This window comes from Alistipes onderdonkii (assembly GCF_025145285.1).
GTDB classification, from domain to species: Bacteria; Bacteroidota; Bacteroidia; order Bacteroidales; family Rikenellaceae; genus Alistipes; species Alistipes onderdonkii.
The window spans coordinates 2,303,381-2,361,051 of record NZ_CP102251.1 but is presented as its reverse complement, the minus strand read 5'-3'; the positions used below and the strand labels follow the sequence as shown (position 1 = coordinate 2,361,051).

The following is a 57,671-nucleotide window of genomic DNA, read 5'->3' as shown; positions in this document are numbered from 1 at the left end:
GTCCCGGATCGCAAGAAACCGCAGGGGTCGGAGATGCCTACCCCTGCGGTTCCGTATTTTCCTCCCGACACATTCCTGCCTCCCGCTGCGGCATGCCGGAATCCCGACTCCGCCACCCCGGATACCGCGCCCTTATCCCGGGATATCCCCCGGACGCGACACCGTACCCTCTAAAACTCGACGGTGACACCCAGCGTAGGGATAAGCGACCCGCTCTGCTGCCCGATATACTTCATGCGGTAACGCTGTTCCGCCGCCGGGGCTCCGGGATTCTCCACCACGCCCGTCGACATCAGCACGTCGGGACGGCGGAGTTTGCTGCCCGTTACGTTCTGCAGGTCGATGTAAAAGCCGAGCATACAGCGGCGGAAATAGAAGGTCTTGTCGATACGCAGGTCTACCTGCGCGAAGGCGTCGAGCCGCCCGTCGTTGTAACGCCCATAGTCATAGTACGGGCGTCCCTGGGCGTCCCAGGCCTCAACCAGCGACGATTTTTCGACATCGTAGGGCGTATAGGGCGTCCCGCCCACGGCGCTCAGGCGCGCCCCGACGCTCCAGTTGCGCGGCAGGTCGTACATACCGCTGAGGTTCGCCACGAAACGGCTGTCCCAGGCCGATACGATATACTCCGATGCGGCATCGGCACGGTACTCGCTGCGGAACAGGGTCACCGAACCGACGAGGTTGACCCTCCCGGGTATCTGCCAGCGTGCCATCGCCTCGATGCCATACGACCGCCCGACGGCCGTCGGGCGCAGCGCTTCGTTGCCGACCACGCCATAGTCGTCGCCTTTGCACGAGAGCGGGATGCCGTCCGAGACGGAAAGCGGGATATTCCCGTATTTCTTGTAGAACCCCTCGACCGAGACGACCAGACGGTCGCGCAGGCGCCATCCGCCTCCGACGCTGAACATTCCCACACGCAGGTAGTCCAACGCCTCGTTCACCAGCACCCCGTCCTGTTTGAATCCCAGGGCCGTATAGGGCGGCAACTGGTAATAAAGCCCGGCGCTTCCGCTCAGCGACCACCCTTTGCCGAGCTGGTATGAGACCGACGCCCGGGGTGAAAGCTGACGCCAGAACCTCGCCATGCGCGCGGAATAGTCGGCCCCGTCGGCACGCACGCCGACCGATGCCGTGAAGCGCTTGTCCGCCGAGGCATAATCCGCGCCGGCAAACAGGCCCCAGCCCACGATCCCCAGCCGGGTACGATAGTCCGAGAGCGCCGCCTCATCGGTGAAAAGCCGTTGCTCGGTACGGTTCGTATAGCCCGAATAGCTCAGCTCGGCGCCTTCGCGCACCGTCCAGCGCCCCAGATAGCTGCGGTTTTCGGCGCGGAGCGTGGTCTTCTGCTCCACGGAGCGCAGCCGCAGCGTCAGGTTGTCCTCCGACGAGTCGTCGTTACCGCGGTATTTGAGGTTGCGGTTATTCAGATAAGTGTGCCCGAGCGACACGGTCTGCACATGGCGGCCCGCATAGTGGCGCCATGAGGCCCCGACGGTGAAGGTCTCCTGGCGGATACGGGGCAGGTAACTCAGCAGGTACTCGGCGTCTTCGCCCTCCTCGTCGAGGTTGAGTTTCATGTTGTCGAAGCCCGCCAGCCCCAATACCGTCAGCTCGTCGTGCTCCGAAAGGCGCGTCTTGACCTTCAGCTGCCCGTCGATGTAGTTCGGCAGGAAAGGCAGGCCGATCATCTTGAACAGCAGTTGCAGGTAAGACTGGCGCAGCGAGAAGAGGTAGGATGTTTTCTCGCCGATATGGCCGCTCCCGCTCAGCGACACCTCCGAAGCCCCGAGTGTCGCCTTGAAAGTCTGTTTTTCGGGGTTCCCGTCCCGCAGTTGGATGTCCAGCACCGAACTCAGCGCCCCGGAACGGTCGGCCGGGAAAGCCCCGGTGTAGAAATTGATCTCGCGGATCAGATCGGCATTGAGGATGCTCACGGGGCCGCCCGTGGCGCCCTGCGTGGCAAAGTGGTTGATATTGGGGATTTCGATGCCGTCCAGATAGAACTTGTTTTCCGACGGGCCGCCGCCGCGTACGATCAGATCGTTGCGATAGCCCACGGGCGAGAACGACACGCCGGGGTACGAACGTACGATACGCGACACGTCACGGTTGGCGCCGGGGCTCTTCTCGATCTCCCGCACCCCGATGACCTGCAACCCGACGGGGCTTTCGGCCGTGGCGCGGAACGGCGAAGGCACGACCGTCACGGCTTCGAGCTGCGTGGCATCCTCCTCCATTTCGATTTCGATGAACGGCGTGGCGGCCGAAACGAGGTATTCGGGCGTGACGACGGTCTTGTACCCCACGGACGAGGCCGAGAGGCGGAAAATACCCGCCCGCACCCGCTCGAGGCGGAAGCGTCCCAGCGAATCGGTCGATGCGCCGCGTTGTTCCTGTCCGACGGGCACTACGGCGGCATAGGCGACCGGCCGGCGCGTCAGGCGGTCGATCACCCGGCCGCTGACGGCATAGGCGCCGTCCTGCGCCCTTACCGCAGAGGCGAGGCACAACGCCGCAAGGGCGAAAAAAAGTTTTATCCGCAATGCAGGAGACATGATTTTGCAAATGTATAAAATTAAGGCGGCTTCCCGCCGATCGGGCGAAAAAATTTCGTATGTCCCGAATTCTCCGCACCGGGCTTCCGCTCCAATAATAAAGCCATTTCCACCAGGATGCAATTCAGAACATTATTAATCCGATAACGGAACAAGCGAAAAGACATGAAAAATCGCTCCGGATTCTTACCCCTTCCGGCAAGGGTATTATTATATTAATATAATAATAAAATCCGATGCAAGTTTTTTTCGATTTTTTGCATCAAAAAAACATCACAAAAAGCTTGGATTTCAACATATTGTCCCTACCTTTGCCGACACGATCGCGGCAGTGAACACCCCTGTCGGCAATACAGCCGGATTCGAAAACAGGCTGTACCGATTATTTTCGACGCAACATATACCGACCATTTTCCCGCCGGACAAGCCGGCAAAATTGCAGTGCATACACACGCTGTCAGGGAGCCGATTCCGAATACTTTGGGTCGTTTAGAATTGATGAAACAAAACTTCAATTATAAAAAAGATAAAAGTTATGAAAAAGCAACATTACACAGCCGAAATCCCAGTTTCCAACCCGTACAATTTTGCCGCGTTCGAAGACCTGATCGCCAACATCCAGTCCGGTTACAACGAAGAAAAAAGGCTGAAGAACGCAGCTTTCGAATTCATGATCAATAAAGGCATATACGTCGACTTCCACGAATGGCTGCACAACCCCGCCCGGCAGCCCCAAAGCGAAAATATCCGGGGACGGTTCCGCCTGGGTGCTGCCGCGACCACCCGGATCGCAAAATTTTTCGGGCGGTAAATGCCCCGCGTCCGCAATGACGCCCGGCCTGCATTTCAGAGGGCCGTCACCCTATAGCGCATCCTCGGCTACGGATCGCGTGACTACTGAAAAAGGGATAGAGAATAAGCCCGTTCCGGATGTTCCGGAGCGGGCTTATCGCATATAGACTGTCTTTCCGTTATTCAATCACGGGCAGGGCACGCGGCTCGCAGGCCCACCGCGTCCCGTCGATCCGGTTCCCGGAGACCGTGATGGCGAAAATATTGATGTCGGCATCCTCGGGCAATGTCAGTTTTCCGGCTCCGGGGGCGATATCGAACCCGAGCCTGTAAAGGTACGTGAAGGTATAGGCATCGTTCCGGCCGTTCATCTTGTGCCGGTGGTTCCCGATATGGGCGATCGTCCCATCCTTGACGAACGACTTGGTCTTGTCGGCCCAGGCCCACTGGGCGCGGAAGCCCGAGTAATAGGGCACGACAGCCTCGTACTTGCGGCCGTCGATGTCGAAGACGGCTTTGCGGTCGCCCCTGGACGACGATGCGAGGATGTAGACCTTGTTATAATCGCCCTGCGGCAAATCGACCGTGACGGACTCCCTGCAGTTCAGCACGTTTTTCACGTCGGGTTCGCCGCGGCGGTATTCGATGCCGCCATGGACGATCACTTCGGGCATGAGCTCGGCAGCATAGGAGTTGCACTCCTTATCCACCTTGGCGACGGACTTGAACGGGTCGCTCGAAATGGAGTTCTGATTTACAGGAAAATCCACAAAGGCATTCTCGATCGCAGGGGCGGCCACGGGAGCCTCCGCCAACGTGACCTTATAGGTCTTGGGAGCAAAATGCCCGGCATCGACGAGCAGCCGGTTGCCTTCGAATCGTGCTTCCCCGACAGGTTCCTCGATTCCGTTCACCTCCTCGGCCGAAACGATCCGCACGGGGAAAGCCAGCTCGGCGCCGCGCACCTCCCTGCCCGTCGTCTCGAATACACGGACGATATAACCGCTGCCGTCCTCGGCCTTCTTAAGCGCCTTGACGGCGATCTGCGGGGTCGAAGCCGCGACAAAAGAGAACCTGCGTCCCAGCTTCCCGGGATGCTTCGGCGTCGTGAAGCTGAGGAGCGGCTGATTGAGCAGCTCGCCTTTCTCCACCACCCCGGCGCGGTTATGGTCGCCATCGTGCCCGACGAGCGAGTAAGTCATCGTATGGCGTCCGAAATCCAGATCCCGTTGGTCGGCATAGCGTTTCTCGGTCGAAGGCGTATGCAGCAGACTCAGGCGCAGGGTATTGTCGGCGGGTTTGTCCCAGCCGTATTTCGAATCGTTCAGAACGGCGATGCCATAGTCCCCGTCCGAGAGGTCTGCCCAATGATGGGCGAATGTTTCGTGCGCCCGCTGGTGGTTGGTGGGACGGCGCTGGTTGCCGATGCCGATGTCGTAGACGGCCTCCTCGGCGGAAACGGACATCGGGAATTCGGCCTTGAGCAGGGCGTCGGGCGTCTTCCAGTCGATGTCGGCCACGATGTCGATACGCTCGTCGTCCCCGCCGTCGGTCAGGCGGATATACTGCACCAGCCGGGAATCGCCGTACCGCCGTTCTACTTTCAGGGAGGCCCGTGCGGCGCCGCACTCCGCCACGCTGATCCGGACATCCGTATCCACGGGTTCGGGTGTCTGGTCGAGCGTCGCCTTGTGGATCTCCCATGCCGGATAGCGGTTCGACATATTGGGGGTCAGCACCGCAAGGCGGAAGGCCTTGCCTTTTTCGACCAGGTCGCGGCCGTTGCGCTTGTCAATGACCGAGGCGATGTCGCCGTTCGCATCGAGCGTCACCTTATAGACCCGGTTCTCGAGCGTATTGCCCGAGGCCCTGAGCACCTTGCCCTTGCCGGCCTTGCCGGCCCTCACGTCGTATACCGCATAGCTTACGGGTTCCATCGCGGCGGCAAACAGCACGGTCGCCCTGGCACCGTCGCGGGCAACGATCTGCGCAGGAACGGCCTTCCCGTCCGGCGCATAAACGGCCACCCCTTCGGCCTCCGCAGGCAGGTCGACCGTCGCCTCGACAAGGCTCCTGCGCGAATAAGCGGCGGGGTTATAAACCAGTACCGGACTTCCCTTCGCGCGGGTGTCCATTACGGATGCCGCAGCCCCGGCCGAGGCGAGGATCACATCGCAGAATTGTCCCTGCGCCAGGAATTCGTCGTTCCAGGAATAGGTATAAGCCTCCCAAATGCTGGTTCCCGTAAGGTCGTCGTGGAACTGGTGCCAGAGAAAACGCTTCCAAGCATCGTTAAGCGCCTCTTTCGGATAAGGTACGGCTCCCATCCAGTCGGCGATCACGGCCGAACGCTCGGCGGCATCGGCCAACTGTTCGTTACGGCGGTTGTAACGCTTCATCTCGGCCTGGGAGGTATAACAGCCCGGAGCGTGGACGTCGAGGGGCATCTCCCCGACGAACACCGGAAGTTCCGGATGGTTCCCGTAGGGCATATAATCCTCGTAGAGCTGCGAGGACGTGGCGCTGACAAGCTGCACGGGCCCCTTGCCGTTCGTAATCCCCTCCTCGAGCAGCTGGATGCTGCGGGGCAGGGCCGAGCCGCCGTGGTCTCCGGCTCCGTTCGCCAGTTTGTTGCCATAGTACCGGTAAGCGATGCCGAAAGGCGACTTCCGGGCACTTTCGGCCAATTCCTCGTTGGCGCTCAGATCCCCTTCGGGAAACTCGTTCCACGAATAGCGTCCCGGCTCGAGCGCCACCATGATGCGGGCGCCGTCGACCCCTTCCCAGAGCCCGATCGGAAACGGGGTTTTGGAGTCGCCGACAAGCGGCTCGGTGCGCCACGACAATTTCTGCGTCGAGAAACCGATCAGGCCGCAGTGGTGTCCCAGCGTCGGCATGACCTGGCTGAATCCGAAACAGTCGGGCAGGAACATATCCTTCGACTTGATGCCGAACTCCTTTTTATAAAACTCCTGTGCAAGCAGGATGTTGCGGATAAACGACTCCGACGACGGCATGTTCGGGTCGTTGGCCTCGAACGAAGCCCCCGAAATGTTCCATCGCCCGTCGGCTACGAATTTTCGGATGCGCTCGAAGAGGTGCGGATAGTACTCCTTGATCCATTCGTACTTGACGGCGCCTTCGAAATTGAACACGTAATGCGGATATTTTTCGAGCAGCGCCAGATTCTGCACGGCCGTATTATATAGGTAATCGTCGATCGTGGCTTTCACGTCCCACCGCCACTGCGTGTCGAGATGGGAATTGGAGACCATATAGACCTTGTATTTCTTTCCGGAATCCTGCGCCTGCGCAGCCGGCGGGCTTCCCGCCGAAAACAAAGCGAGGACGATTCCGATAAATCGCATGGTTTTCATATTTGCTTGCTTAAAAATTTAGTGATGAAAAGAAGATGGAAGTTGACCGGACTTCGACTACGTTGCGGACAAAAGTAATAAAAGGCAAGACAAATAGCAACATAAACACAACAAATAATCAAAAATAAATTTCCTTTTAATCTCTTTTTAATACCTGTATTAAAATAAAACTTATATATTTGCCATAACTTTAAAGCTAAAATACGATGGAAAAGAAATTCCGGACTCTTTCAGCCTACCTCCGCCGCGGGAGATTATCCATCCTGTTCGCCCTGCTGTTCGCCCTGCAAACCGGCTACGGCACACCCGCTGCCGCCCAGGACACCGCCGCCGGAATCTCCGGCCAAACCTGCTCCGCGACGGCCTCAGGCAAAGTGACCGACGAAACCGGAACCCCGGTGTCCGGGGTCGTCGTAAGCGACGGCCGCAATTGTGTCGCAACCGACAAAAAAGGACGGTACACGCTCAGGTGCGACCCTTCGGCCACGCACCTGTTCATCTCAGTCCCGGCCGGATACGAGACGACAGGCCAGCAGGGATTCGGGAGCTACCCCGATTTTTACGTCCCGATCGAGCCTGCAGCCGGAAAACCGGGGAAACTCCGCGCCGATTTCAGGTTACGCACCGTACCGCAGTCCCAACAAAACTTCACCCTGTTGCTGGTCGGCGACCCGCAATCCGACAGCGACCAGCAGATCGTCCGCTATGAACGGGAGACGATCGCCGACATGAAACGCACGCTCGGCCAGGCCGGCACCTACGCGGTAGCCATCGCGCTGGGCGATGTCGTGGGCCGGGGTGATGGGCAGAGCCACCTGAAACACAAGCGGGTAATGGGAACGCTCGGGGTGCCCTATTACGCAACGGCAGGCAACCACGACAAGGATGCCATGGATTACTCCGGCGAAACCTTCTCCAAGGCACTGGGGCCGCGTTGGTATTCGTTCAATGTCGGCGACGTGCATTTCGTGTGCATGGACAACGTAGACTCTTTCGAGGAGCAGAAAAAAGGCGCGAAATACCATGCCGGGTTCTCGGACATCCAGCTGCAGTGGCTCAGGCAGGATCTCGCCTTCGTCGGCAAGGACAAAATGATCTTCCTGTATTACCACATCCCCGAGCGCGACCACACCTCGCACAGGAACCACGACGCCGTTTTTTCGCTGATAGCCCCCTATGAGAACACAGTGACCGCATGCGGCCATACCCATTTCTTCCAACCCTACATGGAAACGGAATACGGCACGTCGGAATATATCATGGGTGCGGCCTGCGGTTATTTCTGGCGGTCGCATTGCGCCGGGGACGGCGTCCCGAACGGCTATTCGGTCATGACGGTCTCGGGAACGGAGATAACCGACGCCTATTTCAAAGGTACGGGGCACAGCCGCGACTACCAGCTCCGGCTCTACCGCGGGGACGACATTTTCGGCAGCGAACGAGCCTCTTATACCTACGGGATGGGCAGCGACGTCATACTTGCCAACGTATTTTTCGCGGGCATGGGCGGCAAATGGAAAATCGAGGTATTCGAGGACGGGGAACTTTCCGGCGAAATGGAGAAAATGGATCCTTCCATCGGCGATCTCTGGATCAGGGGATACCACACCGGGGTAAAAAGTTTCCCGAAGAAGAGCGCGAGCGCACCGTGCCACCACCTGTTCAGCTACAAACTGAAAAACCCCGACGCCAAGGTAGTCGTCCGTGCGACCGCCCCCTTCGGCAACACCTACACCCAGAACCGGATAACCCGGGCCGGGGATTACGGCGACGCCACCGGCGAATTCCTGCAATGCCCGGCGGACTGAAAACGCATTAAAATCGCAACCGCCCGGACAAAATCCCGGCAGTCCCGATTTTAAAATGTATATTTGTATTACGACAACCTAACCCTCGACCAGATATGAACCGTAATTTCCTTCTGCTTACCGGCCTGCTGATCTGCTGCTGCGTCCCGACAAATGACTTTATCGTCCGCACAATGCGTGGGGGGGGGATTTCCCTCTTTTAATTTCGGGAGCCGGCAACATACTGCCGGAACGAATAGTCCTGTCGGCTTCGCGCGGCGGCGAAGCCGGCAAAAACAACGCTGACCCCGCGCCGGCAACAGCGGGGATCACGCAAGCCCGAAGCCCGCGGAAAAGCAAGGCCGCACTGCCGGCCATCGCAACGGGCGCATTCCTCCTACTGGCGGCCATCTCGCTCGCCCTCAGGCAAAAACACCAAATCAAACGGTTGCGTGCGCAGCATGCGCAAACCGACGCCCGGCTGCACGAACTCAGCGAACAGCTCGCCGCAAGCAGCCTCCGCCACGAAACAGCCACCCGGGAACTCTCCCAGGCCAATACCATCAAAGACAAATACCTGCGTTACTACATGCAACGCAGCACGTTCTACATCAACAAATTAGAACGTCACCGCACACACCTCTACAAGACTGCGCTCTCGTACGGGCAGGAGCGCCTTTTGCGTGAGTTGCGCTCGCCTACGCCCATCGAGCAGGAATACAAATCGTTCTTCCACGAATTCGACCGGGTATTCCTTTCGCTTTATCCCGACTTCGTGGAAAAGGCCAATGCCCTGCTGCGGGACGGGGAGCAAATGAAAACGTCCGGCCTCAACACCGAATTCCGGCTGCTGGCCGTGATCCGGCTGGGCATCACGGGCAACAGCGAAATCGCCCAGTTCCTGCATATCTCCATAAATACGGTCTACACCTACCGCAACCGGCTGCGGAACGCGGCAAAATGCCCGCCCGCCGAATTCGAACGCCGGATCATGGAGATCGTCTGACAGCCGGAAATCCCGCGCCGGCAATTCATACGGAATTCATATAATAACACCCGGCCTACGGAAATAACATGCTATTTACCAGAATATTGGTTGAAATACGCATTCATATTTCATTTTGATGCTGTTGACACACATTTCCCAAAAGCATACTTTTACAAACAACAAAGCGGCATTTTCTCTGAAATAAACACAAAAGAGCACGATAGGAAATCGAATATATTTCTCTTTGATCTTCATTTGTCTTTCATTCAATATCTTTTCACCAACCTTTAAAATACGGACATGCCTATGACAAAGTAAAGACTGCGACCCCGGACTTTTACGACTACGAACCATTCATTCATCCAAATATTCAACCCTAAAACTTTCATTTATGAGAAAATCTCTTCATTTTCTTATTTACATGCTTTTTGCCGCACCGCTATTGCTGTCCAGCTCCTGCGGCATCGAGGATGTAGAGGCAGAAGACGGTGCGATCGTATTCGAACTCTATGACGCGGAGGGCAACCTGATCGAGGGCCTCCAAAGCATGCGGTTCGGCACGACGGCCACTTATACCTTAAAGAGTGCATTCGTCACTTATACAGTGGCCACCCCGCCCACGGGCTGGAAATGCACCGTGATCCCCAGCTCCCGGAGCTGTTCGGTCACTGCGCCCGCCGCTTCCGACCTGGGAGCCAAGGCCAGCGGCGACGTGGTCATCGAAATACAGTCTCAGGCCGGCCGCACGGAGACCTATACGCTCGCCGTAGCCGCCCTGGAAAACGACATCACGCTCACATTCGACGAAGAGACAATCTCGAAGACCCATGTATTCTCCTACGGGAAGAGCATGGAATTCGAATTCACCAGCGAGAACACCGCGTCGCTCGACGTAAGCGTCCCCAAGGGATGGACTTACACGGCCGATGTCGATGCGGGCCTGCTGACCGTCACCGCGCCCACGCAGGAGGAGGCCGACCCGGCCATGGAAGGCAGCGTCAAGGTTACGCCGCTGAGCGTCCGCGGGACGGCCGGCGAGGGTGCGTCGATCCCCGTCGAACTCTCAACCAAGTTGCCGATCATCTCCTTTGCCGAGGCCGATTACAAATTCGCCTTCGGCGAGCAGCGCGACATCCCCTGCACCGTCACCAACGTAGCCACGTGCGACATCACGGCACTCAAAGGCTGGGACATCGCACTCGACATCGAAAATTCGGTGCTCAAAGTCACGGCTCCGGCCGACGGCGCGGACTGCACCGGTGCGGGCACGATAGAGTTCGCAGCCGTTTCGGCGGAAGAGCTCACGGCATCGTTCAGCGTCCGCCTGAGCTGGAAGGGCATCTCGACCCCCGAAGAGTTCGTAGCCTTCGGCAACGCGGTGACCGAAGGGGCGCCGCTCGACGCCTACACCAACGGCGGCAGGATCGTCCTTGTCAGCGACATCGACCTGAGCACCCTTACCCAAACCAGCTTCGTAGGTTCGGCCGCCAATCCGTTCAAAGGGACTTTCGACGGCCTGAACAATACGATCACCGTCAAGCTGGCGGATCAGGACTCGAAGGAACTCGGCCTGTTCCACACGCTCGACGCAACGGCCGAAATAAAGAACCTCTCGCTGGCGGGCAGCATGTCCGTATCGCAAGCCACCCCGGTAGTAGCCGGCACGCTGGCCGTCTATAACAACGGCGCGGCACTGACGAAAGTCACCAACAAGGCCACACTGTCCTTCTCCGGGGCGAAAACCGTTGCCACGGCAGGTTATCTCGGCGGGCTGATCGGCCTGGCCAACGTCGGTTCGGTCTACACCGATTGCCACAATACGGGCGAATTCATCATCACGGGGACAGCCCGGACGGAGTTCATCGGCGGCATCGTCGCCGGCACCGCGGACAAAACGGAAGGGTCGCTCGTGAACTGCACGAACAAAGGCAATTTCAGCTTCGACTTCCCGGGCGCCGTCGACACCGGCCAATACGGAGGATTGTTCGGCCATGCCGAGAAATCGAACTGGACGTTCAGCAACTGCACCAACGAAGGCACCTTCACCGTCACCTTCGCCGATCCGGGGCACCAGTTCCACTCGCTGGGCGGTATCCTGGCCACCGGCTACGGCGTGTTCGACAATTGTGTCAACAAGGGCAAGATCACGTTCAACAACTCCAACGGCACGAAATATCGCCGCACGGGCGGTATCGTAGGCTGCGTCGGATCGGACGCAGGCCTGGGTTATACGCTCAGGATGACCAACTGCCGCAACGAGGCCGACATCGCGGCGTCGACGGCATCGGTCGGCGGTCTGATCGGCATTGCCGAAAAGGTGGCGTCGCCGGCCCTGATCGAAAACTGCATCAACACAGGTAACATGACCAGCCCCACGATGGCCGACTACGACCTCTTCTACATGGGCGGCATCGCCGGCAAGGTCGCCGGAGCCTTCACGTTGAAAAACTGCATCAACCGCGGCAACCTCACGGCGGCCGTCGAGCGCGACATCGCGGGTATCGCCGTATCCGGAGACGACAATGCCGTTTTCGACGGTTGCGAGAACTACGGCGACATTACGGCAGTGGCCAACCACAAAACCGACAAATGGCGCCCGATCGTGGCCGGCATCGTCGCCATAGAAAACGACAAGGTCACCACGATCACGAACTGCACCTGCAAGTGCACCATCGATGCGACGCTCTACCAGGCGACCAGCGTCGGAGCGGTCTATGTCTTCCAGAAAACCTGGGAAAAGGGTGTCGAAGATAAGAAGACCGTATGCGACGAGGCTTCCAAAACCAATTCGGCGGAAACGACAATCAGAATCACGACAAGAGAGTAAAACCCAATAAGAATACAATACGGTTATGAATAAATATCATATTATAACACTGATATTGTGTCTGTTTTGTCTGGGAGGGGCCGCCACGGCCTCTCCGGACAGGACGGCAGCCGCCCCGGACACCCAGGCGCGTTCCTCGCAGCTGAAGGTCTCGGGTATCATCAAGGATGACGCGGGAAGCCCGCTGATCGGCGTGACCATCGTCGTCAAAGGCACCTCCTCGGGCAGCGTATCGAACTCCGACGGCAGCTATACGATCACGGTTCCCTACGCCGAAGCGACGCTGATGGTCTCCTACATCGGCTATGCCCCGCAGGAGATAAACGTAAACAACCGCACGAGGATCGACATCACGATGGTCGAGGACAGCAAGGCGCTCGAAGAGGTCGTGGTGGTAGGTTACAACGTACAGAAGAAGGAGACCATCACCGGTTCGATCTCGACGATCACCACCAAAGACCTCAAGCAGTCCCCCACGGCCAACATCAACAATGCGCTGGCCGGGCGCATGCCGGGCCTGCTGGTCAACCAGTTCAACGGCGGCGAACCGGGTAACGACGCCGCACAGCTCAACATTCGCGGTAAATCGACCTACGGCAAGTCGGACGTGATCATGATCGTCGACGGTATCGAGCGCGACATGAGCTACCTCTCCCCGGACGAGATCGAGACCTTCACGATCCTCAAGGATGCTTCGGCGACGGCACCCTACGGTATCCGCGGCGCCAACGGCGTGATCATCGTCACGACCAAGCGCGGCCGAAAAGGCGAAAAACCGACCGTCGATTTCAAGGCGTCGGTCGGTGTCAGCGAACCCATCCGTTACCCCGACTACCTGGGTTCGGCAGACTATGCGACCCTCTACAACGAGGCGATGCTCAACGACAACCCCTCGCTGGATCCCGGCTCGGCATCGCTCTTCTCCCAGGAGACGATCAGCAATTTCCGCCGCGCCAAGGGCGACAACTCCGACGGCCTGGGCTACAACTGGGATTACTTCGACTACGCATTCAAACCGTCGATCCTCCAGGATTACAGCCTTTCGGTACGAGGCGGCACCGACCGCGCCCGTTATTTCATCCTCGGCAGCTACTACAACCAGGGCGGCAACTACAAGCATTCGAACTCCGACAACGTCAACAAGTTCCTGCGCTATAACTTCCGCGCCAACGTCGATGTCGACGCCACCAAGCGGCTGAAGATCTCGGTCGACCTGGGCGCCCGCGTCACGGAATACAACTACCCGGGCGCCACGGCGGCCAACATCATCTCGCTGGCCAACACGCAGCCCCCCTACCTGCCGATCATCCTGCCCAACAACCACAACGACGTCAACCAGGCCGATTTCGAGGAGAACGGCGGCTACCTGCTCTATGCCGACAACGACTACCGTTACAATATGCTCGGGCAGCTCAACCGCACCGGCTTCAGCAAACGTACGCGCCGCTACCTGCAGGGATCGTTCAAACTGAGCCACGACCTGGACTTCATCACCAAGGGCCTGAGCGTCGCCGCGCAGTTCTCCTACGACACCTACAACCAGCACACCATCAACAACAGCGTGCCGACCCACAGCACGGGCAACCTGACCTACCCGGGCTATTCGACGTGGATGCTCCCCACCGAATACAGTATCGACGAGTGGAAGAACAACGCCGACTACTGGATCAAGAACGGCACCTATGTAACCGCCAACCAGCGAACCACGGACGATGCGCAAAGCAACAGCATCAGCCACGGCTCGCCCGAAGGGACGTCGCGTTTCCAGGCGCGCCTGGACTACGCCCGCAAATTCGGCGACCACAACGTGTCGGGCATGCTGCTCTTCTACCTGCAGAACAAGGTCATCAGCAACCAGGTTCCCTATCGCTACATGGGATTTTCAGGCCGCGCGACCTACGACTACCGGAACAAGTACCTCTTCGAGTTCAACATCGGTTACAACGGCTCGGAGAACTTCGCCCGCGGCAAGCGCTACGGCGTATTCCCGGCAGGCGCCGTCGGCTGGGTCATCACGCAGGAGCGATTCATGAGGGACGTAAAGTGGCTCGACCACCTCAAGCTGCGCGCATCGTACGGTCTGGTGGGTAACGACCAGCTTTCGGGCAACCGTTTCTCCTACCTGCAATACTACAAGTCGTCGGACGGCATGACCACCTATTTCGGCGAGACCGAGGCCGGCTATACCAGCTACCTGGTCGAGGGCGTGTTCGCCAATCCGAACCTGACGTGGGAGAAGGCCCGCAAGTTCAACTTCGGTATCGACGCCCAGTTCTTCAACCAGCGGCTGACCTTCACGCTCGATATCTTCAAGGAGCACCGCTACGACATCCTCACTTCGCTCTCGGGGGATGACAAGGTCGGGTTCCCCTACATCGTCGGGCAGGTCGCCCCGATCGTCAACTCGGGTATCGTCGACAACCACGGCGTCGAATTCGAAATCGGCTGGAACGGTCATATCGGGCAGCATTTCCGCTACTACATCCGCCCGAACTTCACGTTCGCACGCAACAAGATAAAATACTGCAACGAAATCTCCTACATCGACAACAACGGCCGTGACTGCCCGTGGCGTTACCAGACCGGCAAACGCCTCGATGAGAATTTCTGCTACATCTTCGACCACTTCGTGGCCGACCAGGGCGAGGCCGACCGCCTGAACGCGATGAACGGCGGCAGCGGATTCGCCATCTGGGGCCCCGTACAGCCGGGCGACGTGGTCTACAAAGACCTCAACGGCGACGGCGTGGTCAACAACTACGACCGTGCCGCCATCGGCAACCCCCGTACGCCCGAGATCCAGTTCGGTATTCCGCTGGGACTCTCCTACAAGGGCTTCGACTTCAGCATGCTGTGGCAGGGCTCGGCACTCTGCTCCGTACAGCTGAGCGGCCCGGCCGTATGGGATTTCCCGCTCTACGACCAGTCGCGTATCGGCAAGGTGCGCCGGATGCACCTCGACCGCTGGACGCCCGAAACGGCAGCTACGGCGAAATACCCCGCTCTGCACTACGGCATCCACAACAACAATAAACAGCAGTATTCGAGCCTCTTCCTCTACGACGCTTCGTACATCCGCCTGAAAAACGTCGAGATCGGTTACACGCTGCCCAAAGCCTGGACTTCGAAAGCCGGCATCCAGAACGTCCGCATCTACGTGCAGGGACAGAACCTGCTCACGTTCGACAACCTGGGCGACGTCGACATGGATCCCGAGATCAAGAACGGCGACGGCAGCTGGTTCCCCGTACAGCGTGTCATCAACATCGGCCTTAACATGACATTCTAACCCAACAAAAACCAATGACAATGAAAAAAATCTTATATCTGCTCTGTAGCTGCTTTGCAGTCACGCTGATGGCTTCCTGCGAGGATTTCCTCGACAAGACCCCGCAGGGCGACAAAACGGATCAGGACATATTCTCGCGTTTCAACGAGACTGAAAGCCTGATTAACCGGCTCTACTTCTACGCCCGCGCCGCCGACCAGCCGCTCGTGCACATCCGTTTCTTCAGCGACTCTGCGCTCACGGACGAATGCGAAGGCTCTTCGGCCGAGAACGGATGGTCCAACAAGTTCAACGACGGCGACTGGGAACCGGGTTCCCAGCTCTACACCTCGTGCAACGCCACGACCAATGCGGGTGCCTGCCACACCTTCTGGCCCAAACTCTACGAAGACATCCGCTGCGCCAACGTCATCCTCGAAGGTATCGAGAAGTACAACACCCCGGATTCCGAGGCACGCCCCGGCACGCTCTCGCAGCGTATCGGCGAGGTGCTCTTCATCCGCGCCTACCTGCACTACTGCGTACTGAAAAGCTACGGCGAATGCCCCTACGTCGACTATACGGTAAACCCCAACGCACTGCCGCCGTTCGAACGCGAGAACATCCATACGATCGTCGAGAAGATCTGTCGCGACTGCGACGAGGCCTATGCCCGCGTCTCGGCGCAGAACCTGATGGATCAGTTCGGCCGCGTGGAGAAAGGCGCCTGCCTGGCGCTGAAGGCCATGGCGCTCTGGATCGCAGCCACGCCGCTCTACAACGGGTCGACGCTCAAAGGCGACACCCGCAACTATGCGTCGGTCTACCAGTCGTACGACCCCGCGCGTTGGGACGCCGCAGCCGCGGCCGCCAAGGCCGTGATGGATTTCGAGGCCGAGGGACAGAAACGCTACTCGCTCTACCAGGGTTCGCCCAAAAGCCAGACGACCGACTCGGGCGGCACGGATCAGAGCAACGGCGCGGTTTACAGCCGCCTGTGGGAGCTGTTCCACCGCACGATGAACGACGCCAAGAAAGCCGAATGGATCTTCTTCCACCTCCACTGCAAAACCGTGGGTTACCACAACGACATGTACCCGCCTTCGGCGCAGGGACAGGCACGCGAGGTTCCCGTACAGGATCAGGTGGACGAATACGAGGTGATCGGCCCCGACGGCTACGGTTATCCGATCTATGCGCTCAAGCAGAACCACAAGGCGCTCTACGGCAGCCTGATCTCCGAGGAGGACATGGCCAAGGCCTATGACGACGGCAACCCCTATGTCAACCGCGACCCGCGTTTCTACCGCGACATCATCTACCACGGATCCATGTTCAAGGGCAAGTGGATCAACACGGCCACCGGTGCCGACGCCATCAACGCCGCCAACTCCACGTCGACGGGCTACTTCACCCGCAAATATTTCGACGGCTATTACACCAAGGGCATGTCGGGCAACTGGAACTTCGATGCGCCGCTGATCCGCCTGGCGACGATCTACCTGGTCTATGCCGAAGCGGTCACCCGCTCGAAGGGCGCCACCCCCGAGGTCTACAACCTGATGAACGAGCTGCGTGCCCGTTCGTTCATGGCCCCCATCCCGCCGGCCGCGCAGACCAACAAGGAGTTGCTACTCGACTACATCCTGCGCGAACGCCGCGTAGAGCTCTACCACGAAAAGAGCCGCTTCTTCTCGACGCGGTTCTACCTCGAACCGACCAGCCCCGAAGAACTGGCCAAGGATGCCCAGTGGAGTTCGATCCAGGGGACGAACGACCAGAAGGCACAGTTGTATTTCGACAAATACGGCGCCTACCCCAAGACGCAGCACCGCATCTGCGGCATGCGCCCCGTGGAAGACCCCAACGGCAAGATATCGATATCCGGCAAAACCTACCGCATGGAACGCTTCTGGAAGGAGGACCGCGTATTCCTCGAGAAGCACTACCTCTTCCCGATCCCGACCGAAGAGTTGCAGCGGGCCAACATTCCGCAAAACCCCAACTGGTAATTGACAATCACCGACCCGACCGCCCGAACCGGCGGTCGGGTTGACAGTAAAACAAACTATGAAAAACGATTCAATCTTCACATGGTTCCGCCGGAAACTCCGCCTCCCGGCCGCAGCACTGGTAGCTGCGGCAATGATGGCTTGCGGCGGAGACGACAAAATGATCACCGAACTGCCCAAACCCGGCGGCGATGACGACGGGGGCAAAACGGAGATCACGCCCGACAAGGGCATCACCCTCTACGGGCTGGTAAGCGACAAGGAGGGCAACCCCCTCGAAGGGGTCGTCGTAAGCGACGGGTACAGCGTCGTGGCGAGCGATAAGAAGGGCGTCTACCAGATCGTGCGCGACCCCAACGCCAAGCACGTATTCATCTCCGTGCCTTCGGGGTACGAGATCCCGGCACAGGCGAACTTCGGCTCCTACCAGGGTGCCTACCAGGCGGCCAACTCCGTCACCGGCAGCAGTTCGAAACCCTACCGGGCAGACTTCACGCTTAGCAAGCTCGCCCAAAGCGACAAGCGGTTCCTGCTCTTCGGGCTGGGCGACCCGCAGCCCGACAACAACGACCATATACATCGGTTCCGCACGGAAACGGTACCCGACGTGAAGAAGATCGCCGCCAAGTACTCGATCCCGATGGTCGGCATCGCCCTTGGCGACATCCTGGGCAAGGGCGACGCCCAGACCTTCACCTCGATGAAACGCGCCTTCGGTGAAACGGGCGTCCCGTTCTTCACCACGATCGGCAACCACGACAAGAGTTCGGTGGACTATACGGGTGACACCTACCGCGACGTGCTCGGGCCGCGCTGGTACTCGTTCAACCGCGGCGACGTGCATTTCATTGCGATGGACAACATCATCTTCACCGGCACGGACTACACGGGCGGCTTCACCGACGAGCAGGTGGCATGGCTGGAGAAAGACCTCGGCTTCGTCCCGACGGATAAAATGGTAATCCTCTACTACCACATCCCGCTGCGCGACAACACGGGCTACCTCAACCGCAAAAAGGTGCTCGACATGATCTCCAGGTATAAGAACCCCACCCTGATGTGCGCCCATACGCACTATTTCCAGCCTTACCACATGCGCTCGCACAAACTCTTCGAACGCATCCACGGCGGCACGTGCGGTTATTTCTGGCGTTCGACATGCGGCGGCGACGGCACGCCCAACGGCTTCATGGTCTACGAGATCGACGGCACCGAAATCATCGACACCTATTTCAAGGCCTCGCAGCGCGCCGACGACTACCAGATCCGGCTCTATCGCGGCAACGCCGAGTTCGCAGGCCCCTATGCGACCTACAAATACGATGTCGGGGCGGACGTAGTCGTAGCCAACGTCTTCACGTCCGGGATGGACGGCGCGACCTGGAAAGTCGAACTGTCCGAAGACGGAGGCAAGACGTGGAGCGTTATGACGGAGATGTCGCAGAGCTACGGCGACCGCTGGATCCGCGGCTACCACATCGGGGTCGAGAAACATCCGGTGGAAAGCGGCACCAGCCCCTGCTACCACCAATACCAGTGCAAGCTGAAAAATCCCGAAGCGACCGGCATCGTGGTTCGTGCGACCGACAGTTTCAACCATGTCTACACACAGACGCATTTCAACGAAAGCAACGATTTCACCGAGGCCGAGGGTTATTGACCCTCCCGGCCGTATACATCGAGCGGGCTGCCCTTTTTGCGGGGCGGCCCGTTTCCGTCAGGCATACCATGAAACCCCGCGGAAATCATGGATGAAGCGAGCCGGCACCCCGAAGCACCGGCCGCCCAGACCGTTCCGCATTCGGTGCGCCGTATATGAAGTGCGCCGCGAAAACAGCAGGGTTCCTGTACCGCATGTTCAGGAACAGATCCGAAACCGAAGACGCCGCACAAAGACATATATCTCTTCTTTCCATCTTTACAGAAACGAATCATCAGCGGGTGCGCTCCGTTTGCAAGCATTTTTGATTTGTAACACAAGATGCTAATACCTGCTGCCATGTGGTTTTCTGGTTTAACTCCCGGTTTAACTCGAAAGCTAAAAACAGCAGTAAACCACGAAAACAGCACATATGAAAAAAGCAGCTACATTGCTGTAACTGCTTGATTTTCATTAGTGGGAACATGCGGATTTGAACCGCAGACCTCCTGCTTGTCGAACAGGCGCTCTAAACCAACTGAGCTATGCTCCCGGCACAAAAAAACCACTTGCATTACTGTAAGTGGCTGATTTTCAGTTGTGGGAGCTGAGGGATTCGAACCCCCGACCCTCTGCTTGTAAGGCAGACGCTCTGAACCAGCTGAGCTAAGCTCCCGTAGTGAATGGCTTGGGACTGCAAAGGTAATTCAAAATACATGAACTCCAAATTTTTCATCGAAATTTTTCATTCTTTTTATCACCTACCCTGCAGGCGTTTCTGAAAGAACCTTACGCAACCCTCGCGCATCTGCGCCTGAACAAGGACTTGAACCTAGGACCCCATGATTAACAGTCATGTGCTCTAACCAACTGAGCTATTCAGGCATTCGGAAATCGGTTTTTCAACCGTTTCGGAGTGCAAATATATAGCAAAATTTCATTCCCGCAAAATTATTGCACGATTTTTTCTCAAAAAATGTACCTTTGCATCATAGACACCAATCAGCACCATGACGGCACGACGACATATCCTCCTCACACTCTTGGCCCTTTGCGCTTTCGCAACGGCGGCGCAGGCACAACTGGTCTTTACCCCCGACACCTGGGATTTCGGCACGATCCGCGAAACCGACGGCCGCGTGAGCCATACGTTCACGGGCGAGAACCGCGGCAATACGCCCGTGGTGATCCTCGACGTGGTCACCACCTGCGGCTGCACGGTACCCCAATTCACCAAGCGTCCGATCCGCCCCGGCGAGAAAACCACCGTCAAGGTGACATTCGACCCGGCCAACCGCCCCGGCGCCTTCACCAAGGAACTGGGCGTCTACTCCTCCGAGCGGAAAAAGGTCGCCACGCTCACCATCCGGGGCAATGTCACGCCGCGCATGAAATCCACCGAGGAGCTCTACCCGGTCGATGCGGGCGGAGGGCTGCGGCTCTCCACGACCCTCAACGCCTTCTCCTACATCCGCCCCGGACAACAGGTACAGTCCGCCATCGGCTATGCGAACACCTCGGGCAAAACCATCCGGCTCGAACTGCGCCCGCTGGAATCGAGCGGGCTGCTGACGGTGACCGCCCCGCGCGAGATCGCACCGGGCGAACAGGGATCGATCAACGTTGCCTACCTCATCCCCGAGGCCGATCCCCGCTACGGCACGCTGCGCGACGCCCTCGAGGTGCGCGTCGACGGCCGCACCAACGGCACGGCGATCGTCACCCACGGCATCGGCATCGACCGGACGCCAACAGGCGCCGAAGGACAAAACGCCCCGAAAGCACAGATAATCGAAAATATTATTAAATTTGGCCCGGTAAAGCATGGTGCCCCCAGGCAGGAACGTACCTTTACGCTCTCGAATACGGGCAGTGCCGAACTGGTCGTGCGCGCCGTCGAAACCAACGGCAGGATCGCCACGACGCTCGTCCCCGGACAACGCATCCCGGCGGGCAGTTCCTTCACGGCGAGGGTGTCCGTCGACCCGGGCGAACAGGATTTCGGCGTGCTGACCGATTTCGTGATGATCGTCACCAACGACCCGCTGCGCCCGATGCGGCGGCTGAGGGTGACGGCCATCATCGAAGAATAACGACAAAATGCGGCTCCCGCCCGATGGCAGCGGCCGGAAAAAATATATTGATGTACCCGATACTTGAAAAAAGACTCCTCGCCGAGGGCATCTGGCTGATGCAAGTCCTCGCACCGCGCGTCGCACATTCGGCGCAACCCGGGCAGTTCGTCATCGTCCGCGCCGACGAGCACGGCGAACGCATCCCGCTCACGATCTCGGACTACGACCCCGCGCAGGGCAGCGTCACCATCGTGACGCAGGCTATCGGCGCCTCGACACGCAAAATATGCTCGCTGGATGCGGGCGATGCCTTCGCCGATTTCGCAGGCCCGCTGGGACACCCCTCGGAATTCGTAACGATGCAGCCCGGCGAGCTCCGCAGGCGGCGCTACCTCTTCGTAGCGGGCGGCGTGGGCACCGCCCCGGTCTACCCCCAGGTCAAATGGCTCCGCGAGCACGGCGTCGCGGCCGATGTCATCATCGGCGCCAAGACCCGCGACATGCTCATCTATACCAACGCCATGCGTGCCGTAGCCGAAAACCTCTACATCGCCACCGACGACGGTTCGGAAGGGTTCAAGGGGCTCGTCACGCAGGTCGTCGAGGAGCTGGTCGAAAAACAGGGCCGGCATTACGACGAATGTGTCGCCATCGGGCCCATGGTCATGATGAAATTCGTGGCGCTCACCACAAAAAAATACGGGCTCAGGACAACCGTGTCGCTCAACGCGCTGATGGTCGACGGCACGGGCATGTGCGGCGCCTGCCGCGTGACGGTCGGCGGCAGGACGCGTTTCACCTGCGTCGAAGGCCCCGAGTTCGACGGCCACGAGGTCGATTTCGACGAAGCCATGCGCCGGCAGGGCATGTACCGCACGCAGGAACAGCGCGCCGCGGCCATCGAGGCCGAACGCGCCGCCGGGCACCAATGTAAAATAGGACTGGATAAATAGACACCGCCCGGGACGCACACCCCGGGAATCCCCAAAGCATACACGACAATGGCAAACAAGATACCGCGCGTCCCCGTGCGCGAACAAGACCCGCAAATCCGCGCGACCAACTTCGAGGAGGTCTGCTATGGTTACGACCTCGACGAGGCAAGGCTGGAAGCGTCGCGCTGCCTGCACTGCAGGAATCCCCGCTGTGTGGCTGCCTGCCCCGTCAGCATCCGCATCCCCGACTTCATCGGAGCCTTGCACACCGGGGAGTTGCAGCAGGCCGCCGACATCATCGCCGGCGACAGTTCGCTGCCCTCGATCTGCGGCCGCGTCTGCCCGCAGGAATCGCAGTGCGAAGGCTCCTGCATCCTGGGCATCAAAGGCGAACCGGTCGCCATCGGCAAACTCGAACGCTTCATCGGCGACTGGAAGCTCGAACACGGCGCCGCCGCGGCACAGACCGCACCCCGCAACGGGTACAAGGTCGCCGTCATCGGCAGCGGCCCGGCCGGGCTGGCCTGCGCGAGCGACCTTGCGAAACTGGGCTATGAAGTCAAGATCTTCGAGGCGCTGCACAAGGCGGGCGGCGTACTGGTCTACGGCATCCCCGAGTTCCGGCTGCCCAAGGAGCGTATCGTGGCACGCGAAATCGCCGAGGTCGAAAAACTGGGCGTAGAGATCGAGACCGACGTCATCGTCGGCCGCACCGTGACCATCGACTCGCTGCTGGACGAAGAGGGCTACGCCGCCGTGTTCATCGGCTCGGGTGCCGGACTGCCCCGCTTCATGGGCATCCCGGGCGAGAACCTCAACGGCGTGGTTTCGGCCAACGAATTCCTCACACGCGCCAACCTGATGCACGCTTACGACCGGGACTACGACACCCCGATCTATGTCGGCAAACGGGTGGTGGTGGTCGGCGGAGGCAACGTGGCGATGGATGCCGTACGCACGGCCAAGCGGCTGGGCGCCGAGGCGACGATCGTATACCGCCGCAGCGAGAAGGAACTCCCGGCACGCGCCGAAGAGGTGCACCATGCCAAGGAGGAGGGCATCTGCTTCAGGATGCTCACCAACCCCACCGAGGTGCTCGGCGACGAGCGTGGCTGGGTGACCGGCATCCGGTGCGTGGAGATGGAGCTGGGCGAACCCGACGAAAGCGGCCGCCGTTCGCCCGTCGTAAAGGCCGGCTCGGAGTTCGGGATTGCCTGCGACGTAGTCATCATGGCACTGGGCACCTCGCCCAATCCGCTGCTGGCCGCCACGACCGCAGGGCTCGAAACCAACCGGCGCGGCTGCATCACCGCCGACGAACACGGCGCCACATCACGCGAAGGGGTTTTCGCGGGCGGCGACGCCGTGACGGGAGCCGCCACGGTAATCCTGGCAATGGGTGCCGGCCGCATGGCGGCAAAGGCCATCGACGAATATATCCGGAAACGTTAAACCTTTAAAATACCATACGAACGATGAAACGCATGAAAATCATGGTCGCGGCCATCGCCCTGTGCGGCCTGGCAGCCTGCAGCGACAACACCCCCAAGAGCTTCACCGGCACCATCACCGATGCGTCGATGAACACCGTAACCGTCGAAAACGCCGAGGGGACATTCACCTTCTCGACCATGGACGCCGACAAGAGCGAGGCCAACGGCCTGCTGCTGGGAGCGCCCGTCACGGTCAATTACAGCGGCAAACTCGAAGAGGGCGCGGCCGCCTCGAAAGTGGCCACCGACCCCACCTATGCCGAGGCTGTCGGCAATTGGACGATGCCCGACCCGATCGACCCCGATGGCGTCATGGGTATCCGGATCATGGTCGAAGGAGAGGCGCAGTCGATCAACATGGCCACGCTGCGCTACGCGTCGTGGGAATTGCAGGGCGAAGCCGGCAAAATCCTGCTCAAGGGCGTGAGCGAAGGGTCGGGCTCCCCGATCGAATTCACCGAAACGGCCACCATCGCCAAGGACGCCGACGGTATCTATACGCTGACGATCGAGGGCAACGGCGCCGTCTACACCAAAGCCAACGAATAGCCGCAGCCCCCTGCGGTCACACGCGCCTTCCGCAATCCCGGAGGGCGCGTTTTATTTGCCGGAGGACGCCACCGTTTTCAACCGGACGGGCACCACAAGTTTTCGACGGAGGTAACCACAGACCTTTGGCGGACACTACAAGCCTTGCAGGACGGGCAGCCCGGGCTACCGGGACGATCGCCCGGCACAAAACGCGCCCCGCCCCGCAAACAGTTCCGTGAAACGGCTTGCCGAACCGGTTTATTCGTTAAATTTGCATCCGTCAACCACACTGCAACTATGGCCAGAATACTCCTCGCAGCCCTGCTGCTCCTGTTCACCCTCCCCGCCGCGGCACAGACGCCCGGCGACTCCATCGCCTTCGTCACCGCCGACTGGCATACCACCGACCTCGGCCGGGGTGCCGAGTGCCGCCACGCCCAGGTCGAGATGTTCGGTTCGCGGCAGAGCATCTCGGTCGTCAGCTACCCCGCACGGCACTTCGCCACGCAGATCGTACAGCTCGACGGCAAGGGTGAAACCACAGGCCGCATGGGCGAAGCCGCCGACGCCACAGCAGCCATCAACGGCAGCTATTTCAACATGAAAACCTTTACGCCCATCACCTTCGTGATGGTCGACTGCCGGGTATTGGGCCGCACGACGCCCGGCGAACTCATGCGTACCAACGGCATCATCGCCATCCGGGACAAACAGGGTCACGACGTCGCCATTTTCGCCTGCGACACCACCCAATACCCCCGCATAGCCCGCCGCTACCGCGCGGCGCTCGCAGCCGGCCCCCTACTGGTCAGCGGAGGCAAGGCCATCGAATACGATTCCGGCGACAGCTTCTATATCCACCGACACCCGCGTTCGCTGATCGGCAAGCGCCCGAACGGCGAGGTGGTGATGGCCGTGATCGACGGCCGCGCCAAAGGACAGGCCGCCGGTGCTACGATCGCCGAAACGGCTTACATCGCTCGCCTGCTGGGGCTCACGGACGCCCTCAACCTCGACGGCGGCGGTTCTTCGGCACTCTGGACGGCACAGGAAGGGGTGGTCAGCCACCCCAGCGACAACCGCCGCTTCGACCATGCCGGCGAACGCGCCGTGCCGAACGGCATCGTCGCCCGTCCGCGGAAATAAAGGGGCAGTCCTGAAAAGGTGCCCGGCACAGAGTAGTCACAAAAAAACAGCCCTCCTGATCCGGAGGGCTGTTTGCATATCCACGGCGAACCTATTCACCGACCATTTCGGCCACCCGCTCCGCAATCATGGCGGGCGTCACGGCATACAGGCAGCGGTAATCCCCGTAACGGCACGGCTTGTTCCCGAAGACCGAACAGGGACGGCATTCCATATCGGCCTGCAGGATGCCGCGCGGATCGCAGCCATAGCCGAAGAACCCCAGCCCGGGATGGGTAGCGCCCCATACCGACACTACGGGCGTCGCCACGAGCGAGGCCATGTGCATGACGAGCGAGTCCATCGCCACCACGCAGTCCAGGTTGGCGATCAGGTCTAATTCGCCGTCCATCCCGACCCGTCCGAACAGCGCCGTCACATTGGGGTGCGCACGCTCCATTTCCCGCGCGAACTCCGCTTCGGCTCCGCCTCCGCTGTGTATGAACACCCGGTCATAGCGTTCGGCCAACAGACGCACCGCCTCCCGCCCGAGCGCCGTGGGATAGGTTTTCCCCTGCTGCGCCGAAAACGGCGAGAAGCCGATCCAGGTGCCCGTCTTCTCCCCCATCGGGTTGGGACGGCAGCGCCGCAGGGCCGGCACGGGGTCGTCGAACACAAATCCCAGTTTCCGGAACACGTCGCAATAACGGACGACGGTATGCTTGGCGGGCTTCACGTCGCGGCCGCCCTTGCGGATAAACTCCTTTTTCTCCTCGCGTCCCTTCTCGATGGCCGCCACGGGGACTCCGCGCAGCCACAGGGCGGTGCGGAACATCACCGAGCGCAGCACGCCGTGCACGTCGGCCACGGCATCCACCCCCAGGCGCCGCGCATCGGCGGCCAGGCGCCACATTCCCCGCAGGGAGTGGTGCACACCCTTGATATCTACATCCATAAAACCGAGATCGAGCCCTGTAAAAAAGGCTCGAAACACGGGTCTTGTCGCTACCGTCACCCTCAGGTCGGGATAGGCCTCCTTCAAGGCCCGCAGCGCATGCGCCAGCATCACCACATCCCCCATCGCCGAAGTCCGGAAAACGACCAGATGACGCGGAAGTCTCTTATTTTTTCTGCCCATAAAGCACCGGGTTCAACGCCGGGTCGTTATACATCTTCATCTGCTTATAGGTCTTCATATACTTGCGGCCGGCCTCGATGTCCCCGATCAGCTCTTCGATCGCCCCCGAGAGGTCGACCTGCTGCGCCAGCAACACGTCGAGTTTCTTGCGGCACGCCGCGCGATGGGCATCGCCGACGTCCGTACGTTCGGCCTCCCGTGCCATGTGGTAAATCTTCAGCGCCAGGATCGACAGACGGTCGATAGCCCACGCCGGGGTCTCGGTATTGAGCCTGGCATCGGGCCGGGGTTCCACGTCCCTGTATTTGTCGAGCAGGTACGAGTCGATATATTCCACCATGTCGGTACGATCCTGGTTCGACTTGTCGATGCGGCGTTTGATGGCCAGCGCGGCCACAGGGTCGATCTGCGGGTCGCGGATAATATCCTCCAGATGCCACTGCACGGTGTCGATCCAGTTCTTATGGTATAACAGGTGTTCGAGCGAGCCCGGCTCATAGGGATTTTCGATCGGGTGATCCACATCGTCCCAGCGGTGGTAATCTCCGATGGCACGGTTGAAGATCTCGTTTGCGGTTTCGGTAAACATAGCTCAGCAGTGCATTTTATATTGTAATTCTCACAGGAAAATCATACCTTTGTCCATAAAGATTAAACAAAGATAATGAATTTTTCCAAAAAAGCAATATCGCTCGCAGGAATCCTACTGATAGCCCTGCAAAGCCTCCCGGCACAGGTGCGGCAGACCCGCGAGGAATATATCGACCGTTACAAATCCATCGCCGTGGCCCACATGGAGCGGTACGGCATCCCCGCCAGCATCACCATGGCGCAGGGCATCCTCGAGTCCGACTGCGGCAACAGCTGGCTATCGCTGCAATCGAACAACCATTTCGGCATCAAGTGCAAACGCAACTGGACGGGCGACAAGGTCTATTACGACGACGACGCCAAGGGGGAGTGCTTCCGCAGCTACCCCTCGGTCGAGGCGTCGTACAGGGACCATGCCGAATTCCTCGATTCGCAGCCACGCTACGACTCGCTGTTCGCCTACTCGTCCGACGATTACAAGAGCTGGGCACGGGGGCTCAAAGCCGCCGGCTACGCCACGGCGCCCGACTACGCGCAGCGGCTCACGCGCATCATCGAGGAGAACCAGCTCTACCTGCTCGACCGGCCCGACGGCGAGCGGCTCTACGCCTCGCGCATGGGACGCAAGGTAACCGATCCCGAAGGGTGGTTCGCCGACCAGAGCAGCGTCGAACCGGTTTCCGGATCTTCGTCGGCCATCGACCCGGACAACTACCGGGTGACGATCAACGCCCACAACGGCTACAATGTCTACCAGACCAACGGCGTACACTACGTGCTGGCCAAGGAGGGCGACACGTTCGAGAATATCGGGCAGAAGTTCCGCATTTCGGCACGCAACCTGCGTAAGTTCAACGACCTGAAGGACAAGAAGGCACAGCCGATGACCGACGAGGTGGTCTACATCGAGCGCAAGAAGAAGCGCTGGGAGGGCAATGCCCACACCCACATCTGCCGCCAGGGCGAAACGGCCTATGCCGTAGGCCAGTCCTACGCCATCCGCACCCGTTCGATCGAGAAGCTCAACCGCCTCAAGCCCGGCAGCACACTCGAAAAGGGGCAACAGATACGCATAAAATAAAAACAGCATAGCATGGAAACGACACCGCTCAGAAGCAAGATCCTGGATACGATCATCCGCAAGTCGACCCTCAAACAACGGGTCTTCGACAACACCTTCGCAGCCTTCAACGAACTGAAGGAGACGCTGCTCGAAATGGCATCGGAGATGGACGACGAACTCGACGGCAAACTCGACCGCCGCGTCAGGCTCGAATACCGCGACCGCGGAAAATTCGAGGCGCAGCTGCAGGTGGCCAACGACATCCTCATTTTCCAGATGCACACCGACGTCTTCGAATTCGACGCCAACCACCTGATCTGGCAGAACCCCTACGTACAGTCCGACCGCGAGAATTCCTACTGCGGCCTGATCAACATCTACAATTTCCTCTCCGACTCGTTCAAGTTCAACCGCAACGCCGACGAGGGATACCTCATCGGGCGTATCTTCATCAACCGCGAGCGCCGCTATTTCGTCGAGGGCAAACAGCAGACCTCGATGCGGGCGATGAACTTCGGCAAGGCCGAGATCGACCGCGAAGCCCTGATCGCCATCCTCGAGCCGGCGATCTGGTTCGCCCTGAACTTCGACCTGCTGATGCCGCCCTACGAGGACAACAAGCGCGTGACGGTCGACCAGTTCAACACCAAGATGGACAACTCGAAATTCGTCACGGGCAAACGCCTCGGCTATGATTTCGAAGTAGAGGACATTTAAACCCGATTTCCACGTGAAGGCACAACTTTTCACACTCCTCGCAGCCGCAGCGGTCGGCACAGGTACGGTACAGGCGCGGGGCGAATATGCCGAGATCGCACGCCTGCGCTCGATGAACGAAACCGTCCGCGGCATCCGTTCGATGGCCGACGGCGAACACTATACCATCCTCGAAGGCAACAACATCGTCCGTTACGGCTACGCCACGGCAGGACAGGGCGAGAACATGCTCCCCAAGCCGACGGCCAACCTCGTCGTCACGGATTACGCCTTCTCGCCCGACGAACGGCAGATACTCATCGCCTCGGGCGCCAGGCCGATTTACCGCCACTCCTACACGACCGACTATTTCCTGGCCTCGGGCAACAGCCTGATGCCCGTACTCCGCGAGGCCGAAGCCCCGCGCGACGCCTCGTTCTCGCCCGACGGCAAGCTGATCGCCTATTCCGACCGCAACGACCTCTATGTCTACGACACGGCAGCCAGGCGCACGCGCCGCATCACCGACGACGGGGCGTGGAACTCGGTCATCAACGGCACCACGGACTGGGTCTACGAGGAGGAGTTCGGCTTCACGAAGGCCTATGCCTTCTCGCCCGACAGCCGCCGCATCGCCTACCTGCGCTTCGACGAATCGGAAGTGCCCCTGATGGAGATGATGCGCTTCGACGGCAAACTCTACAACCAGGCCTATTCGTTCAAATACCCCAAGGCCGGGGAGCGCAACTCCACGGTCGAAGTGTGGGTATGCGACCTTGCGACAGGGGCCCGGGAGCGCATCGACACGGGCGGCGAGGCCGACCAGTACATTCCCCGCATCGGCTGGACACCCGACGGCCGGCTCTACTACTTCCGCCTCAACCGCAGGCAGAACACCTTCGAGGTGATCCTCTGCGAGCCCAACGGTGCCCAGCGCACGATCTACGACGAACGCTCGCAGCAATACGTCGAGCGCGTGAATGACAAGACCGTCACCTTCATCGACGGCGACCGCTTCCTCGTGCGGCAGGAGGGACACACGGGCTACATGCACCTCTACCTTTACAGCATCCGCAAGGGGTTGCTCGCCCAGGTAACCAAAGGCGACTGGGAGGTGACCGACGTGGTCGGCACCGACGGCAAACGGGTCTGGTACCTCTCGACCGAAACCTCTCCGCTGCGCCGCAACCTGTACAGCGTACGGCTCGACGGCAAGGACAAGCGCCGTCTGACGACCGGCGAGGGCTACTACGCCATCGCCCCGAGTGCCGGGATGAAATACTACATCTCGACCTTCTCCAACGCCACGACCCCCAACCGGGTCGAAGTCTGCGACAACGAAGGCAACCCCATCCGCACGCTGGCCGACAGCCGCAAACTCCGCGAAGAGCTGGCGGCCGTACAGCGCCCCGTCCGGGAGTTCTTCACCTTCACGACCGAGCGCGGCGACACGCTCAACGCCTACATCGTCAAGCCCCGCGGCTTCGATGCATCGCAGCGTTACCCCGTGCTGCTGACCCAGTATTCGGGGCCCGGCTCGCAGGCGGTAAGCGACCGCTGGTCGCTCGACTGGGAGGATGCGCTCACGGACAAAGGCTACATCGTAGTCTGCGCCGACGGCCGGGGCACAGGATTCCGGGGCGAGAAGTTCAAGAAATCGACCTACGGGCGCCTCGGGGCGCAGGAGGTCGAAGACCAGCTCTCGTTCGCCCGCTACATGGCTTCACAGCCATACGTCGACCCTGCACGCATCGGCATCTACGGCTGGTCGTACGGCGGGTTCATGGCATTGGGCTGCGCGATGAAAGGCCACGGGCTATTCCGCATGGCGATCGCCGTGGCCCCCGTCACTTCGTGGCGCTACTACGACTCGATCTACACCGAAATCTACAACAACCTGCCGCAGTACAACGCCGCAGGCTACGACGACAACTCCCCGATCAACTTCGCCCGGATGCTCGACGACACCAAGACCCGCCTGCTCATCATCCACGGCACGGCCGACGACAATGTCCACTTCCAGAACAGCGTGGAGATGGCACGTGCCCTGAACCGCTGCGGCAAGCAGTACGACATGATGGTCTACCCCGACCAGAACCATTCGATGCAGCCCGACGACACGGCCAATGTCCGGCAGAAGATGATCGAATACACGCTCGAACACCTCTGAACCGCCCTGTCATGGAACGGATCGTTTATATCGGGACACCCGTCGGCAGAGTCGGCATCGCAGCTTCGGACGACGCCGTGGCACGCATTTTCTTTGCGCACGCATGCGGCCCGGCGGAAGAACAAACACCCGAAGGCACGCCCGAGGCATTCACACCCCTGCTCCGGCAGGCTGCGGCGGAGCTGACCGAATATTTCGCGGGCAGACGCCGTGCCTTCACCCTCCCGCTGGCGCCCGAAGGCACCCCGTTCCAGCGGGCCGTATGGGATGCCCTGCGGACGATCCCCTACGGCGAGAGCCGCAGCTACAAGCAGATCGCCGCACAGATCGGCCGTCCGACGGCCTGCCGCGCCGTGGGCATGGCCAACCACCGCAACCCGATCGCCATCGTCGTTCCCTGCCACCGCGTAGTCGGCAGCGGCGGCACTTTGGTCGGCTATGCGGGCGGGCTGGAGGCCAAGGCCTACCTGCTCGGCCTCGAACGGGAAAACAAAGGCTGAAAAACCGCCGCCCTGCAAACGGGAAGATGGCCGGCCAACTTCCCGATTTCGGAACGCACATTCCCAAAAGCGCCGCGGAATACCGCACGAATAAAGGAGGAGGAGGAGGGGGGCACTTGCTAAAGCAAGTGCCCCCCCTCCTTACCCGTCGTCCGTCTAAAGCCCGAACGAGAATACGTTGATACTGTCGTAAACCACGCTGAAGACACCCAGCAGCAAAATCCCCGCCATGCAGAGCGCAAGGCTGAGGCGCGTATAGCGGTCGCTGCGCAGCGGTGCGATCGGCTCTTCGTTGGGCGTAATATACATCGCCTTCACGACCAGCAGGTAGTAATAGAGCGAAACCACCGTATTGACAAGCGCGATGAACACCAGCAGGTGGAAACCACCCTTGAATGCTGCTGCGAAGACGAAGAACTTCGAGAAGAACCCGGCAAAAGGCGGGATGCCTGCCAGCGAGAAGAGCGCCAGGGTCATCATCAAGGCCAATTTGGGGTTGGTACGGTAAAGCCCGTTGTAATCGGCCAGCCCGACCTTGCCGCCGCTATGCTGTTCGATGGTCGAAATGATGCCGAAAACGGCGAGGTTGGCCGCCATGTATACCAGCACGTAGAACACGAGCGAAGTCATCCCGATGGCGCTGCCGCCGATCACGGCCAGCATGATATAGCCGGCCTGCGAGATGGACGAGAAGGCCATGAAACGCTTCAGGTCGGTCTGCCGGATGGCAAAAAGGTTGGCGACCGTGATCGAAAGCACCGTCACGGCATAGAGCAATGTCTGCCACTGCCCGACCATCGGGCCGAAGACCTTCATCAGCACAGTCATCAGCACGAACGCCGCCGAGGCCTTCGACACGACCGAGAGGTAGGAAGTCACGGCCGTCGGCGCACCCTGGTAGGTATCGGCCGTCCAGAGATGGAACGGCACGAGCGAAATCTTGAACCCCAGCCCGGCGAAGAAGAAGACCATCGCCATGACCTGCAACGGCGACCCCGTAATGCGCGCCGCCATATCGCCGAAGTAGAGCGTCCCCGTAGTCCCGTAGAAGAACGAGATGCCGTAGAGCATCAGACCGCTCGCGAACAAGGCGCAGAGGATGTATTTCGCACCCGCTTCGGCCGAATGGTGCTTGTACTTGTCGAACGCCACCAGGCAGGCCATCGGCACCGAAGCCAGTTCCATGCCCAGGAAGAAGAGCAGGAAATTGCCCGCCCCGACCATGAAATACATGCCCAGCAGCGTCGAAAGCAGCAGGATGTAGAATTCGCCCTGTTTGTGGGCCGTGTCGTCGCGCCGCAGCCACGTACCGGCCTGCAGGCAGACGATGAGCGCCCCGATGGCCAGCACGCTCTTGACGACGGTGTGCATCGGCACATAGCAGAACATGCCGCCGAATACCTCGCCCGCCGTCCCCGGAACGACATTGGCCAGCACCTGCACCGCGAGCAGCCCGCAGGCCACCGCCGAAAACCAGCGCCTTCCGCGCTCCCCGGCGATCAGGTCATAGAGGAACAGCAGGACGATCACCGCGATGAGCGTCACTTCGGCCTGCATGTACGAGAATATATTGCTGTAATCCATAGTCGCTTAATTCATTAAGTGTGTAATGATCTCCGAAACGCTGCCCCGGATCATGTCGCTCACCCACAGCGGCGCGAGCCCCATGCCGGCGATGGCGACGACGAGGCAGACGACCGACAGGCGTTCGTCCCACGTGGCGTCGGAGAGCCGGAGATGCGCTTCGTTGGTACAGGTGCCGTAGAGTATCTTCCCGACCACCCGCAGGATGTAGACCGCCGTGATGACGATCGACGTGCAGGCGATGATCGTCACCACACGGTGGAACGTGTCGTTGTCCATGAACGCGCCGTTGAAGATCGTCATCTCGGCGACGAACCCGCTCAGGCCGGGCAGGCCCAGGTTCGCCAGGCCCGCGATGACGTAGCCCACCGCCAGGAAGGGCATCACCTTCATCAGCCCGCTCAGTTCGCGCACGTCGCGCGTATGCGTGCGGCCGTAGATCATGCCGATCAGCGCGAAGAAGAGCGCCGTCATCAGGCCGTGGCTCAGCATCTGCAGGACAGCGCCCGTACCCGCCGTGGTATTCATCATCAGGATGGCGAACAGCACCAGTCCGCAGTGCGACACTGACGAGTAGGCGTTGATGTATTTGAGGTCGGTCTGCACGCAGGCCGCGAAGGCGCCGTACACAACCGAGATCGTCGTCAGTATGATGAATATCCAGCTCAGTTCGTGCGCCGCTTCGGGCATGAGGTACATCGCCACGCGGAAACAGCCGTAGCCGCCCAGCTTCATCAGCACGCCGGCATGGAGCATCGACACGGCCGTCGGGGCCGAAGCATGGCCGTCGGGGCTCCACGTATGGAAGGGGAACAGGGCGCCCAGCACGCCGAACCCGACGAAGACCAGCGGGAACCAGATATATTGCTGCGCCAGGGGAATGTTATGCAGCTGCGCGATCTCCAGGATATTCATCGTCGTGGCCCCGGCACCGAAGTAGATGCCCAGGATGCCGATCAGCAGCAGCGCCGAACCGCCCATGAGCATCAGTGTCAGTTTCATGGCGGCATACTCCTTGCGACCGCTGCCCCACACGCCGATCAAGAGATACATCGGAATCAGCGCCACCTCGTAGAACATGAACATCGTGAAGAGGTCGACCGAAACGAAGAACCCGAAGACGCCCACGCTCAGCAGGCAGAACCAGAGGAAATACTCCTTGACCTGCTCCTTCATCCGCCACGAGGCAAACGTCCCCGTAAACACGATGATGGCCGACAGCAGCAGCATGGCAACCGAAATGCCGTCTACCCCCACGGCATAGTGGATATTGAGCGGCGCATACCACACATGGCTTTCGGTAAAGAGCATGGCGGCCTGCTCGCCCGCCTCGCGCAGGCCGAGGTAGCGGAACACCAGCACCACCGCCAGCGCCAGCAGCAGCGAGGAACCCGCCACCATCACGGCACGCACCTGCCGCGCGGACTTCGAGAGCCAGAGCCCCAGCATCATCAGCACCGGGATGGCGGGAAACAGTGATAACATATTCATAACAGCTACAGTTTAGCAGATTAAAAGCAAGAAGATCGTAAGTCCCAGCGCACCGCCGAGGAACCAGATGCAGTAACGCTGCACGCTGCCGCTCTGCATGTCGCGGATCACGTATGCCGCGCCGTTGGTCGCCCGCGCCAGCATGTTCATCAGGCCGTCCACCACATGGCGGTCGAACCATGCGACCGGGGCTGAGATGCAGGCGAAGATCACCCGGTGGGTAACGAACTGGTAAACCTCGTCGATGTAGAAACGGTGGTAGGCCGCCTTATGCAGCCCTCTGAAGCGCGCTGCCAGGGCATTGGCCACCGTCTGGCGCTCGCGCAGGTACATCCACGTCGCCAACGCGATGGCAACGGCAGCCACACAGAGGCTCACGCCCGCCACGCTGCGGTCGATATGGATCGTGTAGGGCATCCCGTCGCTGCTGACCAGCTTCCCGAACGGAATGAACCCCGCCACGCAGGTCACTGCGGCCAGGAACACCAGCGGCAGGGTCATCGTCAGCGGCGCCTCGTGCGGCCTGTGCGCCGCATGCAGTTCCCGGTTCTCGCGTCCCCAGAAGATGTTATAGTAGAGGCGGAACATGTAGAACGCCGTCAGGCCGGCGATCCCGGTCATCACCCACCCCATCACGGGGCTGAAGGCGAAGCACGCCGTCAGGATCTCGTCCTTCGAGAAGAAACCGCTCAGGGGCCAGATGCCCGCGATGGCCAGGCAGGCCACGAGGAACGTCGCATGCGTCACGGGCATGTATCGGCGCAGGCCGCCCATGGCCGACATTTCGTTGGAGTGCACGGCATGGATGATGCACCCGGCGCCGAGGAACAGCAGCGCCTTGAACATGGCGTGCGTGAAGAGGTGGAACATCGAGGCCATGTACCCCAGCCCGCCCGTATGGGGATCAGCCGAGGTGCAGACGCCCAGCGCCACGATCATGAAGCCGATCTGCGAAATGGTACTGAACGCCAGCACACGCTTGATGTCGCTCTGCACGCAGGCCACGACGGCGGCGTACAGCGCCGTAAAGGCCCCGATATAGGCCGTCCAGTGCAGCACCTCGGGCGCATAGCCGACAAAGAGCGGGAACATGCGCGCCACGAGGTAGACGCCCGCCACGACCATCGTCGCGGCATGAATCAGCGCCGACACGGGCGTCGGGCCCTCCATGGCGTCGGGCAGCCAGATATGCAGCGGGAACATCGCGCTCTTGCCCGCGCCGCCGATGAACATCAGCCCCAGCGCCAGCGGGATCATCGCACCGGCGGCAGCCAGCAGCTGCACGTCGGGCGTGAAGGAGAACGTCCCGGCATAGTACCCGTAGAAGAGGATGCCGACGAGGAACCCCAGGTCGGCGAAGCGCGTCACGATAAACGCCTTCTTCGAGGCCGCGACGGCCTCCTTCTTCGTGTAATAGAAACCGATGAGCAGGTAGGAGCTTACGCCCACCAATTCCCAGAAGAGGTACATCTGGAAGATGTTGGTAGCCACCACCAGCCCCATCATGCTCATCGTGAACAACGACAGGAAAGCATAGTAACGCTGAACCCCCCGCTCGCCCTTCATGTAGCCCAGCGAGTAGACGTGTACCATCAGCGAGACGGTCGAGATCACCACGAGCATCATCACCGAAATCGGGTCGAGCAGGATGCCCAGGTCGATATGCAGCGTCCGGCTGATCGGCAGCCATACCGTGTTCCACGGCACGAGCGTGGGGAACACCCCCGAGGCGTCGCGCCCTGCGGAAAAATACTCGAACGCCGTACAATAGCTCAGCAACGCCACTACGGCCAGCACCGCCGTGCCTATGGCGCCCGCGACGACGGGCTTGAGCTTCATGCCGGCCAGCCCCAGGAAGAGGAAGCTCAGCAGCGGCAGCAGCAGGATAAGGATCGTATATTCCATAACAATCGTTTTTTCAGAATCGTTACCACTTCATCTCCCGCAGGCTCTTCACCCCGATGTTGCGCAGATTCCGGTAGATGTTGATGATGATGGCGATTGCGACGGCCGTTTCGGCGGCGCTGATGCCGATGGCGAATAGCGTGAAGAAGAATCCCTCCAGCTGTTCGGGGAACAGGAAGCGGTTGAATACGACGAAATTGATGTCGACCGAATTGAGGATCAGCTCGACGGAGATCAGCATCGCGAGCAGGTTGCGGCGCGTCACGAACCCGTAGATTCCCACGAACATCATGATCGTGGAGAGGACGAGGTAATATTCCATGTGTATCATAGTCGTACTCTTTTTAGCGTTTGCGTGCGATGAGGATTCCGCCGACGATGCAGGCCAGCAACAGGATGCTGATGACCTCGAACGGCAGCACGTAGCCATATTTGCCGCTGCTCATCAGCGCGTGGCCGATCGTCTGCACGTCCAGTTCGCCGTGGACGAAATGCGACGGCATGAAATCGTGCCGGAGCGTCACGTAGAGGCATACCCCGAGGCTCAGCAGCGTCGCCGCCAGCCCCACGAACAGCTTGTAGCCCTTTATGTCCTCCGACTTGTCGCCCTGGCTCGAGGTCAGCAGAATCGAGAATACGTACAGCACCGTGATGCCGCCGGCATAGATCAGCAGCTGCACGGCGCCCAGGAACGAATAGTTCAGCTGGAAATAGATGCCCGCCGTACCGAACAGCACGAACAACAGGTAGGTCGCCGCGCGCAGGATACGCTTGGTCGTCACGGCCAGCACGGCACTCACGGCCGTAAAGACCGCCAACACCGTAAAGACGATTAATTCGAGTGTTATCTCCATGGCTTATTGTTTGTTCAGGGTTTTGACCAGCTTCCCGCGCGTGTATACCGCGTGTTCGAAATCGGTCGAGAAACGGATGGCCCCCGTCGGGCAGGCGTTGACGCACAGATGGCAGAACATGCACGACCCCAGGTCGTACTGGTAAAGCACCAGGCGGCGTTTCGACTTGCCCGTCTCGGGATCGGTGACCATCTCGGTGGTGATACGGATGGTTTCGTTGGGACATGCCGACTGGCAGAGGCCGCAGGCGATGCACTTGTTCTTCCCCCCGGCATCGTGGGGCATGGTCAGCTCGCCGCAGAAACGGTCGAACATCTTGAGCGTGGCCCGGTTCTCGGGGTATTGCTCGGTGACCTTCTTGGTGAAGAACTCCCGCCCGGTCACCTTCATACCCGTCAGCAAGGTTCCCAACCCGTGGAAAAGTCCTTTGATATAGCTACTCATGACTAAAAATGCAGTTTAAATACGACGACGATGACCATCAGCAGCAGGTTTGCCAGCCCGATCGGCACCAGGTATTTCCATTCCAGCGTCAGTATCTGGTCGATACGCAGGCGCGGGAAGGTCCACTTGATCCACATCAGCAGCCACACCACGAAGAACGCCTTGCCGAAGAACCAGACGAAGCCGGGGATGTAGTCCATGGCGGCATTGAAGCCCTCCCAGCCGGGGATGTGCAGCGGCATCCATCCCCCGAGGAAGATGGTGGCCGCAACGCCCGAGACGACGAACAGGTTGACGAACTCGGCGACGTAGAACAGGCCGAAGTGCATGCCCGAATACTCGGTGTGGTACCCTGCCGTCAGCTCCGATTCGGCCTCCGGGAGGTCGAACGGCCCGCGGTTGACCTCGGCGTTGCCCGCGATCAGGTAGATCACGAAGGCGACCAGCGCCGGGACATGCCCCTTGAAGATGAACCAGCCGTCGGCCTGGCGGGCGACGATCTCCGAGAACTGCATCGTATCGGTCAGCACGACGATCGTCAGGATCGACAGCCCGATCGACAGCTCGTACGAGATCATCTGCGCACCGCTTCGCATGGCGCCGATGAGCGAATACTTGTTGTTGGAGCTCCACCCCGCCAGCAGGATGCCGACCACGCCGATCGACGAGGCCGCCATCAGGAAGAAGACGCCCACGTTGAAGTCCAGCACTTCGAGCCCCTTGTTCACCGGCAGGCAGGCGAAAGCCAGCACCGACGCCAGGATGACGATGTAGGGCGCGAGGTTGTAGAGGAACCTGTCCGAGCGGCGGATGGTGATGATCTCCTTGGTGAGCATCTTGAACACGTCGCAGATCACCTGCAACGTACCCCACGGCCCCACGCGCACGGGCCCCAGGCGGCACTGGAACGCCGCGCAGACCTTACGCTCCATGAAGATCATCAGGATGGCGATCACCGCGTACATCAGCAGCAGGCAGACACCGACGATCACGCACTCCAGGAAGACCGCCAGCCCCACGGGCATCAGCGACGTGAGCAGCCCGTGAATCCAGCTCGTTACTATACTAAAATCAAACATATCTGTAAGTTTTTCCTTTTTTATCCCGCTCCCACCCCAAGGGGAGAGGCTTATAAACCCGGAAGCGACATCCGGTTACCTGTCTATATCGGGCACGACGTAATCCAGCGTACCGCCGATGGCGATCAGGTCGGCGATCTTCGTCCCCCGCGCAATGGTTTCGAGGCACGACACGAGCGGGAGTCCCGTCGAGCGGAACTTCATGCGGTAGGGCGACTTCTCCCCGCGGCTCTCGATGAAGACCCCGAACTCCCCGCGGCTGCCCTCGACGGCGGCGTAGTAGCTGCCTTCGGGTATGCGGATCACGGGCTTCATCTTCAACTGGTATTCGCCTTCCGGAATGTTGTCTATCAACTGTTCGATGATGTCCATGCTCTGTTCGATCTCGCGCATACGCACCATGTAACGGGCGAAACAGTCGCCCTCGTCGTAGAGCACTTCCTCGAAATCCACCTTGCCGTACATGGCGTAGGGATGGCGCTTGCGCACGTCGCACGCCCAGCCCGAGGCACGCCCCGTACCGCCCGTGGCACCGAACGAGATGGCGTCTTCGCGGGTCAGCACGCCGGTGCCTTTCAGGCGTTCCCGGGCGATGACGTTCCCCGTGAACACCTCGTGGTACTCGCGCAGCGTCGGGCGCATGTAGGCGATAAACTCCTTCACGCGCCGTACGAAATCGGGATGGATGTCAGCCTGCACGCCGCCGATCGTATTGTAAGTCTGGATCAGGCGCCCGCCGGTGGTCTGCTCCAGGATGTCGAGCACCTTCTCACGGTCGCGGAACCCATAGAAAAAGGCCGTCAGGGCCCCCATATCCATGCAGAGGCAGGCAAAGAACAGCAGGTGCGAGTCGATACGCTGCAACTCGTCCATGATCGTGCGGATGTACTGCACGCGCTCGGACACCTCCACACCCAACCCCTTCTCGATACACATGCAGAGCGCATGGCGGTTCTGCGACGCCCCGAGATAGTCGAGGCGGTCGGTAAGCGCCAGCGTCTGGGGGTAGGTCAGGCTTTCGCACATCTTCTCGATGCCGCGGTGGATGTAACCGCAATGCACGTCGAGCTTGCGGATGATCTCGCCTTCGAGCGACACGCGGAAACGCAGCACGCCGTGCGTGGCGGGGTGCTGCGGGCCGATGTTGATGACATATTCGTCCTCCTCGAACAAGACGTTGCGGTGGCGGATGAAGCTGCCGTCCGCCGTCAGTTCGAAGCTCGGGGCGCTGTCCTTCGACACTTCGTTGGTCATGCGCAACGGGTTGAGCCCCGGGTCGTAATCCTTACGCAGGGGGTACCCCACCCAGTCGTCGCGCAGGAACAGGCGCCGCATGTCGGGATGGTTCAGGAAACCGATGCCGAAATAGTCGAAGACTTCGCGCTCGTTGAGTTCCGCAGCCTTCCACAGGTCGCAGACCGAAGGCAGCCCGCACTTCTCGCGGCTGGGGGTCAGCGTCCGCAACACGACGTTCTCGCCCGTCGCGGTGGCTTCGAGGTGGTAGACCGCCCCGAACCCCTCTTCGCCCCAGTCCATGCCCGTCAGGCTGCGCAGGAAATCGAATCCCTCGGCCCTCAGGCGTGCAGCCAGGGCGTGGAATTTCTCCACCGGGACGGTGAACATCCCGTCCCCGGCCTCCGACCACACGGCGCCGGGTTCCCAAGCCGTTATTTTCTCTCTGATATTCATTGTTTTTCTCCTCCTTCCACGTTCAAATCGTTCTTTTCGGCCGTCAGATCCCGGCGAAGCAGCTCTTCGTACTCCTGCTTACCGATCTGCTTGTTCACCCCGCCGAAAAACCGCTGTAATTTCACTTTGCGCTGCAACTGCATCAGCCCGTAGAGCATCGCCTCGGGGCGCGGCGGGCACCCGGGGATATAGACATCGACCGGCAGTATCTTGTCCACGCCGTTCAGCACATGGTACGACTTCTTGAACGGGCCGCCGCTGATGGCGCATCCCCCCACGGCGATCACATACTTCGGGTCGGCCATCTGGTCGTAGAGGCGCTTCAGGACAGGGGCCATCTTGTGGGTGATCGTCCCGGCCACCATGATGAAATCGGCCTGGCGCGGGGAGGCGCGGGCCACTTCGAACCCGAACCGGGCAAAGTCGTAGCGGGCCGCCCCCACGGCCATGAACTCGATCCCGCAGCAGCTCGTGGCGAAAGTCAGCGGCCAGAGGCTGTTGCTGCGCCCCCACTCGATCAATTCGTCGAGGCACCCTACGATCACGTTCGTACCCTCGCGGCGCAGCTCGGCCGCCATCTTTTCGAGGTATTCGTTGTCATTGAAATCCTCGTATTTCATTGCCTTTATCTCCGGCTTCCTTATTTCCATTCCAAAGCTCCTTTCCGCCATGCGTATGCAAGGCCCAAAACCAGTACGACCAAAAAGAAGAGGATGCTCACCAGCCCGTAAATCCCCAGATCCTGGACGACCACCGCCCACGAAAAGAGAAAGACGGTCTCCACGTCGAACATCAGGAACAGGATCGCGAACAGGTAGTACCCCACCTTGAACTGCATCCACGACCGTCCGCGCGTCGGGATACCGCACTCGTACGCCTCGCCTTTCTGCGGGTTGTACGAGCGCGGCGATATGGCGCGGGCGATACCCAGCGCGACTGCGACCAGCGCAATAGCCGTCAGGATGACGACCACCAATAGCGTAAAATACATAACCTATCGTTTTTACGAATTTACTCGGAACACGAAAACACGAACGCATCTCCGGGAGAAAAAATCCTCATCCGGGAACATGCGGCAAAACGGGAACGGGAACAGCGGCTAAATCAGGATACGCCCCAGCGAAAAGACATAATAATCGACCGGCTTGGGATGCAGGTCGAAGCAGTCCGAATAAGCCGGACGGCAGGACAGCCCGCGGGCCGACGCCATGGCCCGGGCATCATGGCGCAGACGGACGATCGCCTTCTGGGCGGACGGTTGGACGGGATTTTCGATCGGAGCGTCGCAGGTGAAGACTGCCGCCGTGAAACAATTGTGTGCCGGAACCGGCGTCCGGAGAGTGGACTGGCAAATCCGGTCGGGCTGCGAAACTACCCTACCGGACTGAACCTGAGCGCCATCCAGGCTTCCTGCCAAGACAAAAAGCAAGATGAACAAAGCATATTGAATCCTCTCCAGCATTTCGACCTTACTATTTTCGTGCTGCGAAGATACACTCTTTCGCGCAGAAAACGGAATCCATGGACGAAAAAACGTACATAATGATGAATTTTGAGTACAAAAACACCCATAGCCGGATTCAGGTAATACTCCGGAAACAAGCCCGGCGGATGGCAACGAGCCCCGCCCGGTATATTCCGCCCTCCCCCGGGCGACTGCGAAAGGCCGGGCGCGGAGGGATGGCCTGCAGCACAAAAGAAAATGCCGCCCCGAAAACCGGAGGCGGCATTTCCAACAGAAACAAACCCTTATTTCTTTTCGTAACGATCTCCGACGACCTTCCAGTCGATACGATCCCAGAGGGCGGCGACGGCGTCGGCACGACGGTTGCGGTAGTCGATGTAGTAGGCGTGCTCCCATACGTCGAAGCACATCAGCGGCTTCATGCCGTGACACATCGGGTTGCCGGCGTTCTGCTCCGTGACGATGGCCAGCTTGCCCGATTTATCCTCGGCGAGCCATGCCCATCCCGAACCGAAAAGACCGACGGCAGCCTTCTCCATCTGGGCCTTGAACTGCTCGAACGAACCGAAATCCGCGTCGATAGCCTTCAGCAACGCCCCTGTCGGACGCGCCTCGCCATCAGGCGAAAGCTGGTCGAAGAAGAACTCGTGATTCCACATCTGCGCAGCGTTGTTGAAAATCGCGCCGTCGGCCGAAACGACGATGTCCTCCAGCGGCTGCCGGGCGTAAGGCGTATCGAGAATCAGCTCGTTGAGTTTATTCACATACCCCACGTAATGCTTGTCGTGGTGGAAACGCAGCGTCTCTTCGGAGACCTGCGGTGCGAGAGCGTCGTAAGCGTAAGGCAGCTCCTTGGGGGTAAACCGTGCCTGTGCTGCAATGTCTGTTGCCATAATAGGTAAAATTAAAAGTGAAACAATGAGGTTGAACTTAATCATAGCCATCCCGTTTTAGTTTGCTTCGAGCGGTTCGAATGCCCATTTGCCTTCCCCGCAGACCGGGCATACCCAATCGTCGGGCAGGTCTTCGAAAGCCGTACCGGGGTCGATGCCGTTCTCCGGGTCGCCCGACTCCGGGTCGTAAATGTATTCACAGACGGTGCAACGATACTTTTCCATGCGGTAAAAAAGTTTAAGAAAATCCACACCGGTCTACACAAATATAATACCGATGTCAAATATCTCAAAATATTTTTATAATTTTGAGGAAAAGAACAACAATTTATAACCTAAAACGCTCTTTTCTATGACACTTCCGTATGCAGAACCTTACAAGATCAAGATGACCGAGGCCATCCGCACCTCCACCCGTGCGGAGCGCGAAGCATGGATCCGCGAAGCCCGCTACAACCTTTTCAAGCTGCGCAGCGACCAGGTCACGATCGACCTGCTGACCGACTCGGGCACAGGCTCGATGAGCGACCGCCAGTGGGCGGCCATGATGACCGGCGACGAAAGCTATGCCGGAGCCTCGTCCTATTTCCGGCTCAAGGAGACGATCGAAAGCATCTTCGGGATGCCCTATTTCCTGCCCACGCACCAGGGGCGTGCTGCGGAGAACGTGATCTTTTCAGCACTGCTCAAGGCGGGCGACATCGTCCCGGGCAACTCCCACTTCGACACCACCAAAGGGCACATCGAATTCCGCCGCTGCCACGCCGTGGACTGCACGATCGACGATGCGGCCGACACCCAGAAAGAGTTGCCGTTCAAGGGTGAGATGGACATCGCCAAGCTCGAAAAGCTCCTGCGCGAGAACCCGCGCGAGAAAGTCCCGTGCGTCGTGCTGACCATCACCAACAACACGGCCGGCGGCCAGCCCGTGTCGATGCGCAACATCCGCGAAACGGCCGAAGTCTGCCGCCGCTATGGCGTACCCCTGCTGCTCGACTCGGCCCGCTTCGCCGAGAACGCCTATTTCATCAAGACCCGCGAGGAGGGCTATGCCGACAAGACCATCAAGGAGATCGTCCGCGAAATCTACACCTATGCCGACATCATGACCATCTCGGCCAAGAAGGACGGTGTGGTGAACATGGGCGGGTTCGTGGCCATGCGCAGCGAAGAGCTCTACAGGCAGGCCATGACCTTCAGCATCATGTTCGAGGGCTACGTGACCTACGGCGGCATGTCGGGCCGCGACATGGATGCGCTGGCCGTGGGACTGGACGAAAATACCGAATACGAACAACTCGACGCCCGCATCCGCCAGGTGAAGCTGCTGGGCGACCTGCTCGACGAATACGGCGTACCCTACCAGCGGCCGGCCGGCGGACACGCCATCTTCGTCGATGCGAAAAAAGTGCTCCCCAACCTGCCGAAGGAACAGTTTATCGCCCAGACGCTCGCCGTGGAGCTCTATTTGGAGGCGGGTATCCGCGGCGTGGAGATCGGCTCGATCCTCGCCGACCGCGACCCCGATACGCACGAGAACCGCTACCCGCGGCTGGAACTGCTGCGCCTGGCGATCCCGCGGCGGGTCTACTCGGACAACCACATCCGCGTGATCGCCGCGGCCTGCCGCAACATCTACGAGCGCCGCGCAGAGATCACCACCGGCTACCGCATCACCTTCGAAGCCCCGATCCTGCGGCATTTCACCGTGGAACTGGACAAAATCTGAACCCGAAGATGCGTCCGCCGCTCCACCGGACAGCATCCGCGGAATAGAATATAACGAACCGGGCAGGGAAAAACCCTGCCCGGTTTATTTTCGTCGGCCGCAACGGCCCGCCCCCGAAGTCCGCAACCCGAGTCCATCGCCCGGGAACAGAAACCCCCGACGGGCCCTCAGCCGCAGCCCAGCCTCTATTGCAGCGATTCGGGAGCCGGAATCAGGAACAGCAGCCCGATCAGTGCGATCAGGCATACCACCACGATCAGGATCGTCTTTCCCCAGTTCCGCTTCTTCGTCCCCGGCACGACCGTCTCGTAGCCCGCAAAGGCTTTCGAATCCGCCTGTTGCGTCGCCGCGGGTTTCGCACCGCCCAGGCGCGCCATCTCCTGCTCCATGCGTTTGGAGCGGTCGGCCGACATCTCGGCCTGCTTCCGGCGGAGGGCCTGCTCGGCGGCCTGGCGTTCGCGCTCCAGCTTCGCCTCGGCCTCGCGTGCCTCCTGTTCGCGCCTCGCCTCGGCCTCACGGGCTTCCTGCTCCTTGCGCGCCTGCTCGGCACAAAGGTATTCGATATACTTCCCGGCACGGAAAACATCCACGAAGACAAAAGTCTCCATCGGGGTGTATTTCTCCTCCAGCCGGATATTTTCGCGGACAAGCCGCTGCAAGGTATCGTAGACGGGCACCAACGGCTTGGAAAGGTACTCCCGCCGCACCGACGAGGCAAGCTCTCCGGCACGTCCCAGCATCGAGGTCTCGAACGCATCGAATCCCCGGGCAAGGTAATAGATCGCCTCGGCCAGCCGGATGTCGTCCTCGCGCTGGCCGAACACCGACCTCAGGCGGTCGACCGCAGCCCCGCCCTTGGGCGACCCGGTGTTGCAGTAGCCCAGAAATCCCCAGTACCGCTGCCAGTAATCGTCGGTCAACTCCTCTTCATAGGCCTTCACCGACTCCTCCGGGCAGACGACCGCCCGCGCGAGGAAATACCAGTAGTCGGCCTCGTAGTTCGACGAATTTTCGTGCAGCACGGTGAGGGCTTCGAGGCTTTTCTGCGCCGGTTCGGGCTCCGTCGCCGTGATCAGGCGCGACACGGCCGCTTCCAGTTCGGCACGCTGCACGGAGGTGAGCTCGGCAGATTTCCCGGCGGGCTTTTGCAGCCGCGCCCTGAGGATCGAAGCCTGCGTCGCGGCGTCTATCTGCAACCGCTGCGCTTCGGCATCCAACTGCTGCTTACACGCCGCATCGAGCGGCCCGGCCCCCGTCGTCCGCACGACGAACGCACGGTACTCCTCGCGCGCCTGCTGCTCGCAGTTCTCGCAGCGCTTCGACGCCTCGACATAATATTCCAACGCCACCTGCTTGCCGCACTTCGGGCACACGACACTGTGGTCTAAGTAGATACGCTTTCCGGAAACCGCACACACGATCGTCGTGTGCGAATGATCCTCGGTGATGTTGTTGTGGATCGTGATATTCGACGCCTCGTATTTCTCCTGCTTGCCGATGATCGTACTTTCATTGATCAGGTTCTTATCGCCGACGAGCGGCGCGGCTTCCGGCTCCTCGGCCGCCGACGTGCGTTCCACCTGCACCGCAGCGCAGTCGCAACCGCACTTGTGGCAGAAGCGGGCTGTATCGGCGAGTTTATCGTAACCGCACTTGGGACATGTTTTCATGCTTGTTCGTTGTTTTCTTCGGTTTCACTATCAGCCTCATCCCCGGCAACGGCCTGCTCGACCGCCGAGGCGACCAGCCACCCGTGGCTCATGGTTCCCGTAACGACGACCTCCTGCCGGTCGAACGGCACGAAATAGGGGTCGTCGACCGGCACCGCGCCTTCGCGGCAGAGCTTCACGACGCTCATGTCGTCGTCACGCACCAGAAAGGCATAATGCCCTTCGGATTTCGACCCGGCATTCTGCAACCGGATCAGTATTACTCCCTGGTATCTCTCCATGGCCGTGCTCATTTGAGATCCCGCCCGCAGTTGGCGCAGAAACGCACGCCCTGCACGGCTACCGTACCGCAGTCGGGACATACCCGCCCGATGGACTGGGGAGCCTGCGCCTGGGGCTTCGCGGCCGCCTGCTGGTTGTTGCGCGTCGCATATTCGAGGGCACTGTCCTGCGTCTTGTCCACGCGGTCTTCCTGGCGTTCCATCCGTTCGCGGTAACGGTCGCGTTCGGCATCCTTATTCTGGACGATGTGCCCGGTCATGGTCGTGGCCATATCCTTCATCTCGCGCATCATCTCCAACATACGGTCTTCGTGGCGCTGCGAATCGGCGATACGGGCATCGGCGGCCTGCTGCACCTGTTCGGCGTTCTTTCCCGCCGAGAACGACTCGGCGAACTTCACCGCGGCCTGCGAATCGAGGTTCTCGCCCGCAGCCACGGCCATCAGCTGCTCGGCCGTCATCCGCGCCTTCTTGTCGAGGGCTTCCTGCTTCAGGCGCTCCATCTCGCGCTCGTGATCCAAATCCATCTTCTTGTCCTCGCGGTTGAGCTCCTTGACCTTGCGCAGGCGTTCGATCTGGGCATCCATCTCGGCATTGTCCAGTTCCATCTCCGACTGGCGGTCTGCCCGCTGCAGCTCGCGCTCCCGGGCGCGGCGTTCGTCGGAATACTCGTCCTCGCGCTTGCGATGCGCGAGCGTCAGCTCCTGCAACTCCAGCCCCTGGCGCATCTGCTCCACGGCGACCTGCCCTTCGCCCGCCGTGCGGACTTTCTCGAACTCGATCTGGTCGCGCAGCTGCATGAGCTTGATCGCCTCGCCCCGGCGGTAACGGCGCTCGGCGACGTCGATGCGCAGGTTGTCGACATCCTCTTCGCGCAGCAGCCCGGTCTTTTCGATGTCGGCCAGTGCAGCCTCCACCTCGTCCTCGCTGCGGGCATCGCGGATCCGTTTCTCGCGCGAAAGCACGGTGTAGAACTTATCCAGCTCGTCGTCGGCCAGCAGGCGGTCTTTATTGACCTGCTGCAACCCCTCATAGAGCTGCATGTCGCTGCGTGCATCGGCAATAGCCTGCGAATTGGTCTCCGCAGCCAGGCGGTTGCGGAAATCGTTGGTGCGGCGCAGGTAGTCGAGTTCCTGCTCCGAAAGGTAAAGTTCGCGGCTCAGGCTGCGCAGGCGTTCCAGGTCTTCGTTCGAAGCCACCACTTCGGCCACGCGCTCCAGCGCAAGGCCGTAGAACTGGTCGCCGGAAGCGGCAATCCTGGCCGCGATCGCCTCGGCGACCTCCGCCGGGATCGACGTGCCTTCGACCTGGCGATCCTGCATCACGGCCTGCACGGCATTCTGCATTACGGGCTGCAACTTCTCCGCAATCCTGCGGGTCGTGGCGACGGGCTCGTCCGTCAGGAAATATTCGGCGAAACGATTGAAATCTGCGATACGGAAAATCACGCGCAGGCCGACCTGCAAGTCCAGCAGTTTCGTGCGCACGGACATCGGCCTGAACTCGGCCATATCCTCGGCCGTTCCCGAACCGAATACCAGCGAGAAACTCTTGTCGAGCTTGAGCAGCAGCGAGAAAGCCTCGTGCCGTTTCATGCTCTCGATCACGGCATCGAGCGAGCGCTGCCGTTCGGGAGCGTCCTTGTCGTCGAACTTGTCCTTCACGCGGCGTCCCAGCAGGGCGTTTATCAGGAAACGGCCGCTGCCGGCCATCAGCCCCGCAGCCCCGCCCGTACGGCTTTCGAGTACGCGCTTGAGCTCGTCGGGGTCTACGAAATCGTAGATGCCCCCGTGGATTTCGGCCAGCACCTTGCCGTTGGCCTTGATATACGCCGTCGTGCCGTCGTTTACGATCAGCCCCTGCGCCGAATCGTAGCGGATAAACTCCGATTCATTGACCCGGCAGGCGACTTCGCCTTTCTGGATATTCCAGAAAATCTTCTGTTTCACCGTGGCGAGCTCACCGCCTCCGGCAGCCTGCCCGTCCGGCGCCTGGGACGCCTGTGCAGCGGCGGGTTCGACCGCAGCGCCGCACGTCGTGCAGAACCTTGCGTCGGGCAGCATCGGGGCATTGCATTTCGGGCACACGGGGCCTGCGGGCGCAGCGGCGACGGGCGTACCGCACGTCGTGCAGAACTTCGCATCCTCCAGGAGTTCGGAATTACAATTCTGGCATTTCATAGTAGTCGTTCTATTTGGTTGATATGATTGATTTCACGTTTCCGTTCAGGTCGGCGGTCGCCGTATGGCAGCTCTTTATGGTACCGTCCGTCTGCAGGTAATTGAAGGCATAAAACTCGTCTCCGTTGCCGTATTTCATGCGGGTGACGGTCGACAGGCTGCGCGGTTCGACCCCCAGCTGTTCGTACAATTGCCGGTCGACAGCGGCGCGGATCAGCGACAGGTTGCGGTCGACGGCGCTGCGCACCCGGTCGAGCAACGAGGCCGGAGCGGCTTCATAGACGCACTTGCGTTCGACGACCGCGTTGACTGCGCCTTTCGCCAGCGCCTTGACCGCCCGGGGATGCGCCTTCGCCCCCTCCCGGCGCACGCCCACATGCAGGAACGGATCGCCGAAAAGGTTGAACTCGACGATCGTAAGTGCCTGGTGGGGCGTAAAGTAACCGTCGTTATAATCGAAGAAGCTCTGCCGTGCCATGTAGAATGCCTCGCCGGCCGTATACCCCTCGAGCAATTTGGCCATATAGACGTTCGTCAGGCGGTCGGCATTGTCCAGGTCGGCTGCTGAACTGCTCTTCGAAGCACCCCACGCGATGCGCGACGACCCCAGGTAGAGCAGCGTCATGTCGCCCATCGCCGCGAGCAGCATCGTCTCGCCGCGGCCGTAATCCTGGAATTTTCCGCCATAGCACGCCTCGGTCACCACCACGTTCGGTTTCTCGGCGGACGCCAGCTGCCGGGGCGTGACTGCCTCGTAACATTGCTGCTGGTAGGAAGCATAGAAACTGCATGCGGTCGGGGCATCGCTGCCGTGCAGGTTGAAATAGTAAAAGTCCGCACCCCGGTCGAAAACCTTGTCGACGATCGAACGCTCGACGCAGGGGCTGACAAAAAGGTTCTGCGTATAGATACGCTCATCGAGCCGCACGTCGCCCCGGAAGAGTCGATTGCGGCGGAAAGGCTCGCTGACCGAAGCCGAGGCCGAAAGCCACGTGAGGTCGGTCTGCCCGTAAGCCCTGCCCACGGCCATCGAACCGGGGGCTTTGGCCGCGCGGCGCAGGTATCCGGCCAGGTCGTCCAGCGACGCGTCATGCGCCAGCGGCAGGCGTCCCGTATGGAAATATTGTTCGTACTGGAAAATTTCGGCCGTCCCCAGCATGGGGTAAGTCCGCTCGCCCAGCAGGTAGGCATAAGGGATATCGGAGTCGATGTCCGTATCGCTGTAATCGGGATCGGAGATATACTGCGGCAGGACGGGCATGGGAATGACATCGGCGCCTCCGACGATGAACAGGTAGTTGGTTTCATCGTCGGCCGTGCTGCGCCCGAAACGGTAATAGTCCGCCAGCAGGTAACCGTGTTCGACCCACGAATCGGCCGGTGAAAGCGCCACGGCGCGGTTGCGCCCGGCCTCGGGGTTGAGGAAAACATAGTCGCCGGCATCGACGATGCGGTAACGGATGCCGTGTGCCGCCGATGCTTCGGCATAGGCGGCGAGCAACTTGCGCACCGCCGCGGCATCGGTTCCGAATTTGCGGGCCAGAGCCTGCAGGTTGGTGAAGATGACGCCCTCGGCCATAGGCCCCGCCGGCTCCTTCGAGCCCGCAGCCGCGCAGCTTCCGGCCCGGACAGCCGGGGCAACGGGTGCCGCATCTGCCGCCGGGGATGCCGTCACCGGACGGGCGGGGAGCCTGGTGCCGCATCCCCCGCAGAAAAGGTCGTTATCACCGCATTTCTTTCCACAATTGGGACAAAACATCGCGAATCGGTTTTAAAGGGTTAATCAATCCGGACGACTTGGGCCGGCGTACGCTTCAGGTCGGGCATCGCCTCGCCCACGCCGGCATCGATATAGGTCGCATCGCAGATTACATAGCGTTTGTTGCCGAGCTGCATGTAGTCGCCCTTCACCTCGCCTTTGAAGCATACCGCCGTGGCGATATGCGCCGGATAATAGAGCAGCACGACATCCAGCCCCAGCAGATCCTTGACCAGCCGCGCAAAGAGGATCGAACGGTCTTCGCAGTCGCTGTACGGATAGTAGTACATCTCCTCGGCGAAGAGTGTCCGCTCGACGCCGAACTGCGCTTCGTCGGTCTTGTAGGGGAAGGCCCTGTGCAGGTAGTGCAGCAGCAGTTCCGCCGCCTCGCGTTCGCCCTTCCCGGCCACTGCGGCGCGCAGCGGGGGATAGAGTTGCCCGCGCACCGGGGCGGTAAGCGCCGTGGCCGCGTAGATGCTCCAGTGGCAGGGCGGATAATTCGTATAGAAATCCATCAGGTTGCGGTTTACCGTCACCGTCGTCGAAACCACGCCGTCGAAATTGCGGACGGCGGGCGCCGCGGGTTTCTGCGCGAAGAGGGGCGGCGCGGGCATCGCCAGCGACAAAGGCCGCTCCCCGGGGATCGTGAAATTGCAGATATTGTACGACGCGGCCCGCGGGACATCGTCCAGGATATAAAATACCTGGCCGTCGATATTGAAATAGGGACGGGCATAGACCTGCCCGTCGGTGGCCAGCAACAGAAACAGCCGGCCGTCGCCGCGCGCCATGCGCACTTTATAGCCCGCCTCGGCCATCAGGAACGATTGCAGGACGACCGATTCGTTCGTTTTGGGGCCGCAGAATCCGTCGGCGAGTGTCCGCACAAGGTCGTAATAGCCCCAGTCGTTGAGCCCCAGCGCCTTTTTCAGCGCCACGCACTCCGCCGCCACGGCATCGTATGAACCTCGCGAAACGCCTTCCCAGGCATTGGCCACGCTGTTCTCCTGCACCGAGGCGAGGTTGAAGCGGTGTTTCGCAGCCAGCGATACGGAACAGCCCGTGCCGTAGAACGTGAACTTGAAGGGACGCGAAACGTCCACCGCCGGAGCCGCGTCGTCCGTCCCCGCGGCGGGTTTCCGCCCCTGCTGCACACCGTTATCCCCGTCCCCCTTTCCCGCGGCGGGTTTGCCGGGAAGCACAGGTGTTTCCGCAATTCCGGGCGCATCGGGCATCTCCGGAGCCGGCTCGGGCAGGTCGACCACCTTGTCGTAAGGCATCCTGTCCTGCGTCGGCACAGAGGGCGCATCCGGGTGTTTCATAACGGGGATGTCGGGTTCCCGGCGTTCGGGCACAGGTACCGGAGCCTCGGCGCGGAAAGCCTCCCAGCGCTTGCGCATGAAGTCGGCGCACGCCTTGCGGTAGTTGTCCCGGAATTCGGTATAGGCCTGCCTGCGGCGCGCCTGGTATTCCAGCAACGCCTCCCGGCGGGACTGCGCCGGCAGGGGAAGCACGAAAAGCAGCGACAGCAACAGGGTCAGATAGCGTTTCATAGGCGGAGCGGTTACGGGTAAAAGACGGCGGCTTCCCTCGGACGAGGGGAGCGCCGTCTCTCGATTGGACATGGTGCCGGCCAACAGGGCTACTGCTGCGAGAAAGCAGCCATCTGCTCCTCGAAGATCTTTTTGAACTGGGCGCGGTCGAATTCCAGGTTGAGTTTGGCATCCTTGGCGATCGCATCCTCGATGGCTGCCTCCAGGGCAGCCTTGGGAAGCTGCATGCAGACATAGTAACGGAACGAGCCGTTGTCCTGGCGGAACATCTTCTCCTCGACGACCTGCACGTCGCGCAACTGCTGGCCGACGGCCGTGTAAGCCAGTTCCTGATACTGCGACTTGTGCTCGGCGGAAACGCCCGTATCCTGGTTCTTCACATAGTTCTCGATGACGAGCTTCACATCGGCCTGGATGGCCGCGGCAAGATCCTGGCGGCAATTCTGCATGGCGATCTTCTGCGCCGTACTGCGCTCGGTGCTCACGCCGTTCTGCACGGCACGGTAATATTCGGCATTGCTGCGGTACTGTGCGCCGCTGAGCGGAATAGCCTCTTCGACCATGCCCGCAGGGGCAGCGGGCCCGGAGGCCTTTTTCGACGAACTGCACGACACGGCGCCGGCAGCGAGCAGGAGAGCGATAGCTCCAATAAGGGTTCTTTTCATCTTTCGGATTATTTGGTTGTAAGTTTATAGTGCAATGTAAAATCGGCTTCGGAGGCCTTCCCGTCGGCGGGATTCCCGAATCCGATGCTTCCCCTGAGGACGTCCACCCCGTCGGTTGCGGGGCTTATCGAGCCTTGCGCCTCGAACGTTACGCTGCAATCGCCCCCGGCGAGCTGCGAGGGTTCGATCCTTTCAGCCACGATCCGGGCCCCGTCGGCCGGGTTGAACAGCACGATCCGCCGCACCTCGGCCGCCGTCCCGCTTACGCGCAGCTGCATCGTCCCGCGGATCACCCCGCCGGACTGTTCGATCCTGAGCGTGCCCTTGGGCCGGACTGAAACGGCGTCCCCGGCCGGATTGAAAAAGATCGTCTGCGACACGCGCGCACCGCCGAACAGGTAGAGCACTTCGATCTTGTTGATATCGGTCGGCGAAGCGTACTGCGGATCATAGGAGAGCAGGTAGCGGCCGTCGCCATAGGGCTTGACGGCCATCTCCAGCACCGATTCGCTTTTCAGGCGCGGCTGCACGGCGGTCGTGGCCGGACGGCCGTCGAGCCGCAGGGAATAGACGCACTCGCCCGGCGCCTCGGACTCCACCTCGATCGACACGGCATGGTACAGTGCCCGGTAATTGCGCCGCAGGGTCTCGACATCGCCCTTGCGGGTGGCGTCGAAGAAATAGTCGTACAACCCGTCCAGCTCGTTTACCGCCAGCTGGATACGGTCTATGTCCGTAATCGTGCCCAGTTCGCGCCGCAGCCGTTCATACTCGGCCTGCTTGGCGTCGTCGATGGCCACGAAAGCCTCGATCAGCTGCCGCCGTGTCTGCTCCGGGAAGGGGTACAGCACCGAATATTCATAGCGGTAGGTCTTGGTCTTCTTGCTGTATATCCGCTCCCAGTAGACCGCCTCGGCGTTCGAGAGGGTGATGTTGTTCAGGTAGGGCAGCTGCCCGGCCTCGGTCATCAGCGCCGACGAATAGTCGCTCATCGCCGTGACCAGCTGGTCGCGCGTGATCTGGCGCGTCGCCATCTTCTCGACGGACGAGACATTCACGGCCACGGCATTGACGATATACTGCCGGATCGAGGCCATGCATTTCCCCGAGGCGGCGGCAAGGGTCTCCCCCACTTCCGTCACCGCAAAATGCGACCGGTCGGAACTGCCGATCCATGCCGGCTTCCGTTTGCTGCTCGCCTCGACGACCTTGTCCTTCTGGGCAAAAGCCGCCGTCGAGATGCAGAGTGCCGCCAAAAGCAGCGAAATAGATAATAAACGCTTCATCGGGTCACTTCGTTAGGGATTTAACCTTTTGCGTATCGGAATCGTAGCGCAGCGACACTTTGCCGGCAAAGGCGTCGAGCGCAACAGCATCCTTCTTCGCCTTATAATGGCCGGCGATCAGCATGGCGCAATCGGCATCCCCGACCTTGCCCTGGCAATGGGCGAAGAAAAAATCCTCGGCCGCAGCGCCCTGCCCGTCGGCGAGCATGGCACGCACGACGGCGATCCGCAGGTCTTTGCCCGCATATTCGTCGTCGCCGGCCGCGTCGGCGTAGCTGTCGCGCAACCTGACCCACTCGGGCTGCGCCGCATAGGCGGCCTGGGCCTCGCGGGCCGCATGGTTGCGCACGGCCAATGCCCCGGCACCCGCAGAGCAGCAAATCAGCACGACGGCCGCAATGACCGTCACCTTGCGGCGGTTTTGCGCATGCGCCGACGCCTGCCGTGCAAGGGCGTCATCCAGCCGCAGCTGCATGGCATCGAGCCGGGCCAGCACCTCGGCATCTCCGGCAAACCTCTCCCGCACGGAAGCAGCATCCTCGGCAAAGACCCGCGCGGCGGCCCTTACGACCACTTCGCCGGAACTCAACCGCAGTTTCCCCTGCATACGGGCAAGCAGCGACACGACCAGCGGCACCAGCGCGACGGCGGCCAGCAGGTAGAAGATATTGGCGCCCGTAGCGACCCCGGCGAGCAGGCAAAATACCAGCGCCGCAGCGCACAGCGCAGGGAGCATCTTACGGGCCGTATCGCCCAGGGCGGGCAGCGGCACGGCATCCAGCCCGGCAAGCCCCTCTTCGAGGCTCGCGAGCATCAGCCGGGAATCCGCCCCCGCACCGGAGGCAATATCGTTGACGACGGCCTCGACGTAGTCGGCGCCGCAATCCGGGCATAGGTGCTGCGAATCCTCCATTCTATTTCCGCAGACAGGACAGGTTTTCATCGTACTTCCAGATTAATCAGACAATCGTTCGATCAGAGTCCGAAGAGCCATTCGCCCAGCGACTTGCCCTTCTTGGCAGAGGACTCGGCACGCTCGGCCTTGAGGCTCTGCGCCTCGACGGCAGCCTCCTGCTGCGTCCGCGCGCGCATTGCCTCGGCATCCATTTTCCGCAACTCCTGCTCCATCGCCGCGGCTTCGGCCGCCGCAGCCTGCGCATCGAGGCGGTTGAGGAACCGGATCACCTCGCCGTAGTTCGGGCTCACGGGGTTGCATGCACGGCACAACTCCAGCGCCCCGTCGATATCGCCCTGGCGCACCAGAATATCGGCCTGGGCAACAGCACGGGTCACCTCGCCGGCGAGCAGTTTGTCGTAGACCTGCACCTTGAGCTCCTCGACCGCCTCGTATTCGTCGACACTCTCGGGAATCACGGCCAGCGCCGCCATCGCATCCTCGTACTCCTCACGGGCGACGAGCGAGTTGACCTTGGCGAGTATCTTCGGCATCTGGCGCGTATAATAGTCGGCGATGCCCTGCTGCACGTCACCGATCAGCTTGGCGAAACGCGCGTCGTTGACGTTCACCTTGTTGATCAGCGACCGCATACAGGCTTCCATGCTTTTGCCGTTGGCCTGGAGCGATATGGTCTGGCTTCCGAAAACAGTATCTTCGAAAAGGTTTTTGACCGACAGGGTCAGGTCGGCACGCAGCACGTGCAGCGTGGTCATCCCCGTATCGACCGCCCCGTCGTCGGTGATCGTAAGCGTCGGCGTGACGACGAAAAGCCCCGCAGCATCGGCCATGCCGTTGCGGGTGATGATCTTGCTGATCTTGTTTTTGAGGGCCGCGGCATTGTTGTCGCCCAGCTGCGCGGCCGTCTCATCGTCGATATAGGCCGAGAGGTCGATTACGGCCTGGGCCCGGAGCGACAGCGCGGCCAGCACGAACGCCAGCGAGAACGATAGTTTACGAAGCAGATTCATGGTCTGTTGTTTAGTAGATGATTACGTCGATGGAATTACCCGTGATCGTACGCGACACGGAGAGGTTCAGCCCCTTGAGGTACTGGTAGAGCGCCAGCGCGAAATCATTGACGTCCGACTGCATACCGTCCTCCATGGAGTTGTCCACAAAAATATCGCTGAAGGCCAGCAGCGTGCTCGTGCGGCCCTGCGTATGGTACTTGCCGTTCTTGGCATGGCGCTTCACCCACGAAACGAGGATGTCCGACAACGGCATGATGTTGTTGATCTCGGTATCCATGTTGATGGCCGATCCGGGGTCGATCGTAAAGCGCACGGCCACGCTCTGCCCGGTCGAAATCTTGGTCGCCATGCGTGTGGATATCTGCTTCATGAAGTCGCCGACCATCGCCTGCGCCATCACGCCGCACAGCACGTCGGCCGTCGTGCGTTTGCGCCCCGAAATTTCGGATTTGGTGGCCAGCGTATTGCCCGTGGCGATCTCGATCGCCTGCAGGGTCAGCGACACGCGCACCCCGCCGTCGTTCACATCCTGGTTGATATCGACGCTCACCGAGACGTCGGCACCCGAGTTGATGAGGATCGCATCGTCGAGCGACATGCCGTCGCCCATGCGCACCTGATAGGTATTGGCGTTATTGAGCGACGTCAGCAGGTCTTTGGTCTCCACGCCCTGCTTGATGAAACCTTCGTTGACCTTCGAAATGGCCATGCGCATATCCGAATTGTCGCGGATGGCCTCTTCGTAGGACTGGCCGCTCTTGCGGAAAGGCACGACCATCACCGTCGGCATGGCGATCATCTCCTGGGTTTCGGAGAGCGCTATATCGGCGGCATTGCGCCCGATGATACCGTTGTTGACCAGGTCGCGCTCGAGCGATTCGGTGTAGAGGTCGATCGTCGCAAAGACCTGGATGTCCTTGGCGACGGTCTTGTTGGTCTTGTCGGCGATGGTGCAGCTGCGGATGTAGTTGGCATAACGGGTCGTCCCGAGCAACTGTCCGACATACTGGGCCGCCCCGGCCGAGGGTTTGCTGCCCAACAGGGGTTTGTTGTCGTTCAGGCCGTCTATACCGTTATATAAATAAGTGTAGATCACCGATTTCTTAGCCATCTCGATCGCCTCCTTCTTCGTACGGGCGATCCCCGAACATTCCAGCGTAGCGATCTTTCCGGTCGTGCGTTTCAGGATGGCATCGGTCGTATAATTCTGTGCGGAGGCGGGAAAAAGCGCCGACAAGAGAACAACGATGACTGACAATACGGACTTCCTAAACATCTGATAAATATTTTAAGTTTGAACGGATAAAATCCCCGGGGTACCATCAGCGACACCCCGGAGATCGTTTCCAAAAGAATTATATGCGGTAAATTTATGCACCGACGAGCCCTTTGAGGAAACCGCCTGCCGCCGTCCCCTGCTTGTCGAGGATGACGACCAGTTTGTCGCCGTTGTTGAATTTCTCCTTGATGGCGTCCTCGCCCGAAGCGACCTGGCATTTGGTAACGCCTTCCATCACCTCGACAGCCACGATGGTGCCGATCTCCGACTTGGTTACCTTCGGGCCGATCTTACGCTCCAGGAACACCTTGAAACGGGTCTTTTTGGCAACGCCCATCTCCGTACCGCCCGAGATATAGAGCTCCTTG

Annotated in this window: 46 protein-coding genes and 3 tRNA genes (1 of these 49 cut by a window edge); 17 read left to right on the top strand and 32 right to left on the bottom strand. The window is 60.3% G+C overall.

Features of this window, described 5'->3' with window-relative positions:
• Positions 1-170: 170 nt before the first annotated feature.
• Positions 171-2,561: a TonB-dependent receptor gene (locus tag NQ559_RS09580; protein WP_033395116.1), complete on the bottom strand. Its 2,391-nt coding sequence runs from the start codon at positions 2,559-2,561 to the stop codon at positions 171-173.
• A gap of 535 nt (positions 2,562-3,096) precedes the next feature.
• On the opposite strand from NQ559_RS09580, the gene NQ559_RS09575 reads away from it, so the two are divergent.
• The gene (locus tag NQ559_RS09575; protein WP_018694712.1) at positions 3,097-3,372 is read left to right on the top strand and encodes a hypothetical protein; all 276 of its coding nucleotides are present in this window, start codon (positions 3,097-3,099) and stop codon (positions 3,370-3,372) included.
• A gap of 160 nt (positions 3,373-3,532) precedes the next feature.
• On the opposite strand, the gene NQ559_RS09570 is transcribed toward NQ559_RS09575, so the two are convergent.
• Positions 3,533-6,721, bottom strand: a complete 3,189-nt coding sequence (locus NQ559_RS09570) for an alpha-mannosidase (RefSeq protein ID WP_244061883.1) — start codon at positions 6,719-6,721, stop codon at positions 3,533-3,535.
• A gap of 215 nt (positions 6,722-6,936) precedes the next feature.
• On the opposite strand from NQ559_RS09570, the gene NQ559_RS09565 reads away from it, so the two are divergent.
• The 6 genes from NQ559_RS09565 (at position 6,937) to NQ559_RS09540 (ending at position 19,272) form a co-directional block, all read left to right on the top strand.
• Positions 6,937-8,538, top strand: a complete 1,602-nt coding sequence (locus NQ559_RS09565) for a calcineurin-like phosphoesterase C-terminal domain-containing protein (protein WP_018694710.1) — start codon at positions 6,937-6,939, stop codon at positions 8,536-8,538.
• A 427-nt stretch (positions 8,539-8,965) separates the two neighbouring features.
• A complete protein-coding gene (locus NQ559_RS09560; protein ID WP_018694709.1) occupies positions 8,966-9,523 on the top strand; it encodes a DUF6377 domain-containing protein in 558 nt (185 codons plus the stop codon).
• A gap of 373 nt (positions 9,524-9,896) precedes the next feature.
• Entirely contained in the window at positions 9,897-12,332 is a 2,436-nt protein-coding gene (locus NQ559_RS09555) for a hypothetical protein (protein WP_154653984.1), read from the top strand.
• A 25-nt stretch (positions 12,333-12,357) separates the two neighbouring features.
• Entirely contained in the window at positions 12,358-15,621 is a 3,264-nt protein-coding gene (locus NQ559_RS09550; RefSeq protein WP_244061886.1) for a SusC/RagA family TonB-linked outer membrane protein, read from the top strand.
• Positions 15,622-15,641: 20 nt separating this feature from the next.
• Complete coding sequence (locus tag NQ559_RS09545) at positions 15,642-17,612, top strand: RagB/SusD family nutrient uptake outer membrane protein (protein WP_018694705.1); 1,971 nt, start codon at positions 15,642-15,644, stop codon at positions 17,610-17,612.
• Between the two features lie 58 nt (positions 17,613-17,670).
• Complete coding sequence (locus NQ559_RS09540; protein ID WP_018694704.1) at positions 17,671-19,272, top strand: calcineurin-like phosphoesterase C-terminal domain-containing protein; 1,602 nt, start codon at positions 17,671-17,673, stop codon at positions 19,270-19,272.
• On the opposite strand, the gene NQ559_RS09535 is transcribed toward NQ559_RS09540, so the two are convergent.
• The 4 genes from NQ559_RS09535 to NQ559_RS09520 form a co-directional block, all read right to left on the bottom strand.
• Entirely contained in the window at positions 19,266-19,613 is a 348-nt protein-coding gene (locus tag NQ559_RS09535; protein WP_083923803.1) for an Arm DNA-binding domain-containing protein, read from the bottom strand. The two genes, NQ559_RS09540 and NQ559_RS09535, sit on opposite strands and share 7 nt — an antisense overlap.
• A gap of 116 nt (positions 19,614-19,729) precedes the next feature.
• A tRNA-Val gene (locus NQ559_RS09530) sits at positions 19,730-19,804 on the bottom strand.
• A 48-nt stretch (positions 19,805-19,852) separates the two neighbouring features.
• Positions 19,853-19,927, bottom strand: a tRNA-Val gene (locus NQ559_RS09525).
• 135 nt (positions 19,928-20,062) lie between these two features.
• Positions 20,063-20,136: transfer RNA gene (locus NQ559_RS09520), tRNA-Asn, on the bottom strand.
• A gap of 125 nt (positions 20,137-20,261) precedes the next feature.
• Here NQ559_RS09520 and NQ559_RS09515 point away from each other — a divergent pair.
• The 5 genes from NQ559_RS09515 to NQ559_RS09495 all read left to right on the top strand — a co-directional run bounded on the left by NQ559_RS09515 (position 20,262) and on the right by NQ559_RS09495 (position 25,431).
• Positions 20,262-21,344 carry a DUF1573 domain-containing protein gene (locus tag NQ559_RS09515; protein ID WP_018694703.1) on the top strand — a complete coding sequence of 361 codons (1,083 nt, stop codon included), beginning with the start codon at positions 20,262-20,264 and terminating at the stop codon, positions 21,342-21,344.
• A 50-nt stretch (positions 21,345-21,394) separates the two neighbouring features.
• A complete protein-coding gene (locus NQ559_RS09510) occupies positions 21,395-22,279 on the top strand; it encodes a sulfide/dihydroorotate dehydrogenase-like FAD/NAD-binding protein (RefSeq protein WP_018694702.1) in 885 nt (294 codons plus the stop codon).
• Between the two features lie 48 nt (positions 22,280-22,327).
• The gene (gltA, locus tag NQ559_RS09505; RefSeq protein WP_018694701.1) at positions 22,328-23,713 is read left to right on the top strand and encodes an NADPH-dependent glutamate synthase; all 1,386 of its coding nucleotides are present in this window, start codon (positions 22,328-22,330) and stop codon (positions 23,711-23,713) included.
• A gap of 23 nt (positions 23,714-23,736) precedes the next feature.
• Positions 23,737-24,303 carry a lipocalin-like domain-containing protein gene (locus NQ559_RS09500; RefSeq protein WP_018694700.1) on the top strand — a complete coding sequence of 189 codons (567 nt, stop codon included), beginning with the start codon at positions 23,737-23,739 and terminating at the stop codon, positions 24,301-24,303.
• Between the two features lie 279 nt (positions 24,304-24,582).
• Positions 24,583-25,431: a phosphodiester glycosidase family protein gene (locus tag NQ559_RS09495; RefSeq protein ID WP_018694699.1), complete on the top strand. Its 849-nt coding sequence runs from the start codon at positions 24,583-24,585 to the stop codon at positions 25,429-25,431.
• A gap of 91 nt (positions 25,432-25,522) precedes the next feature.
• Here the strand turns inward: NQ559_RS09495 and NQ559_RS09490 are convergent, their stop codons facing one another.
• Positions 25,523-26,548, bottom strand: coding sequence for a glycosyltransferase family 9 protein (locus NQ559_RS09490; RefSeq protein ID WP_026318163.1), 1,026 nt, complete (start codon positions 26,546-26,548; stop codon positions 25,523-25,525).
• Complete coding sequence (locus tag NQ559_RS09485; RefSeq protein ID WP_018694697.1) at positions 26,532-27,137, bottom strand: DUF4254 domain-containing protein; 606 nt, start codon at positions 27,135-27,137, stop codon at positions 26,532-26,534. Before NQ559_RS09485 ends, NQ559_RS09490 begins: the two co-directional genes overlap by 17 nt.
• 75 nt (positions 27,138-27,212) lie before the next feature.
• On the opposite strand from NQ559_RS09485, the gene NQ559_RS09480 reads away from it, so the two are divergent.
• Genes NQ559_RS09480 through NQ559_RS09465 form a run of 4 tightly spaced genes read left to right on the top strand, consistent with a single transcriptional unit; the run spans position 27,213 to position 31,568 of the window.
• Positions 27,213-28,220 carry a glucosaminidase domain-containing protein gene (locus NQ559_RS09480; RefSeq protein WP_018694696.1) on the top strand — a complete coding sequence of 336 codons (1,008 nt, stop codon included), beginning with the start codon at positions 27,213-27,215 and terminating at the stop codon, positions 28,218-28,220.
• Positions 28,221-28,232: 12 nt separating this feature from the next.
• Positions 28,233-28,919 (top strand): hypothetical protein, encoded by a 687-nt coding sequence (locus NQ559_RS09475; protein ID WP_018694695.1) that lies wholly within the window; start codon positions 28,233-28,235, stop codon positions 28,917-28,919.
• A 13-nt stretch (positions 28,920-28,932) separates the two neighbouring features.
• Positions 28,933-31,068 (top strand): S9 family peptidase, encoded by a 2,136-nt coding sequence (locus NQ559_RS09470; RefSeq protein ID WP_018694694.1) that lies wholly within the window; start codon positions 28,933-28,935, stop codon positions 31,066-31,068.
• Between the two features lie 11 nt (positions 31,069-31,079).
• On the top strand, positions 31,080-31,568 hold the full coding sequence (locus NQ559_RS09465) for a methylated-DNA--[protein]-cysteine S-methyltransferase (protein ID WP_018694693.1): 489 nt from the start codon (positions 31,080-31,082) through the stop codon (positions 31,566-31,568).
• Positions 31,569-31,724: 156 nt separating this feature from the next.
• Here NQ559_RS09465 and NQ559_RS09460 read toward each other — a convergent pair whose 3' ends face one another.
• The 13 genes from NQ559_RS09460 to rd all read right to left on the bottom strand — a co-directional run bounded on the left by NQ559_RS09460 (position 31,725) and on the right by rd (position 43,197).
• Positions 31,725-33,152, bottom strand: a complete 1,428-nt coding sequence (locus NQ559_RS09460; protein WP_018694692.1) for an NADH-quinone oxidoreductase subunit N — start codon at positions 33,150-33,152, stop codon at positions 31,725-31,727.
• A 6-nt stretch (positions 33,153-33,158) separates the two neighbouring features.
• Positions 33,159-34,643, bottom strand: a complete 1,485-nt coding sequence (locus NQ559_RS09455) for a complex I subunit 4 family protein (RefSeq protein ID WP_026318162.1) — start codon at positions 34,641-34,643, stop codon at positions 33,159-33,161.
• A gap of 12 nt (positions 34,644-34,655) precedes the next feature.
• Positions 34,656-36,548: an NADH-quinone oxidoreductase subunit L gene (gene nuoL, locus NQ559_RS09450; RefSeq protein ID WP_018694690.1), complete on the bottom strand. Its 1,893-nt coding sequence runs from the start codon at positions 36,546-36,548 to the stop codon at positions 34,656-34,658.
• 22 nt (positions 36,549-36,570) lie between these two features.
• A complete protein-coding gene (gene nuoK, locus NQ559_RS09445) occupies positions 36,571-36,879 on the bottom strand; it encodes an NADH-quinone oxidoreductase subunit NuoK (RefSeq protein ID WP_022331855.1) in 309 nt (102 codons plus the stop codon).
• 13 nt (positions 36,880-36,892) lie between these two features.
• Positions 36,893-37,402, bottom strand: coding sequence for an NADH-quinone oxidoreductase subunit J family protein (locus NQ559_RS09440; RefSeq protein WP_018694688.1), 510 nt, complete (start codon positions 37,400-37,402; stop codon positions 36,893-36,895).
• A 3-nt stretch (positions 37,403-37,405) separates the two neighbouring features.
• Complete coding sequence (locus NQ559_RS09435; RefSeq protein WP_026318161.1) at positions 37,406-37,846, bottom strand: NuoI/complex I 23 kDa subunit family protein; 441 nt, start codon at positions 37,844-37,846, stop codon at positions 37,406-37,408.
• Positions 37,847-37,848: 2 nt separating this feature from the next.
• Positions 37,849-38,925 (bottom strand): NADH-quinone oxidoreductase subunit NuoH, encoded by a 1,077-nt coding sequence (nuoH, locus tag NQ559_RS09430; protein WP_018694686.1) that lies wholly within the window; start codon positions 38,923-38,925, stop codon positions 37,849-37,851.
• Between the two features lie 75 nt (positions 38,926-39,000).
• On the bottom strand, positions 39,001-40,548 hold the full coding sequence (locus tag NQ559_RS09425) for an NADH-quinone oxidoreductase subunit D-related protein (protein ID WP_051087670.1): 1,548 nt from the start codon (positions 40,546-40,548) through the stop codon (positions 39,001-39,003).
• A gap of 62 nt (positions 40,549-40,610) precedes the next feature.
• The gene (locus NQ559_RS09420) at positions 40,611-41,264 is read right to left on the bottom strand and encodes an NADH-quinone oxidoreductase subunit B (RefSeq protein ID WP_026318159.1); all 654 of its coding nucleotides are present in this window, start codon (positions 41,262-41,264) and stop codon (positions 40,611-40,613) included.
• Entirely contained in the window at positions 41,255-41,605 is a 351-nt protein-coding gene (locus NQ559_RS09415; RefSeq protein WP_018694683.1) for an NADH-quinone oxidoreductase subunit A, read from the bottom strand. The genes NQ559_RS09420 and NQ559_RS09415 overlap by 10 nt, the downstream gene beginning before the upstream one ends.
• Before the next feature lie 108 nt (positions 41,606-41,713).
• Positions 41,714-42,076 carry a hypothetical protein gene (locus NQ559_RS09410; RefSeq protein ID WP_018694682.1) on the bottom strand — a complete coding sequence of 121 codons (363 nt, stop codon included), beginning with the start codon at positions 42,074-42,076 and terminating at the stop codon, positions 41,714-41,716.
• Positions 42,077-42,363: 287 nt separating this feature from the next.
• Positions 42,364-42,972 carry a superoxide dismutase gene (locus NQ559_RS09405; protein WP_018694681.1) on the bottom strand — a complete coding sequence of 203 codons (609 nt, stop codon included), beginning with the start codon at positions 42,970-42,972 and terminating at the stop codon, positions 42,364-42,366.
• A 57-nt stretch (positions 42,973-43,029) separates the two neighbouring features.
• Complete coding sequence (rd, locus tag NQ559_RS09400) at positions 43,030-43,197, bottom strand: rubredoxin (protein WP_018694680.1); 168 nt, start codon at positions 43,195-43,197, stop codon at positions 43,030-43,032.
• Positions 43,198-43,324: 127 nt separating this feature from the next.
• Between rd and tnaA the strand changes: the two genes are divergently transcribed.
• The gene (gene tnaA, locus NQ559_RS09395; protein WP_018694679.1) at positions 43,325-44,701 is read left to right on the top strand and encodes a tryptophanase TnaA; all 1,377 of its coding nucleotides are present in this window, start codon (positions 43,325-43,327) and stop codon (positions 44,699-44,701) included.
• 185 nt (positions 44,702-44,886) lie between these two features.
• Here tnaA and NQ559_RS09390 read toward each other — a convergent pair whose 3' ends face one another.
• The 11 genes from NQ559_RS09390 to NQ559_RS09340 form a co-directional block, all read right to left on the bottom strand.
• Positions 44,887-46,371 (bottom strand): zinc ribbon domain-containing protein, encoded by a 1,485-nt coding sequence (locus NQ559_RS09390; protein WP_026318158.1) that lies wholly within the window; start codon positions 46,369-46,371, stop codon positions 44,887-44,889.
• Positions 46,368-46,652 (bottom strand): hypothetical protein, encoded by a 285-nt coding sequence (locus NQ559_RS09385; RefSeq protein ID WP_018694678.1) that lies wholly within the window; start codon positions 46,650-46,652, stop codon positions 46,368-46,370. The genes NQ559_RS09390 and NQ559_RS09385 overlap by 4 nt, the downstream gene beginning before the upstream one ends.
• Positions 46,653-46,660: 8 nt before the next feature.
• Complete coding sequence (locus tag NQ559_RS09380) at positions 46,661-48,832, bottom strand: zinc-ribbon domain-containing protein (RefSeq protein WP_018694677.1); 2,172 nt, start codon at positions 48,830-48,832, stop codon at positions 46,661-46,663.
• 10 nt (positions 48,833-48,842) lie between these two features.
• The gene (locus NQ559_RS09375; protein ID WP_083923802.1) at positions 48,843-50,591 is read right to left on the bottom strand and encodes a C25 family cysteine peptidase; all 1,749 of its coding nucleotides are present in this window, start codon (positions 50,589-50,591) and stop codon (positions 48,843-48,845) included.
• A gap of 20 nt (positions 50,592-50,611) precedes the next feature.
• On the bottom strand, positions 50,612-52,144 hold the full coding sequence (locus NQ559_RS09370; protein ID WP_018694675.1) for a hypothetical protein: 1,533 nt from the start codon (positions 52,142-52,144) through the stop codon (positions 50,612-50,614).
• Between the two features lie 89 nt (positions 52,145-52,233).
• Positions 52,234-52,809: a hypothetical protein gene (locus tag NQ559_RS09365; RefSeq protein WP_130065212.1), complete on the bottom strand. Its 576-nt coding sequence runs from the start codon at positions 52,807-52,809 to the stop codon at positions 52,234-52,236.
• 8 nt (positions 52,810-52,817) lie between these two features.
• Positions 52,818-54,095 carry a hypothetical protein gene (locus NQ559_RS09360; RefSeq protein ID WP_018694673.1) on the bottom strand — a complete coding sequence of 426 codons (1,278 nt, stop codon included), beginning with the start codon at positions 54,093-54,095 and terminating at the stop codon, positions 52,818-52,820.
• Positions 54,096-54,099: 4 nt separating this feature from the next.
• Positions 54,100-55,038, bottom strand: a complete 939-nt coding sequence (locus NQ559_RS09355; RefSeq protein ID WP_154653983.1) for a hypothetical protein — start codon at positions 55,036-55,038, stop codon at positions 54,100-54,102.
• Positions 55,039-55,070: 32 nt separating this feature from the next.
• Positions 55,071-56,021, bottom strand: coding sequence for a hypothetical protein (locus tag NQ559_RS09350; RefSeq protein ID WP_018694671.1), 951 nt, complete (start codon positions 56,019-56,021; stop codon positions 55,071-55,073).
• A gap of 10 nt (positions 56,022-56,031) precedes the next feature.
• A complete protein-coding gene (locus tag NQ559_RS09345; protein WP_154653982.1) occupies positions 56,032-57,300 on the bottom strand; it encodes a DUF6175 family protein in 1,269 nt (422 codons plus the stop codon).
• Positions 57,301-57,394: 94 nt separating this feature from the next.
• A protein-coding gene (locus tag NQ559_RS09340) for a hypothetical protein (RefSeq protein WP_154653981.1) crosses the window boundary here: on the bottom strand, positions 57,395-57,671 show its 3' portion. 620 nt of this gene lie beyond the right edge of the window; only the last 277 of its 897 coding nucleotides appear in the window; its start codon lies beyond the right edge, outside the window; it ends in the stop codon at positions 57,395-57,397.

What these genes read in the sequence shown, in the direction of transcription:
- NQ559_RS09485 (WP_018694697.1), bottom strand. Translation starts at nt 27,137, where the DNA reads ATGTTTACCGAAACCGCAAACGAGATCTTCAACCGTGCCATCGGAGAT.
- NQ559_RS09345 (WP_154653982.1), bottom strand. Translation starts at nt 57,300, where the DNA reads ATGTTTAGGAAGTCCGTATTGTCAGTCATCGTTGTTCTCTTGTCGGCG.
- nuoK (WP_022331855.1), bottom strand. Translation starts at nt 36,879, where the DNA reads ATGATACACATGGAATATTACCTCGTCCTCTCCACGATCATGATGTTC.
- gltA (WP_018694701.1), top strand. Translation starts at nt 22,328, where the DNA reads ATGGCAAACAAGATACCGCGCGTCCCCGTGCGCGAACAAGACCCGCAA.
- NQ559_RS09475 (WP_018694695.1), top strand. Translation starts at nt 28,233, where the DNA reads ATGGAAACGACACCGCTCAGAAGCAAGATCCTGGATACGATCATCCGC.
- NQ559_RS09510 (WP_018694702.1), top strand. Translation starts at nt 21,395, where the DNA reads ATGTACCCGATACTTGAAAAAAGACTCCTCGCCGAGGGCATCTGGCTG.
- NQ559_RS09460 (WP_018694692.1), bottom strand. Translation starts at nt 33,152, where the DNA reads ATGGATTACAGCAATATATTCTCGTACATGCAGGCCGAAGTGACGCTC.
- NQ559_RS09555 (WP_154653984.1), top strand. Translation starts at nt 9,897, where the DNA reads ATGAGAAAATCTCTTCATTTTCTTATTTACATGCTTTTTGCCGCACCG.
- NQ559_RS09580 (WP_033395116.1), bottom strand. Translation starts at nt 2,561, where the DNA reads ATGTCTCCTGCATTGCGGATAAAACTTTTTTTCGCCCTTGCGGCGTTG.
- NQ559_RS09365 (WP_130065212.1), bottom strand. Translation starts at nt 52,809, where the DNA reads ATGAAAAGAACCCTTATTGGAGCTATCGCTCTCCTGCTCGCTGCCGGC.
- NQ559_RS09515 (WP_018694703.1), top strand. Translation starts at nt 20,262, where the DNA reads ATGACGGCACGACGACATATCCTCCTCACACTCTTGGCCCTTTGCGCT.
- NQ559_RS09550 (WP_244061886.1), top strand. Translation starts at nt 12,358, where the DNA reads ATGAATAAATATCATATTATAACACTGATATTGTGTCTGTTTTGTCTG.
- NQ559_RS09535 (WP_083923803.1), bottom strand. Translation starts at nt 19,613, where the DNA reads ATGGCAGCAGGTATTAGCATCTTGTGTTACAAATCAAAAATGCTTGCA.
- NQ559_RS09495 (WP_018694699.1), top strand. Translation starts at nt 24,583, where the DNA reads ATGGCCAGAATACTCCTCGCAGCCCTGCTGCTCCTGTTCACCCTCCCC.
- NQ559_RS09575 (WP_018694712.1), top strand. Translation starts at nt 3,097, where the DNA reads ATGAAAAAGCAACATTACACAGCCGAAATCCCAGTTTCCAACCCGTAC.
- NQ559_RS09405 (WP_018694681.1), bottom strand. Translation starts at nt 42,972, where the DNA reads ATGGCAACAGACATTGCAGCACAGGCACGGTTTACCCCCAAGGAGCTG.
- NQ559_RS09440 (WP_018694688.1), bottom strand. Translation starts at nt 37,402, where the DNA reads ATGGAGATAACACTCGAATTAATCGTCTTTACGGTGTTGGCGGTCTTT.
- NQ559_RS09380 (WP_018694677.1), bottom strand. Translation starts at nt 48,832, where the DNA reads ATGAAATGCCAGAATTGTAATTCCGAACTCCTGGAGGATGCGAAGTTC.
- NQ559_RS09360 (WP_018694673.1), bottom strand. Translation starts at nt 54,095, where the DNA reads ATGAAGCGTTTATTATCTATTTCGCTGCTTTTGGCGGCACTCTGCATC.
- NQ559_RS09540 (WP_018694704.1), top strand. Translation starts at nt 17,671, where the DNA reads ATGAAAAACGATTCAATCTTCACATGGTTCCGCCGGAAACTCCGCCTC.
- NQ559_RS09375 (WP_083923802.1), bottom strand. Translation starts at nt 50,591, where the DNA reads ATGTTTTGTCCCAATTGTGGAAAGAAATGCGGTGATAACGACCTTTTC.
- NQ559_RS09565 (WP_018694710.1), top strand. Translation starts at nt 6,937, where the DNA reads ATGGAAAAGAAATTCCGGACTCTTTCAGCCTACCTCCGCCGCGGGAGA.
- NQ559_RS09490 (WP_026318163.1), bottom strand. Translation starts at nt 26,548, where the DNA reads ATGGGCAGAAAAAATAAGAGACTTCCGCGTCATCTGGTCGTTTTCCGG.
- NQ559_RS09425 (WP_051087670.1), bottom strand. Translation starts at nt 40,548, where the DNA reads ATGTTCACCGTCCCGGTGGAGAAATTCCACGCCCTGGCTGCACGCCTG.
- NQ559_RS09390 (WP_026318158.1), bottom strand. Translation starts at nt 46,371, where the DNA reads ATGAAAACATGTCCCAAGTGCGGTTACGATAAACTCGCCGATACAGCC.
- NQ559_RS09545 (WP_018694705.1), top strand. Translation starts at nt 15,642, where the DNA reads ATGAAAAAAATCTTATATCTGCTCTGTAGCTGCTTTGCAGTCACGCTG.
- NQ559_RS09370 (WP_018694675.1), bottom strand. Translation starts at nt 52,144, where the DNA reads ATGAAACGCTATCTGACCCTGTTGCTGTCGCTGCTTTTCGTGCTTCCC.
- tnaA (WP_018694679.1), top strand. Translation starts at nt 43,325, where the DNA reads ATGACACTTCCGTATGCAGAACCTTACAAGATCAAGATGACCGAGGCC.
- nuoL (WP_018694690.1), bottom strand. Translation starts at nt 36,548, where the DNA reads ATGGAATATACGATCCTTATCCTGCTGCTGCCGCTGCTGAGCTTCCTC.
- NQ559_RS09415 (WP_018694683.1), bottom strand. Translation starts at nt 41,605, where the DNA reads ATGTATTTTACGCTATTGGTGGTCGTCATCCTGACGGCTATTGCGCTG.
- NQ559_RS09455 (WP_026318162.1), bottom strand. Translation starts at nt 34,643, where the DNA reads ATGAATATGTTATCACTGTTTCCCGCCATCCCGGTGCTGATGATGCTG.
- NQ559_RS09570 (WP_244061883.1), bottom strand. Translation starts at nt 6,721, where the DNA reads ATGCGATTTATCGGAATCGTCCTCGCTTTGTTTTCGGCGGGAAGCCCG.
- NQ559_RS09420 (WP_026318159.1), bottom strand. Translation starts at nt 41,264, where the DNA reads ATGGAAATAAGGAAGCCGGAGATAAAGGCAATGAAATACGAGGATTTC.
- NQ559_RS09465 (WP_018694693.1), top strand. Translation starts at nt 31,080, where the DNA reads ATGGAACGGATCGTTTATATCGGGACACCCGTCGGCAGAGTCGGCATC.
- NQ559_RS09350 (WP_018694671.1), bottom strand. Translation starts at nt 56,021, where the DNA reads ATGAATCTGCTTCGTAAACTATCGTTCTCGCTGGCGTTCGTGCTGGCC.
- nuoH (WP_018694686.1), bottom strand. Translation starts at nt 38,925, where the DNA reads ATGTTTGATTTTAGTATAGTAACGAGCTGGATTCACGGGCTGCTCACG.
- NQ559_RS09500 (WP_018694700.1), top strand. Translation starts at nt 23,737, where the DNA reads ATGAAACGCATGAAAATCATGGTCGCGGCCATCGCCCTGTGCGGCCTG.
- NQ559_RS09410 (WP_018694682.1), bottom strand. Translation starts at nt 42,076, where the DNA reads ATGCTGGAGAGGATTCAATATGCTTTGTTCATCTTGCTTTTTGTCTTG.
- rd (WP_018694680.1), bottom strand. Translation starts at nt 43,197, where the DNA reads ATGGAAAAGTATCGTTGCACCGTCTGTGAATACATTTACGACCCGGAG.
- NQ559_RS09480 (WP_018694696.1), top strand. Translation starts at nt 27,213, where the DNA reads ATGAATTTTTCCAAAAAAGCAATATCGCTCGCAGGAATCCTACTGATA.
- NQ559_RS09385 (WP_018694678.1), bottom strand. Translation starts at nt 46,652, where the DNA reads ATGGAGAGATACCAGGGAGTAATACTGATCCGGTTGCAGAATGCCGGG.
- NQ559_RS09435 (WP_026318161.1), bottom strand. Translation starts at nt 37,846, where the DNA reads ATGAGTAGCTATATCAAAGGACTTTTCCACGGGTTGGGAACCTTGCTG.
- NQ559_RS09355 (WP_154653983.1), bottom strand. Translation starts at nt 55,038, where the DNA reads ATGAAAACCTGTCCTGTCTGCGGAAATAGAATGGAGGATTCGCAGCAC.